The following is a 57,286-nucleotide window of genomic DNA, read 5'->3' as shown; positions in this document are numbered from 1 at the left end:
CGACTGCGCGCGGATCGTGTCCCACAGGGCCGCCCGCGCGAGCGCGTCGACGCCGGACGTCGGCTCGTCGAGCAGCACGAGCTCGGGTCCGTGCGACAGCGCCGCCAGGAACGCGGCCTGTCGCTGCGCCCCCAGGGGCATCGCCGCCACCAGCACGTCGGCGTAGCGCACCAGCTCGGCGGGCACCGCCGGCAGCGGGGTGCCGTACGTGCCGCAGACGAAGTCGAGGTTCTCGGCCAGCGTCATGTCGCGGTAGAGGCCGAGGTTCTGCGGCACGTAGCCGACGCGGCGGCGGCGCTCGCGGTTGGGCGGCCCGCCGAGCATGTCGACCCGGCCCTCGCTGGCGGGCAGCAGGCCGAGGAGCATGCGCATGAGCGTGGTCTTGCCAGCGCCGTTGGCGCCGAGCAGCCCGACGACCTCGCCGGGTGAGACCTGCAACGAGACCGTGTCCACGGCGGTGAAGGCGCCGAACCGTCGCGTGACGGCGTGGGCCTCGAGCGCGACCCCGGTCATCCCGCCACCACCGTGTCCGCGCGCCGGGACAGCGAGAGCGCGATGACGATGTCCTCGAGGTCCGGCTCGACGACGTCGCGGCCGGCCGGTGCGTCGCCGTCGGGCCAGTACTCGTGCCGGTCGCGCCCGCGCCGCCAGGACCACGCCGGCCGCACCGCCGCGTCGGCGCGCGTCACGACCCCGGCGAAGGCCGCCCGCACCTCGTCGTACGAGCCCTGGACGAGCACGTGCCCGTCGTCGAGCACGACGAGGTGCCCCGCGCGCTCCGCCTCGTCGAGGTAGGTCGTCGACATGATGACGGCCGCGCCCGCGGCGGCGGTCTCCGAGACGAGGCGCCACAGGTCCACCCGGCTCACGGGGTCGACGCCCGTGCTCGGCTCGTCCAGCACCACGAGCTCGGGCGTGTGCACGATCGCCATGAGGAACCCGAGCTTGCGCCGCATGCCGCCCGACAGCTGCGAGGCGAGCCGGTCGGCGGCATCCGTCAGCCCGGCGGCGTCGAGCAGCGCCGCGCGCCGGGCGTCGAGCTCGGGACCGGCGAGGCCGTAGACGCCGCCCGCGAAGTCGACGTTCTGCGCGACGGTCAGCGCCGCCCAGCTGCCCGAGGACGCGGGCAGGAACCCGAGATCGGCCTTCGGGGGAGCGCTGACGGTGCCGGAGTCGGGCGCGACCTCGCGCACGAGCGTGCGCAGCAGCGTGGTCTTGCCCGCGCCGTCGCCGCCGACCACGGCGACCACCGTGCCGGCCGCCACCTCGACGCTGACGTCCCGGAGCGCGCGCGTGGCACCGAACGAGACGGTCACGGCGTCGAGGCCGAAGCTCACGCCGCACCGCCGCTCGTCGCCCCGGCGTGCGTGCCGCGCCGGCGGGGCCGGCGCTCGGGCGCGAGGTCGCGGCGGAACCGCAGGGTCGCGGCCGTGAAGACCACGGTCGCCATCACGGCGAGCACGAGGAACGCGGGCCAGAGCGAGTCGATGCCGGCACCGCGGAGCATGACGCCCTGCGAGATCATCGTGAAGTACGTCAGGGGCAGCAGGTACCCGATCCAGCGCACGCCGGGGGCCATGGCGTCGAGCGGGAAGATCATGCCGGACAGCAGGATCTGCGGGAGCAGGAAGAAGAACGCCGTCTGGATCGCCTGGCCCGCCGTCTGCGAGATCGTCGAGATGAACACGCCGATGCCGAGCACGACGAACAGGAAGATCGCCGCGCCGAGCGCGAACGTCAGCACGTTGCCGTTGAACGGCACGTCGAACAGCAGCATGCCGAGCACGGTCACGACGACCATGTCGATCGACGCGACGATGAAGTAGGGCGTGATCTTGCCGAGGATCACGGTGCTCGGCTTGATCGGCATGACGGCGAGCTGCTCGAGCGTGCCCGCCTCGCGCTCGCGGACCAGGCCGATGCTCGTCACGATCGTGCCGATGAACGTGAGGATCAGGCCGATGATCGCCGGGATCATCACCCAGGACGTCGTCAGGTCCGGGTTGTAGAGGACCTCGGTGCTGACCGTGTCGCCCATGCCGTTCAGCGCGCCGACGATCGACTGGGCGGCGAACAGGTTGGAGCCGTCGACGAGCGCCGTCACGTCGGTGTCGGCGACGAACGCGACGTCGACCCGGTTGTCGCGCAGCAGGTCGCGCGCGTGCTGCTCGGTCCCCGCGGGGTCGACGGTCGTCACGTCGAAGAAGTCGGGCAGCGCCGCTGCCACCTGCTCGGCCTGCGGCCCCACGACCGCCGCGTGCACGTGGTCGACGTAGAAGTTGGCGGCGTACCCGAACACGACCAGCAGGATCAGCGGCAGCCCGACGAGGAGGCCGACGGTGCGCCGGTCGCGGACGAGCTCGCGGAACTCCTTGACGATCATCGCCTTCACGCCTCGCACGCTAGGGGTGCGGGGCGGCCGGGTCAACAGGTGTTGAATTACCGCGCGGCCGGTGCGGCGAGGAGGCCACCGAGCTGGTCGGCGAGCAGCTCCGTGAGCGTCGCCCGGTCGAGCGTCGCGAGCGGGTCCGTGCGCAGCACGTACCGTGCGATCGCGACGCCGAACAGCTGCGCCCCCGCGAGGTTGACGCGCTCCGGGGGCAGGCGGCGGCCCGCGCCGGCGATGAGGTCGACCTCGAGGATGTGCCGCACCGCGTCGGCCGCGACCGGGTTCGTCAGCGCCGAGCGCACCACGCTGACCAGGGTCGGAGCCGTCTCCGGGTCCTCCCACAGGTCCAGGTACGCCGTGACGAGCTGGCGCGGGACCATGTCCGGCGGCCCCTCGAACGCCGCGGCGATCCGCTCCCGCACGCCGCCCGCCTTCTGCAGCGTGGCGACGAACAGCGCCTCCTTGGTGCCGAAGTAGTGCATGACGAGCGCGGGGTCCACGCCGGCGCCCGCCGCGATCGCGCGCACCGTCGCGGCGCCGTACCCGACGCGCGCGAACTCGTCCCGTGCGGAGGTGAGCAGCGCGTCGCGCGTCACGCCGGGCGCGGCCGAGCCCCGGCCGCGGCGCGTCGGCGATTCCTTGGTCGTCACACGGCGAACGATAGAAGGCTAGAGGCCCGTGGCGTGGCGGCGCGGGCGCCCAGGCGATCGGTCCCGGCGGCGCGTTTGCGGGCCGCGCGGCCGCGGGTGATCGTCGTGTCATGACCCTGGACGACGAGTCCCGCGAGATCGACGCGGTCGTCGCGCGGCTGTCCGACCGCTTCCCCGATGCGGACAGCGGACAGATCCGCGCGGCCGTCGCGGCGGAGCTGGCGGGCTTCGACGACGCGACGGTGCGTGACTTCGTCCCCGTGCTCGTCGAGAGCGCCGTGAGCGACCGGCTCCGCGAGCAGCACGTCCCGGTCGCCCCCGACGGCCCGGCCGACGCGCCCGCGGGCGACGGACCGCTCAACTCCGCCTGAACGGACGACGCGATGGACACGGCACCCGACCTCGAGCGCGTCGAGCCCGACCCCGACGAGAACCTGCGCGAGTACATCGACAGGCTCGTCGCCGAGGGGTACACGGTCGCCGGGGGAGAGGGCGCCGACCCGATGCTCATCGACCCGGGCGGCAAGGCCGTCGAGACGTGGCGCGAGGACTACCCGTACGACGAGCTCATGGAGCGCGACGAGTACGAGGAGCTCAAGTACCGGCTGCAGATCGAGCTGCTCAAGCTGCAGTACTGGGCGCAGGACAACGGCGAGCGGCACGTCGTCGTGTTCGAGGGACGCGACGCGGCGGGCAAGGGCGGCACGATCAAGCGGTTCATGGAGCACCTGAACCCGCGCGCGGCCCGCGTCGTGGCGCTCGCCACGCCGACCAGCACCGAGCAGGGTCAGTGGTACTTCCAGCGGTACGTCGAGCGCTTCCCGACGGCGGGCGAGATCGTGCTGTTCGACCGCTCCTGGTACAACCGCGCGGGCGTCGAGCGCGTCATGGGGTTCTGCACCGACGACGAGTACGCGACGTTCATGCGCCAGGCGCCCGAGTTCGAGCGGCTCGTGGTCGACGACGGCACCCACCTGACGAAGTTCTGGTGCTCGGTGACGCGGCGCGAGCAGCGCACCCGGTTCGCGATCCGCCAGATCGACCCCGTGCGGCGCTGGAAGCTCTCGCCGATGGACCTCGAGTCGCTCGGGCGCTGGGACGACTACTCCGCGGCGAAGGAGGCGATGTTCGCCGGGACGGACACCGACCACGCGCCGTGGATCGTGATCCGCAGCAACGACAAGAAGCGCGCGCGGCTCAACGCGATGCGGTACTTCCTGAGCCAGTTCTCGTACGAGGGCAAGAGCGCGGACGTCGTCGGCGAGGTGGACCCGCTGATCGTGCAGCGAGCACGCGACACGATCGGCGACTGAGGCGGGCGGTGGGCACTCCCGGCAGGTGCGTGTGACGAGGACACGGGCTACGAGCGCGAGTCGCCGAGCGTGACGGTGGTCGACCCCGTGCGGCCGGTGCGCACGTACGTGACGTCGACGCGGTCGCCCACGGCGCGCTTCAGCGTCACGACCACGAGCTGCTCGGCGTCCTGCGCCGGCTGGCCGTCGACCGTCGTCAGGACGTCGCCCGGCCGGATGCCCGCCTGGTCGGCCGGCCCGCCCGGGTCGACCGCGAGCACGTAGAGGCCGCCGGGGACGCCCTGGGCGTGCGCGAGCCCGGACGGCACGGTCTGCGCGTCGAGGCCGAACGTCGGGTGGTTGACGGAGCCGTGCGCGATCAGCTCGTCGGACAAGGGCCGCGCCAGGTCGGCCGGGATCGCGAAGCCGAGGCCGATGCTGCCGCCGCCCGCCTGGCCCGACGCGTTGGGCGCCGTCGCGATCGCGGTGTTGACGCCGACGAGCCGCGCCGAGCAGTCGACGAGCGGGCCGCCGCTGTTGCCCGGGTTGATCGACGCGTCGGTCTGGATCGCGCCGATCAGGTGCGCGGTCGCGTTCTCGCCCGTGGGGACGGAGAGCGACCGGCCCAGGGCGCTGACGATGCCGGCCGTCACGGTGCTCGACAGGCCCAGCGGTGCGCCGAGCGCGACCACCGGCTGGCCGACGCGCAGGTCGTGCGACGAGCCCCACGCGATCAGGGGCAGTCCGCCGCCGCCGTCCTCCGCCTGGAGCACCGCGAGGTCCGTGGGGACGTCGCGCCCGACGAGCGTCGCGTCCGAGCGGTGCCCGTCGCTGTACAGCACCGAGAGCGTGCCGCCCGCGTGGTTCGCGGCGACGTTGATGACGTGCTCGTTCGTCAGGATGTAGCCGCCGGACCGGATCAGCTCGCCCGTGCCGCTGCCGCTGCTCCCGCCGCCGGTGGCGAAGACCGTGACCACGGACGGCAGGCCGCGCTCGGCCGTCCGCGTCGCAGCGCAGGCCGCCGTGCCGGCGCGGGTGTGATGGCCGACCGCGACGCCCGCGGCGCCCGCGAGCAGAGCGACGACGACGACGCCCGTGAGCACGAGCGGCCACCGGCGGCGCGTCGGCACCCCCGCAGGAGCAGCCGCCTCGGCCGGTGCCGCCGCGTCCGCCACCGGCGCCGCCATCTCGGGGGCGACCGCCGGGTCGCGTGCGGGCCCGTCGGCCCGGCCCGCCTCGTCCGTCACATGCCCATCGTGCCGGGGAACCGGGCTCCGTGCTCCCGCCGGCGTCCGGCGGCCGGGCTTCGGTCAGTCCGAGCGATCAGCCGTAGTCGCGGCGGAAGCGGGCGTCGACCTGCCGGACCAGCGACTGGCGCTCCTCGTCGACGCCCACGCCGTGGGCCTGCGCGAGTCTCGCCAGGACGGCCTCGCACGGGCCCGCGTACTCGGGCACGAGCGACGGGCGGTGCGTCGTGAGCCAGCGGAGCTCCGCCGCGAGCCGGACGTACTCGCCGATGGCGGCCTCCTCGTTGAACGGCACGCCGGGGTCCGGCGTCGCCGGCCCGGACCGGGTGGGCCACGCCGGCGCCGGTGCGGCGATCGGCTGGGTCGGCTGCGGCTCGGCCACCGGCGGGAGGGGCTCGGGCACGAACTGCGGCGCCACGTGCTGCGGTGCGACCCGCCGGGCCAGCGGCGCCTCGCCGGCCCGGTCGGCCGGCGGGGTCGTCGGCGTGCGACGCGCGAGGGGCGGGGAGAGGGCGGACGGCGGCTCCGACACCGCGACGGGCCACTCCTGCGGCGGCTGCACGGCAGCGACCGGCTCGGGCGGCGCGGAGACGGCGACCGGCCACGCCGGAGGCTCGGAGACCGCCGCGGGCCACGCCTGCGGCGCGGCGGGGACCGGCACGGACCACTCCTGCGCGGCCGGCACGGTCGAGGGCGGCTCCGGCGCCGGCGCCGGTTCGGCAGGGGAGACGGCCGAGGGCAAGTCCGAGACCGCGGGCGTGGGCTGCTGCGGCACGAGGCTCCGGCGCAGGTCCTCCTCGTGCAGGCGCAGGCGCTCGGTCAACGCCTCGAGCTTCGCCGTGTAGCCCTCGATCACGGCGAGCTGCATCTCGAGCGGCACGCCCGTCTCGCCGTGGAAGAGGTCCTGGTCGTAGGACTGCCGGGCGCGCGCGAGCCGCTGCGAGAGGCGTGAGATCTCGTCCCGCAGCTTCTCGGCGTTGACCGTCTCGAGGGGCGTGGCCGGCTGATCGGTGTCGAACGCCTGTGACATGTCCACCGTCCTTGGTGTGTCCGTGCTTGCCCTCTAGATCGACGCGCGCGGCCCCCGACGTGAGCGGTTCGAGGTTTCGGAACGGTTTCGAAGCCCGGGGCCGCCCGGGACGACCGTGGCCGCGGGTGCCGGAGCGCCGCGGCTCCGGCATCCTCGGAGGCATGGCAGACCCGAGCGAGTGGCTGCTGACGGCGGCGGAGCGCGCGAACCCGCACACGAGGCTCGACGACCGCCACCCGGACGGCCGGGCGTGGTCCGAGGGCAACCTCGTCGTGCCGCTGATCCACGGCGCGACGTACTTCCAGGCGCTGTACGACGCGCTCGAGGCAACCGGGCCGGGCGATCTCGTCATGTTCACCGACTGGCAGGGCGACGCGGACGAACGGCTCACTGGCGAGGCCGGGAGCGAGGTCGTCGAGGTGCTGTGCCGCGCGGACGAGCGCGGTGCTGCGGTGCACGGGCTCGTCTGGCGCTCGCACCTCGACCAGACGGGCTTCTTCGCGACCGAGAACCGCCACCTCGGCGAGCAGCTCGACAAGCGCGGTGCCGAGGTGCTGCTCGACATGCGCGTGCGCGCGGGCGGTTCGCACCACCAGAAGTTCGTCGTCATCCGGCACCGCGACGACCCCACGCGGGACGTGGCGTTCGTCGGCGGCATCGACCTCTCGCACAACCGGCGCGACGACGCGAACCACGCGGGCGACCCGCAGCCGCAGCCGCTCGCCCAGGAGTACGGGCAGCACCCACCGTGGCACGACGTGCAGGTCGCGATCCAGGGTCCGGCCGTCCACGACGTCGAGACGGTGTTCCGGGAACGCTGGGAGGACCCCGCACCGGTCTCGATGGCACCGTGGCGCCGCGCCGCCGACCGGCTCCGCGGCCTCGACAGCTCGGCCGGCCCGCTCCCCGAGCAGTGGCCGCCACCGCCGCCCGCGGGGTCGCACACCGTGCAGCTGCTGCGCACGTACCCGAACCTCGGCGTGGGGCGCGACTACCCGTTCGCCCGCGGTGGCGAGCGCAGCGTCGCCCGGGGGTATCACAAGGCGGTGCGCCGCTCGGAGCGGCTCGTGTACGTCGAGGACCAGTACTTCTGGGGCCACGACGTCGCGCGCGTCTTCGAGGAGCCGCTGCGGGCGCGCCCCGAGCTGCGGCTCGTCGTCGTCGTGCCGATGGTGCCGGACGTCGGCGGCGTGAACCGCGTCCCTCAGCTGCTCGGCCGTCAGCGCGCGCTCGGCCGGCTGCAGCGCGTCGCGCCCGACCGGGTCGCCGCGTACGGCATCGAGAACCACGCCGGCGTGCCGGTGTACGTGCACGCCAAGGTCTGCGTCGTCGACGACACGTGGGCGAGCACCGGCTCGGACAACTTCAACCGGCGCTCATGGACGCACGACTCGGAGCTCACGGCGGTGGTGCTCGACGAGGACTACGCGCGCCGCCTCCGGCTCACGCTGGCTGCCGAGCACCTCGACCGGGCCGAGGACGTCGCCGCGCGCGGCCTGGAGGTCGCGATGGCGGACGTGGTCGACCCGGTCGGGATGTTCGACACCTACGCCGAGCACGCCGCGCGCCTCGACGCCTGGCACGCGGGCGGGCGGCTCGGGGTGCGACCGCCCGGCCGCCTGCGCCGCCTGCCGATGCCCGACCTCACGCCGGCGCAGCGGCGCTGGGCGCGGCTGCCGCTCGACGCGCTGCACGACCCGGACGGCCGGCCGCCGAGCCTGCGGAAGGCCGGCTCCTACTGACGCCTCAGCCGCGCGAGTCGCGCCAGGCGACCCACGGCGCGACGGTCGACAGGTCGTAGTCGGGGCCGGACAGCCCCACGGTGAACAGCGTGACGCCCGCGTCGACGAGCGCCTCGCCGACCTCGCTCGGCGGACGCGACACCGCGACGCTGCGCTCGACGAGGGACGCGGTGTCGCGGCCGACAGCGGCGCCGTGCTCGTCGAGGATCGCGCTCTTGCGCGTCAGCGTCTCGAGGTCGCCGAACGAGTGCCACGCGTCGGCGTGCTCCGCCACGACGCGCAGCGTCTTGCGCTCGCCGCCGCCGCCGATGAGCACCGGGATGTCGCGCGTGGGCCGCGGGTTCGACGCCGCCCAGCGGGCCTTGATGCGGGGCAGCGCGTCGGCGAGGTCCGCGATGCGGGTGCCGGGCGTGCCGAACTCGTAGCCGAACCGGTCGTAGTCCTTCTCGAACCAGCCCGCGCCGATCCCGAGGATCAGCCGGCCCCCGCTGATGTGGTCGACCGTCCGCGCCATGTCCGCGAGCAGCTCGGGGTTGCGGTAGGAGTTGCACGTGACGAGCGCGCCGATCTCGACGCGGCTCGTCTGCTCGGCCCACGCGCCGAGCATGGTCCAGCACTCGAAGTGCTTGCCGTCCGGGTCGCCCGAGAGCGGGAAGAAGTGGTCCCAGTTGAAGACGACGTCGACGCCGAGGTCCTCGGCGCGGCGGACCGCGTCCCGGAGCTGGGCGTACTCGGCGTGCTGCGGCTGGAGCTGGACGGCGATGCGGATCGGGCGGGTCATGCACCCACGCTAGGTGCCTCGCTGGCCCCGCCGCGCGTCGGGGTCGCGGCTCGGACACCGGCGCGGGACCGTAACGTCGACGGCTCGGGCGACCAATGAGAGACATGACCACTGGACCGCACCCCGACGTCGGGCGGATCGCCACCGACCCCGACGCGTTCGAGGACTTCTACCGCGAGCACCTCGCCACGGTGCAGCGGCTCGTCGCCCGCCGCGTCGCCGACCCCCATCTCGCCGCCGACCTGACGGCCGAGGTGTTCCTCGCCGCGGTCGACTGCGCCGGGCAGTACCGGCCGGACCGCGGCGTGCCGGCGGCGTGGCTCGCCGGCGTCGCACGCAACGTCGTCTCCGCCGAGTTCCGCCGGCAGTCGCGCGAGCGCGCCGCGGTCCGGCGGATCTCCGGCCGGCGCCTGCTCGACCCCGACTCGCTCGCCCGCATCGAGGAGCGCATCGACGCCGAGGCGGACGCCCGCCGGGTCTACACCGCGCTCGCGGCCCTGCCCCCGCGGGACCGGGCGCTCATGGAGCTCGTCGGCGTCGACGGGCTCTCCGTCACCGAAGCCGCCGCGGTCCTGGGCCTGCGCCCCGGCACCGCTCGCGTCCGCCTGCACCGCAGCCGCAGCCGGATCCACGCCCAGCTGCCCCTCCTCGTCCCTGGAGCCCTCTCATGAGCCTCGACACCTTCGAGCAGTCCCTGCTCGGCGAGCTGCGTCACCACGTGGCCGGCCGCCGCACCCGCGTCCGCCCCGCGCGGCGCACCGTCGCCCTCGTCGCGGGCGGGGTCGCCGCCACGGGCGCGACCGCGGTCGCCCTCGCGCTCGGCACGAGCGTCGCCGGGCCGGCCGCCGCGTTCGCGGTCGAGTCCCAGCCCGACGGCGACGTCGTCGTGACCGTCCACGACCTGTCGGACGCGTCCGGGCTCGAGCACGCGCTCGCGGCCAAGGGCGTCGACGCCGACGTGCGCTACGTCCCCGGGTTCACGCAGGACGAGGGGAGCGCGCGCCACGCCGGCGCCCCCGGAGCGGCGTGCGACATCGCGCTCGCGAAGGTCGACGGCGGCCTGCGGTTCACGCTCGGCGCGGCGCAGATCGCGTCGGGAGCCCGGCTGGACATCGTCACGAGCGGGTCGAGCCCGTCCGACGTCGGGTCGCCGGTCGAGGTGGCCTGGTCGGGCGGCTCCTGCTGATCCGGCGGACCCGCTGACGACCGGCGCCGAGCATCGGTCGTCAGCGGGTCGTGCCCGGTCCGGCGGCGCGCGCCTCGACCGCCCGGACCGTCGTGTCGAGCGACCGTTCGAGCAGGCGCCGCCCGAGCGTGGCCACGACCGCGCCGAGCAGGCGTCCCCGCAGGTTCTTGCCCTCGCGCACCACCACCGCGTCCAGCCGGGTGCCGCCGTCGGGCAGGGGCGTGAACGAGTACGTGTGGCTCGACCGGCCGCCCCACACGTTCGAGTCGGTCGTCGTCATGACGACGCGGCCGGGGTCGGACCAGTCGTAGCGCAGCCGCTCCCACACGCCGCTGCCGCCCTCGGTCACGTCCGCCGAGGTCGGCCCGCGCTCGTGCACGACGAGCGCGTCGTCGTGGCTGTTCGGGAAGAGCTCGCGGCGGCCCGGGCCGAAGTCGGTCAGCGCGGCCACGAGCTGCTGCGGCGTGGCGGTCGTCGTCCTGACGAAGTGCAGCGTGGTCATCCGCGCCTCCCGGTCGCCCGCCGCGCGACGGAGCGCGGTCCGCCCCGACCACGGCACAGCGTCCGGCTCGGTTCACCGGCGCGGGTCCGCGGCCCGGCGGCGCCTCGTCCGGCGCGACGCGGCGGTGCGGTCACGGCTGGTCCGACGTGCCGGGGTCGCGCGGCGCGTGCCGGTCGAGGAACGCGTAGACCTCGCGCGCGTCGACGCCGGGGAACGCGCCGGTCGGCAGCGCGGTGAACACCTGCTGGTGGATGCGCGCGCTCGGCCAGGACGCGTCGCGCCAGCGGTCCGCCGCGGCGGCCGGGGGGCGCCGGCAGCACGCCTCGTCGGGGCAGGTCGAGCTGTGGCGCACGGTCGTGTCGCGGCCCCGGAACCACTGCGCGGAGGCGAAGGGCACGCCGAGCGCGAGGGACATCTGCCCGGTCGACGTCGTCCCCGTCTGCGTCGAGCACCAGAACGTGCCGGCCGGGGTGTCGGTGTACTGGTACGACTCGACCGACCGGTCGCGGCTTGTCAGCGCGCGGCGCACGCCCCAGTGCCGGCACACGAGCTGGCCCTCGATCGCACCCGTGACGTCGGTCGGCAGCGGCAGCCCGTCGTTGGCGTACGCCCGGTAGATGGCGCCGTCGCCGTTGATGCGGACGAAGTGCACCGGGATGGCGAGGTGGTGCGTCGCCAGCGAGGTGAACCGCTGCGCGGCCGCCTCGTGCGTGACGCCGAACGCGTCGCGCAGGTCCTCGATCGCGAGGTCCTTGGACTTCTTGTGCTGCTGGAGGTGCGCGACGACGGCCTGCTCGGGCATGAGCGCGCACGACGCGAAGTACGTGATCTCCATGCGCTGGCGCAGGAAGTCCTCGTACGACGTCGGCCGTTCGTGGCCGAGCACGCGGTGCGCGATCGCCTGCAGCGCGAGCGAGCGCAGCCCGTGGCCGCCGGGGGTCGAGGCCGGCGGCAGGTAGATGCGGCCGTGGGCCAGGTCGGTGACGGTGCGCGTCGAGGACGGCAGGTCGTCGACGTGGATGATCGTGAAGCCGAGCTGCTCGGCCATGCGCGAGACCGCGCGGTGGGTGAGGGCGCCGCCCGTGTAGCCGGCCTTGCGTGCGAGCTGCTCCGCGACCCGCTCGATCTCCGGGAGGTAGTTGTCGCGCGCCTGGCGTTCGAGCCGGATCTGGGTGTTGGCGCGGCGCGCCTCCTCGGGCGTCGCGACCGCCTCGACGTCGCGGCGCTGCAGCTCCTCGTGGAGGCCCACGAGCTGCTCGAGCACCGGCAGGGGCAGCTGGCGGCCGGGGCGCACGGTCGGCAGCGCGAGGCGCTCGAAGCCGGCGAACCGCTGCGCGCGGTCGAGCGCGATCTCCAGGGCGGCCCGGCGCGACGGCGGCTCGGTGTCGAGCAGGTCGGCGACGGTGACGTCGAGGGCGTCCGCGAGGCCGCGCAGCAGGGCGAGGCGGGGCTCCCGGCGGCCGTTCTCGACGAGCGAGAGCAGGCTGGGCGTGACTCCGACGCGGTGGCCGAGGGCCTCGAGCGTCAGCCCGCGGCCCGTCCGCAGGTGCCGGACCCGGCGGCCGAGCGTGAGCGAGTCGTGCGGGGCGCCCGCGTCGTCGCGCGCACTGTCCTGAGCCGCCATGGACATGACGATACGTCAAGAACTGCGTTCTTTGACACGCGTGCCGCTCAGCAAGGCGTGTCGAGTTGACGAGACGATGTCAAAGGAGCGCGGTCCGGCACAGGGCCCGCGCCACGAGGGAGAACCCGTCATGACCACTCTGGCCGACCGGCCCACGACCGCCGCCCGTACCACGCTCGCCGACGTCACGCACATCGCCGCGACCGGCGACGTGCACGCATGGGTCGAGGCGGTCGCCGCGCTCACCGAGCCCGCCGACGTCGTGTGGTGCGACGGCTCCGACGAGCAGCGCCGGGCGCTCGTCGCCCGCATGGTCGACGCCGGGACGCTGCTGCCCCTCGACCCCGCACTGCGGCCGGGCTCGTACCTGGCGCGGTCGGACCCCGCCGACGTGGCGCGCGTCGAGGCGCGCACCTTCATCTGCTCGCGCGACCGCGCCGACGCGGGCCCGACGAACAACTGGGTCGAGCCGGACGCGATGCGTCGCGAGCTCGACACCGTCTTCGCGGGCAGCATGCGCGGCCGCACGATGTACGTGGTGCCGTTCTCGATGGGCCCGGTCGGCGGCCCGCTCTCGCAGCTCGGCGTGGAGGTGACGGACTCTCCGTACGTCGTCGTGAGCATGGGCGTCATGACGCGGGTGTCGCGCGTGGTGCTCGACCTCGTCGAGTCGGGTGCCCCGTGGGTGCCGGCGGTGCACTCGGTCGGCGCGCCGCTCGTCGACGCGGCGGGGGAGCGCCGCCCGGACGTCGCGTGGCCGTGCAACGAGACGAAGTACGTCTCGCACTTCCCCGAGACCCGCGAGATCTGGTCGTTCGGCTCGGGTTACGGCGGCAACGCGCTGCTCGGCAAGAAGTGCTTCGCGCTGCGCATCGCGTCGGTGATGGGCCGTGACGAGGGCTGGCTCGCGGAGCACATGCTGCTGATCCGCGTCACGTCGCCGCAGGGTCGCCGCTACCACCTCGCGGCCGCGTTCCCGTCGGCGTGCGGCAAGACGAACCTCGCGATGCTGCAGCCGACGCTGCCCGGGTGGCGCGTCGAGACGATCGGCGACGACATCGCGTGGCTGCGCCCCGGCCCCGACGGCACGCTGCGCGCGATCAACCCCGAGGCGGGCTTCTTCGGCGTGGCGCCGGGCACCGGCGTGACGACCAACCCGGCGGCGATCGCGACCTTGGCGCGCGACACGATCTTCACCAACGTCGCGCTGACGCCCGAGGGCGACGTCTGGTGGGAGGGCCTGACGCCCGAGCCGCCCGCGCACCTGACGGACTGGACGGGCCTGCCGTGGACGCCCGCGGACGGCCGCCCCGCGGCGCACCCCAACTCGCGGTTCACGGTCGCCGCGGCGCAGTGCCCCACGATCGCCGACGGCTGGGACGACCCGGAGGGCGTGCCGCTCGACGCGATCGTGTTCGGCGGCCGGCGCGCGACCAACGTGCCGCTCGTCGCGCAGGCGCAAGGCTGGGAGCACGGAGTGTTCATGGGCGCGACGATCTCGTCCGAGCGCACCGCGGCGGCCGAGGGGCTGGTCGGCGAGCTGCGCCGCGACCCATTCGCGATGCTGCCGTTCTGCGGGTACGACATGGCGGACCACTGGGCGCACTGGCTGCGCGTGGGCGCGGCGCTCGACCCGGACAAGCGCCCGCTCGTGTTCGGCGTGAACTGGTTCCGGAAGGACGACGAGGGCCGGTTCCTCTGGCCGGGGTTCGGCGAGAACGCGCGCGTGCTCGCGTGGATGGTCGACCAGCTCGACCGCGCCCGCGGGCTGCGCACCGACGCCGGCGCGGTGGTGAGCCCCGTCGGCCTGCTGCCGGCAGCCGGTGCGCTCGACGTGGACGGGCTCGACCTGCCCGAGGGGGCGCTCGAGCAGCTGCTCGACGTCGACCCCGACTCGTGGCTGCGCGAGGCCGACCTGACGGAGGAGTTCTTCGCGACGTTCGGCGACCGCGTGCCGGCCGCGCTGCGCGCGCGGCTGGCTCATCTGCGCGAGGCGCTCGAGCGCAGCCGCTGACGGCGTGCGTCGTCGCGCGGTTGGCGTCAGGCGGTCGCGTCAGGCGGTCGCGGACGCCAGCACGTCGTCGCGGACGGCGCGCCGCAGGATCTTGCCGAGGATCGACCGCGGCAGCTCGGGCACGACCACGAGCGCGCGCGGCACCGCGTAGCCCGCGATCCGCTGCTGGCACCACGCGCGCACGGCCGCGAGGTCGACGTGCGCGGAGTCGACGCCGTCGTCGAGCACCACCGCGGCCACGACCTTCTCGCCGAGGTCTCCGCCGGGGACGCCCACGACCGCGACGTCGCGGACGCCGGGCATCTCGCGCAGCTGGTCCTCGACCTGCGAGGGGTACACCTTGAAGCCGCCCGTGACGATGACCTCCTTGATCCGGTCGACGAGCACGACGTAGCCCCGCTCGTCGATCCGCACGAGGTCGCCGGTGCGCAGCCAGCCACCGTCGAGCAGCTGCTCGGCGGTCTCGTCGGGGCGCTGCCAGTACCCGGCGAACACCTGCGGCCCGCGCACGAGCAGCTCGCCGGTCGCGCCGGCGGGCACGTCGCGCATCGGGTCCTGCGGGTCGACGACGCGGACGTCCGTCCCGGGGAACGGCAGCCCGAGCGCGCCGGGGCGGCGGTCGGCCGAGAGCGGTCCGCCGAGCACGACGGGAGCGGTCTCCGTCATGCCGTAGCCCTCGACCGCGAGGCCGCCCGTCACGCGCTCCCAGCGCGCCGCCACCTCGGCGGGCAGCGCCATGCCGCCCGAGAAGGCGAACCGGAACGAGCTCAGGTCGTGGCGCGGGTCCGCCTCCGCGGCGGCCGCCAGGCGGTCGAGCATCGGCGGCACCGCGGGCAGGAACGTGCCCGGCCGGCGGCGCTGCGCCGCGAGCACCTGGTCGACGTCGAACCGCGGGAACGGCACGATCGTCGCGGCGATCCGCAGGCCGTAGAGCAGGCAGAGCGTCAGCCCGAACGCGTGGAAGAACGGCAGCGCGGCGTAGACGGTCTCGGTGCCCTCGGCGGCGCCGGTCCACGCCTGACCCTGCACCGTGTTCGCGACGAGGTTGCGGTGCCGCAGCGCCGCGCCCTTCGGGGTGCCGGTGGTGCCGCCGGTGAACTGCACGAGCGCGAGGTCGTCCGCCACCGGTCGCGGGTGCTCCTCGGGCACGGGCGTGGCGGCCGCGACGAGCCGGTGCCACCGCGGGAGCGACGCGGGGACGGTGGCGCGCATCGCGGCGCGGGCGCGCCGGGCGGCGGGCAGCGGGAGACGCAGCAGGGCGCGGGAGCGGCGCGGGAGGTCCCGCGTCAGGTCGACGGCGACGACGGTCCGCAGCGCGGTGCCCGGCGCGGCCTCGAGCACGGCGGCGGCCGTCTTCTCCCAGACCACCGCGACGCCTGCGCCGCTGTCCGCGAGCTGGTGCCGCAGCTCGGCCGCCCCGTAGGTCGGGTTGTGCTCGACGACGACCGCGCCGAGGCGCAGCACCGCGAGGAAGGCGACGACGTGCGACGTGCAGTTGGGCAGCGCGATCGCGACGCGGTCGCCGTGGCGGACGCCCAGGTCGTGCAGCGCCCGCGCGCCGCGGGCCACCTGGTCCGCGAGCTCGGCGTACGTGCTCGTGGCGCCGAGGAAGTCGACGGCGACGCGGGCCGGATGACGCGCGGCGGCGCGGTCGAGCGACGCGGTCAGGGGCTCGTCGGGGACGTCGACGTCGTGCGGGACGCCCGGCGCGTACGAGGCCAGCCACGGCCGGTCGATGCTCATTACCGGAGAGTAACTTACGGGACCGTAGGTTAGGCGGGACCTCCGGTCGGGGGTGGGCCGGCGAGCTCGGCAGGCGCTCTCGGGCGAGCCTGGGCGGCGCTCGGGACGCGTGCCGAGAGACGACCGCTGCCGACGGCCCCGCGCGCCGACGTCGGCAGCCCCTAGGGTGGCGCGCATGGTGGACGAGCCGACCGATGTCGTGGCGCCGGTGCTGGGCCGGGCCGCCCGGACGGTCGGCGTCGTCATCGGGCTCGTCACGCTCGCGGCGGGTGGCGTCGCGGTGTTCGCCACCGACAACGAGGTGGGTTCGGCGGCGCTGGTGACGGCCGGTGCCGTCGTGCTCGGCCTCGCGGTGTTCGGCAACCGGGTGCGGGCGTTCGAGGTCGCCGGCGTGCGGCTCGAGCTGCTCCGGCAGGCCGCCGACGTGCGGCAGGAGGCGGAGCAGGCGCGCGCGTCCGGCGAGGTCGGCCGGGCCGAGCAGCTCGAGAACCACGCGCAGAGCCTGCTGATGGCGGCCGGCCTCGTCGGCTCACGGTACGAGCGCCTGCGCGCGACCGAGCCGCCCGGCTGGGGCCGCACGTCGCGCATGGAGCAGGTGCTGCGCGACGCGCGCGACCTCGACACCGAGCGGCTCGAGCCCGCCGACGTCGAGGGCATCTTCGACACCGGCACCGACGGGAACCGGATCTTCGCGCTCGCCCTGATCGAGCGCAGCCCGCGGCTCGCGACCGCCGACGTGCTCGTGGACGCGATCGCGCACAGCCGCTCGGCGTTCGAGCAGTACCACGCGCTCGTCGCCGCGGAGCGTGCCCTCCACCACCTCTCGGCCGACGGGCGCTCCCGCGTGCGCGAGGCCGTCGAGTCCGTGCTCGACGGGCCGCTGGGCGAGAGCTCGTCCGACCGGCGCACCGTCGCCCGGCGGGTCGCCGCACGGCTCGCGCAGGCCGACCGGGACTGACCGCCGTCCGCACACGCTCGCGCGGCCGACGGGGACCGATCTCCGCCAGCGTCACTCGGGCCAGGAGGCGTGGACCAGCACCGACCTCCTCTCGACCGCAACCCCGGCCGCGACCTCGCCGACCGCGTGCCACGAGCGGTCGGAGCGCACCATCGCGACCGACGTGCCCAGGGTGGGCAGCACCCGCTCGATGACGTCGTCGACGTCGTCCGACCGCAGCACGCGGAACTCGCCACCCCACTCGGGCCGCCACAGCGGGTTGAGGTAGAGGACGTGCGTCGCCCGGCGCACCGGTCGGTCCGTGTGCGGCGCGAGCGAGCAGCCGGGCGGGTACCGGCACAGGCTCGCGTCGATCCGCAGGCCCGTCAGGTCGAGCCCGACCAGGTCGCCGAACGCGCGCCGGTGCTCCGGTGAGGCGAGCCACGACGCGAGGTCCCGCCACGCCGGCGAGAGCGTCGCCGTCGAGGAGTGCACGGTCCCCGCGACGACGAGCGAGCGGACCGAGAAGAGCTTCGCGCTCGTCCCGGCGACGCGGAAGCCCTCCGTGGGGAACTCGGCGGCGAGCCGGTGCGCCAGCTCGTCGTCGAGGAACCCCGTGACGACCGCCCAGGTGAACGGCTCGTGGTGGACGGCGGCGGAGCGGGCGCCCGCCGTCGTGGTCACGGCCCCTCGAGATGCCCGCCCGGCGCGCCGCCGAGCTCCCGGATCGCCGCGGCGCGCTGGTCGGCCGTCAGGTTCTTGGCCACCTGGGAGATGAGCCGTACGCCGAGCTCGCCGCGGTCGGCGTGGCCGACGCTCGTGAGGTGCCCGACGAGGACGTCGACCACGTCGGTGTAGATGTTCTGCAGGACGCGGCCCAGCTCGCCGAAGTCGCCGGTCTCCGAGTGGTCGGGGACCTCGGAGTGGTCCGGTGTCTCGGAGTGGTCCGGTGTCTCGGAGTGGTCCGGTGTCTCGGAGTGGTCGGGGGTCTCGGAGTGGTCCGGCGTCTCGGAGTGGTCCGGTGTCTCGGAGTGGTCAGGGGTCTCCGAGTGGTCGGGCACTTCGGAGTGGTCGGGCACTTCGGAGTGGTCGGGGACTTCGGAGTGGTCGGGGACTTCGGAGTGGTCCGGTACCTCGGAGTGGTCGGGGACTTCGGAGTGGTCGGGGACTTCGGAGTGGTCGGGGACCTCGGAGTGGTCGGGCACCTCGGAGTGGTCGGGCACCTCGGAGTGGTCCGGGACCTCCGAGTGGTCGGGGACTTCGGAATGGTCGGGGACCTCGGAGTGGTCGGGCACTTCGGAGTGGTCCGGCACGTCGGAGTGGTCGGCGACCTCGGAGTGGTCCGGGCTCTCCGCCAGCTCGATCCGTTCGGACAGCTCGCCGATCCCCGACACCTGCGGCTGGTGCTCCGCGGGCCGGTTCACCGCCGCGCTGGCCGGCTGTGCGGCGCCCGGCCCTCCGGCGAACAGCGGCGGCACCTTGGGCTCGTCACCTCTCGGCTCGTCAGTCATCACGCTCGACCTCCCCCTCTTCGGCTGTTTCCGCGTATCGCAGTGCTTTCACGAGTGCCTGCATGGCGTGGCTGACGAAGTCGATCCGCACGCCGCTCGTCGTCAGGGACGGGCGGACCGCCCCGAGGGCGCGGCCGGGGTCCGCCATGCAGTAGGTGTCCTCGTCGCGGACCACGAGGCGATCCACGAACCGGAAGCCCTGGCGCCACCGCCGCATGTACAGCGCGGCGCGCGCGCGGTCGCCGTCGAGCAGGCACAGGCGCGCGGCGTCGGCGACGCCCTCGAGCACGAACGCCGTGTGGAAGCCCGGCCCGGTCACGTCGAGGTCGGTGAGGAACGCGCCCGTGCCGCGGTGCTGGAGCGGCAGCGCCCAGTCGACGACCTCGCGGACGAATGCGGCGGTGCCGTCGGGCGCGTGGCCCGTCGCGGCGACCCGGAACCAGGCCTGCGGGTGCCAGCCGACCATGCCCCACGGGTGCAGCAGGTCGAAGCGGCGCCGGTACCAGGCCAGCTGCGCCGTCAGGTCGGGCAGCTCGTCGGGGACGGCCGCGGCGGCGAGCAGGGCGAGGCCGGGCAGGAAGTCGTGCTCGGCGGTCCAGCGCCGGCGTCGCTCGGGGTCGATCCGGCCGTCGGGCCGCAGCAGGCCGACGAGCCCGCGGTGCACGGCGCGCACCCGGTCGTCGCCGAGCAGTCCGTCGCCGAGCGCGGCCGCCCCGAGCACCAGCTCCGCGTCGGCGCTCGTGCCGGGGGTCAGGCCGGGCAGTGCGACGCGCGACCGCCCCCCGATCGGCTCGACGGATCGCAGCGCGGTGCTGAGCCCGTGCGCCGCGGCGGCGCGCAGGTCGTCGCGGCCCAGCACGTCGGCGGCGTCGGCGAGCGCAGTCAGCGCATGGAGGGCGCGGCCGGCGGTGCCTCGGGTCGTGGTCCGGCCCGTCACCGGCTGGTAGGCGTAGGCCGGGAGACCGTCGGGTCCGAGCTGCCCGATCACGTAGCCCGCGAGGAGCGCGAGCGTCGACCGGATCGTCGCGACGTCGACCCGGGGCGCGTCGCGCACCGGGTAGCCCGAGACGACGGGCCAGACGCGGTCCTCGCGGCGGAGCCAGGACGCGGTGCGGAAGGTGCTCCAGGACGCGGTGCCGCCGTCGATGCGGGCCTTGGCGAGCAGCTGGCGGGCGAGCTGCGGCTTCGACCAGTCGTGGTGGACGGGCACCTGCGCGAGCAGCAGGCCCGCCCGGTCGCCGTGCTGCGCCGCCACGGTGTCGTGGCCCGGCCGCACCTTGACGAGTGCGCGCTCGAGGTCGGCGGTGACGCCGAGCAGCTCCTGGTCACGCAGGATCGAGACGCAGATCGACGGTGGCACCTGCGCGGCGTCCCGCACCGCCGTGAAACGCGGGTCCGTCGCCGCGCGGCGCGTCGCGCGTACGAGGCACTCGTCGAGGCTGCCCTGCGAGGACACGCAGCAGCCCAGGACGCCGCCCGCGTAGAGCGTGACGCCGACGCCGCGCACCGGGTCCGGCACGAGCTCGTCCGGGACGGGCGGGCCGACGGGCTCACGGCCCGCGCGGAACGCGTCGAGCACGTCGCGCGCGCGCGTCGTCAGGGCCTCGCCGGTCGCGAGGGGGAGCCGCTCCTGCGCGTCGTCGCTCGAGCCGTAGGGGAGCCAGCTCTCGCCCGGCTCGACGACCTTCCTCACGGTGTGCACGAACACCTGGTGCGGCTCCGTGCGGCCCAGCCGTGCGTTGCGGAACGCGGCGTGCCGGTACTGCTGGATCTCGCTCGTGAACACCTCGGTGTGCGGCAGGGCGCCGCCGACCTTGCCCGGCTGCGCGAGGCTCTGCACGACGACGCCGAGCCGCCCGAAGTCGAGGTCGCGCGGCGCCACGGGCTGCAGCGGGCCGAGGAACGAGACGCCGACCTTGAGGTCGTCCAGCCCGTGCGCGCGCACCGCGCGGCCGGCCGCGCCGGCCAGCGTGCGCGCCGTGGCGAGCACGACGTCGCGCGCCGGGTCCGCCAGCGCCGGGTCGAAGTGCCAGAAGCCGCTGCGCGCCAGCCGCGCGTCGGTGCGGCGGTCGCGGAAGCTCACGTAGACGCCGCCGCGGCCGTCGTAGTCGGCGTCGAGCGCGGCCGGCGGCCGCAGGGTGCGCCCGCTGCGCAGCAGCTCGTCGGCGACCTCGCGTGCGAGCACCGCGGGGTGCAGGCCGCCGGTCGCCTGCGCGTCCGCCCAGGTCACCGCCACGCACGCGTGGTCGTGCACGTGGTCCGCGAGCGGCATGCCGACGTCCCGCCAGATGTCGAGCACCGTCTCGACCCGGTAGCCCTGCGCGCGCACCTGTTCGATGCCGCCCCGCCACGGGAACGCGACGAGCGCGACGGCGCCCTCGACCTCGAACCCCTCGGCCTCGAGCGCCTCGATCCCGGTGCGCACCGACGTGCCCGAGCTGATCGAGTCGTCGACCACGACGACGGGCCGCGTGCGGTCCAGGTCACCCTCGACGCGCCGCCCCGAGCCGTGCGCCTTGCGCGTCTCGCGGATGCAGCCGCCGACGAGCTCGCCGCGCGCATGGAGCACGCAGTCGGCGACCAGCGGGATCGCGGTGTAGCCGATGCTGACGACCTGGCGCGCCTCGAAGGTGCGGAGCACGGGCAGCATCGCGGCCGCCGCCGCGGCGCCGCCGTCGCCCGAGAGCGTGAGGGGGTACGTGTAGAGCATCCAGTCCGCGCGGACGCCGTCCCGGCCGAGCACGGGCGCGCCCGGTGTCGACCACAGGATCCCGCGGTCGTGAACCAGCTGGGCGAGGGTGGCGTCGGCCCTCGGGAGAGCCCGCGGGCCGGTGCGCAGGGTCTCGGGCACCGGTGCCTCCGAGCGTGCGACAGGTCAGAAGAACGATCCTCCGCGGCGTGGGGGCCGTCCAGGGCTCGGGCGGCAGACGGCGTCGCGACGCGCGCGCCGAGGCGTCTCACAGGCGGCTGGGGTGCGGGGATACCGACTGGTGGCCACTGGCCGTCCACGGTGCGTGCACCGAAATGTCCGGATTTCACCCTCGTCACGGGGGTGTGACCGCCGCCACACTGGTCCGGGTTGTGTGGGGCACACGCACGAACGAGCAGGGGGGCTCGCGGATGCCGGGCGAGAACTGGTTCCTGAGCTACTCCGACCCGACGGGCGCCGGCCCTGCGGACCTCGTCGGGCTGCCCTGGGGATCGGGCACCGAGTACGCGCGGCGCGTGACGACGGGCGCCGCCCAGCCGTTCGACGCCGGCTGCCAGGTCGAGCCGATCCTCGGCGGGTTCTGGGCCATGAGCGCCATCCGCGACTCGCTCGTCGCGTGCCTCACCGCGGCGAGGACCGCCAAGAAGCCGCCGGGCCAGAACGGGCTCGTGTACATCGCGGGCTGGCGGCTGAACCCGCTGCGCGACCTCTCGGTGCAGAACTCGTGGCGCACGTCGTCGTGGTGGGACGCCTCGGGACGAGCGCCGGTCCAGGCGGACAAGTCCGACGAGACGGTGCTCGGCCTGCTGCTCAAGCTCATCGACGCGGGCGTCCTCGTCCGGGTCATGGTCTGGATGCCGACGTGGGCGGCCGACAAGGCGGACCCCGCGCACAGCCGCGACCACGTCTTCCTCGCGCGGGCCGTCGACGTGGCGAACGGCATCGCCAAGCGGCGGCTCGGCACGACGCGGGACATCGGCGTGGTGTGCCTCGACGCTCGGGTCGCGGACCAGGTGATGGTCGTGGCGACCCACCACCAGAAGATGTGCGTCATCCGGACGGCCGACGACGCGGTGCCCCCGGTGGCCTACGTGGGCGGCGTCGACCTCGCGTTCACGCGGCGCGACGCGCCGAAGGACCCCGCGACCGCGACCCAGCCGCCCACCGGCTGGTACGACGGCGACTGGGAGTCCGGCACGAGCGTCGGCCCCGAGAACGGGCAGACGCCGGCGGGCATCCCGCGCCTGCAGGACGCGTGGCCGTTCGGCGACGGCTCGCTGGACCACGAGTACGTCACGGCCGTCGGCGCGCTGGTGAGGCCGACCGAGAAGAAGGAGTCGGACCTCGACGTCCCGGTGTACGGCGAGTCCGCGCAGAAGTGGCACGACCAGCACCTGCGGCTGCACGGACCGGTCGTGTCGACCGTCCAGCAGCAGTTCTGCGAGCGCTGGGTCGACGACGGCTGGGTCGGCGAGGTGTCCCGCTCGCCCGCGCCGTGCCAGCAGGCGATCGAGCAGGGGCAGGCCGTGTTCTCGACCAAGGCCGCCTACTCGGCCAAGGACGACGTGCGGATGGGCGGCAACGTCATCGTCCCGCTGGACCCCGTCGACCCGGTCGGGCCGGTGGCGGGCGCCACGAGCAAGGTCCAGCTGTGGCGCACCATCCCGGCGCGGCCGCGCGGCGGGTCGGGGCTGTTCGTGCACGGCGAGTACACCGTGCTGGCCGGCTACGCCCGGGCGATGGCCGCCGCGCAGAAGCTCGTCTTCATCACGGACCAGTACTTCTGGAGCATCCCCACCGCGCGCCTCCTCAACGACCACGTGACGCGCAACGGCGACCTCGGTGTCGTCATCGTGCTGCCGCCCCACGCCGACGGCAGCAACGCCTGGTACCTCAGCCTCGCGAACGCGCAGCACAAGGCGCGGGCCAACGCGTTCGAGGCGCTCGCGGACGGCCTGACGGACGACCAGCTGCGCCAGATCGTCGTGCTCAACGCCTGGGACTCGGCGGTCGGCCAGAACCGCGGCGTCTACGTGCACGCCAAGTCCCACGTGTACGACGGGCAGCTGCTCGTGTGCGGGTCGGCGAACATCAACCGGCGGTCGCTGACGGGCGACTCGGAGATCGCGCTCGCCGTCTCGGACCCGGCCGTCGCGACCCAGCACCTCCGGAACGTCGTGGGACTCCTGACGGGCGGCGCGGCGTGGCCGGAGGTCTCCGGCAGCGGCGCGTACGACCCCGCCCGGGACCCCGGCACGACGCTCGTCGAGAACCTGCGGGCGCACCCGCCGAGGAACGCGACGTTCGACCCGCAGTGGGACCACCTCGGCGACACCGACTGGCGCCTGCCGAACGGCGTCCTGCGGTCGACGACGCAGCTCCCGGGCGCGTTCGGCACGGTCTACAACCACGTGATGGAGAGCTGCTCGCTCGAGAACGGCGCGATCGAGCGCGGGCGGAGCACGCTCGCCGACGTCACGCGCGCCGTCGAGCGGACGGCGCGGTTCGAGCGCATCGGGCGGTCGCCCGGGCTCGCCGTCCGGGCGGACGAGTCGGACCTCGCGGAGGTGCCGGGATGAGCGCGGCCGGGACTCTCGCGCCCGTCATCAAGGCGACGGCGGCAGCAGCTGCCGGGCTCGGGGAGCTGCTGGGCGACGTCGAGGACTTCGGCGACCTGCTCGCGGCGGTCGGGTGCGCGCTCGGCCCGGGCGTCGAGCTCGACCTGCAGCTCCTCGAGCCGAAGCTCGGCTCGCTGCGCGACGCACTCGGGTCGCTGGCGACCGCCTCAGGCGGGCTGGACCCCGAGGCGGACGACGAGGAGCTGGTGGGCCAGCTCGCGGTGGTCGCCACCGCGTTCGCCGCGGTGACGGCGGCCGTGGCGGCGCTCGCGACGACCCCGCTGCCGGGCGGCCTGCCCGAGCCGCTCGACGACCCGCAGACGTGGGTGGCGATCGCGGAGCGCGGCCTCGGGTTCGTCGTGCGCGCCCAGCTGGCCGAGCGGGCCCCGCAGGCGCTCGCGATCCTCGAGCTGCTCGGCGTCGCCGACCCCGGCGACTTCGACGACACGGGCGCGGTCGTCACGCGGCCGGCGACGCTGCACTGGGACCTCGTGCCGCGGCTCCTGTCCGACCCCGTCGGGGTGCTCGGTGACGCGTACGGGTGGGGCGACCTGCTCGACCAGCGGCGGCTGCTGCAGACGATCGCGGGCCTCGCGCACGCGTTCGGGCTGTCGCCCGCCGCGGACGGGCGGGACGCGATCCTGCAGATGTTCTGGACGCCGCCAGCCGCGGGGAGCGACAGTCTCGACGTCGGCGCGGTGACGCTGCCGCTCGTGACGCTCGACGCGTCCTCGGCCGTGCCCGTCCAGAGCGTCGTCGAGCTCGTCGCGTTCGGTGTGCCGGGCGCCGCCGGTGGCCCCGACGTCCGCGGTCTGGGTCTCGGCGTCGTCGCCGATGCCGCGCTGAGCACGTCGATCGCGCTCGCCGACGCCGTCAGCCTCGCGATCGCCGGCGACGTGCAGGCCGGCGTGGGTCTCGCGCTGACGCCCGACGGCGTCTCGTTCGGGAGCGCCGGCGGGGGAGCCGCGGCCGGCGGGTCCCTCACGCTCACGCTGACCGCGCGGCCGCAGCCGGCGTGGGCGTTCGGCGACCCGCAGGGCACGCGGTTCGAGACGTCGCGGCTCGAGATCTCGGTGACCGCGAAGGCCGCGGTGTCGTCGGCGCACGGCGTCGAGGACCCGAGCGTCGTGGTGCGCGTCGAGGGCGACTTCGCCGTGAACCTGGACCTCTCGTCGGGCGACGGTTTCGTCACGACGCTGCTCGGCGACGAGCCGCAGCGCATGGCGTTCACCGCGGGCGTCGAGTGGTCGTCGGCCACCGGGCTGCGGTTCCTCGGCGGACCGGCGGGCGGCGGGGCCGGTGCTCCGCTGCTCGCGACGACGCTGCCGCTCGACCTCGACGTCGCCGGCGTCCTGCACCTGTCGAGCCTCGCGCTCGAGGCGGGCGCCGCGGGTCAGGGCGCGGCGCTCCGGGCGCTCGCGAGCGGCGGCCTCGACCTCGGTCCCGTGCACGTCGTGTTTCGCCGGATCGGCGTCGCGCTGCAGATCGCGGCGCCGCCTGACGGCACGGGCAACCTCGGGCCGCTCGACGTGTCGCTCGGCCTCGCGGGTCCCGAGGCGCTCGGGCTGAGCATCGACGCGGCCGCGATCAGCGGCGGCGGCTACCTCGAGATCGACACCGTGCACGGCCGGTACGTCGGGATCGCGCAGCTCACGCTCGTCGACGTCGTCTCCGTGACCGCGATCGGCATCGTCACCACGCAGATGCCCGACGGCAGCCCCGGATTCTCGTTGCTCCTGCTCATCACCGCGCAGGGGTTCACGCCCGTCCAGCTCGGCATGGGGTTCGCGCTCACGGGCATCGGCGGTCTCGTCGCGCTCAACCGGACCGTCGACGCGGACAAGGTCCGTGGCGGGCTCAGCGACGGGATCCTCGACTCGGTGCTGTTCGTCCAGGACCCGGTGGCGAACGCGGACCGCGTCATCACGACGCTCGACTCGATCTTCCCGATCGCGCGCGACCGGCTCGTCGTCGGCCCGCTCGCGGAGATCTCGTGGGGCACGCCCGCGATCGTCAAGCTGCGCCTCGCGGTGCTGCTCGACCTGCCGATGCCGATCCGCGCGGTGATCCTCGCGGCGCTGTCCGTGACGCTGCCCGACCCCGAGACGCCGGCCGTCGAGCTGCACGTCGACGCGATCGGGGTGCTCGACCTCGGTCGGAGCCAGCTCGCGCTCGACGCGTCGCTGCACGACTCGCGGGTGCTGTCGTTCACGCTCACCGGCGACCTCGCGCTGCGGCTCGACTGGGGGCAGAACCCCGGGTTCCTGCTGTCGGCCGGGGGCTTCCACCCGCGGTTCACGCCGCCCGCGGGGCTGCGCCCGCTCAGACGGCTCGCGCTGCAGCTGACCAGCGGCAAGAACCCGCAGGTGCGGTTCGAGGCCTACCTCGCCGTCACGTCGAACACCTTGCAGATGGGTGCGAAGGCGTCCGTCGCGCTCGACGTCGGGGGGTTCAGCATCACGGGCGGCGGGTCGTTCGACGCGCTGCTGCAGTGGTCGCCGTTCCACCTCGAGGTCGACCTGGCCGCGTGGGTCAAGATCAGCGCCGGCGGCACGACGCTCCTCTCGCTGTCGCTCGCGCTGACGGTCACCGGACCCGCGCCGTGGCACCTGACGGGGACCGCGTCGTTCAGCATCCTGTTCCTCAGCGCGTCGGTGTCGGTCGACCTCACGCTCGGCTCGTCGGCCGCCGCGACCACGCCCGTGGCTGCCGTCGACGTCGGCGGGCTGCTCTGGGACGCGGTGAGCCCGGCGAGCGCGTGGGAGGCGGTGCTGCCTGCCGCGGTGTCGCCGGGCGCAGTCCTCGCGATCGGCCCCGTGAGCGCAGGCCGCGTCGTCGCGCACCCGCTCGCCACGGTGTCGGTCCGGCAGAAGGTCGCACCGCTCGGCGTCGCCGTCAGCCACGTCGGGGCGCACCTGACGACCAACGGCACGGAGACGTACGCGCTGACGCTGACCGGGCCCGCGGGCACGACGTCTCGGCCGCTCACCGACCTGTTCGCGCGCTCGCAGTACGCGACGGTGGCCGACGAGCAGAAGCTCGCGGCGCCGTCGTTCGAGCCCTTCACCTCGGGCGTCGAGCTCGCGCCGGAGCACGCCACCAGCTCGGGCCCCTCGGTGCCGTGCCTGGCGGTCGTCGACACGCTCGACGTCACCGCGCTCGACTCGCCACCCGTGTCCGGGCAGCCGGCGCCCGCGCTCGTCCCCGTCGCCGGAGGTGGCGCGTGAGCAACGCACGCACGTTCTGGTCGTGGCACCGGCGGGGCCTCGGCAGCGCGCTCGCGGGTGCGCCGGCGTCGGGGTCGCGCGCCCAGCTCCCGGCCCGCCTCGCGCTCGGCACTGCCCACGCGGCGGACGTCCCTGTCGACCTGCTCGGCCCGGGCGACGTGAGCGGTGTCGAGGCCGCGCAGGTCGTGCGGTCCGAGCCCGCCGACGGCGCCTCCGGGTTCCCCCCGTCCGAGCTCGCGTACCTCGAGCTGAGGGACGCCGACCTGCCGTGGCGGTTCAGCCCGCTCGGCCCGACGACCGCCAGCCTGCCCGACCCCGAGCAGACGGCGCCCGCGGCCGCGCAGCAGCGCGTGCAGCCGTGGCTCGCGCTCGTCGTCGTCACGGCCGCCGACGCCGAGGTGTCGTCGGGCTCCGACGGTCTGCGCACCCTCACGTGCGACGCCGCCGACCTGCCGCCGTCGGGGGAGACGTGGGCGTGGGCGCACGTGCAGCTCGTCGGCACGCCGGCCGGTCCGACCGGCGACGCGCTGTCCGACCCTGACCAGGCGTTCGCGCGGCTCGTCTGCCCGACGCGGCTCGTGGCCGACCAGCAGTACGTCGCCGCGCTCGTCCCGACCTTCGCCGCGAGCCTGGCCGCCGTCGGCCTGCCGCTGCACCCGGGTGCCGGGCCGCTCGACGCCGCGTGGCCGGCCACGGGTCCCGTGACGCTGCCCGCGTACCACGTGTGGTCGTTCGGCACGGGCGATCCCGGCACGTTCGAGACGCTCGCGCGCCGGCTGCGGCCGCGGGGTGCCCCCGCCGCGGCGAGCGGCGTGCCGCTGCGGCTCGACGGCGCCGGCTGGGGTGCCACCGCCCCCGCGGGCCGGACCGTCGTGATGCAGGGCGCGTTGCGTCCCGTCGGCGGCTCGCACGAGGCGCCGGTCGACGCGACGTTCGCCGCGTCGCTCGCGCACGCGGTGAGCGCGTCCGGCACGGGCCTCGAGCTGCGGCCGCCGCTGTACGGGCAGGACTACGCGGGCGGCGCGACGCGCGTCGACGCGACCGGCGCCGGCTGGTTCGACCAGCTCAACACCGATGCCCGGCGGCGCCTCGCCGCAGGTCTCGCGGCGTGGGCGGTCGCGGTCGAGCAGGAGGACCTGTGCGACCGGGCCTGGCAACAGCTCGCGGACGCGGGCGTGCAGGCACCCGCGGACCAGGTGGCGCAGACCGTCGCCGACGCGCTGGCGGCGCGGCACGGTGTCGGCGGCGCGGCCGGCGGGGGCGGGGGCGGGGCCACGCTCGCGGCGACGCCCGCCACGTCGGTCGCGGCGCTCGGTGCGTCGGCGGCGTCGCTCTCCGCGGCGTTCGCCCGGATCACGGCGGGGCGAGCGGCGGCGTTCGGCCGGCCGGTCGAGACGTCGGTCGGGGTGCCGGCCGTCGGGGTGCCGGCCGTCGCGGTGAGCCCGTCCGCGGCGGCGGCCGGGGGCGGTCCGACGATCGCGCGCCTGCTCCGCTCGGGCGGCCCGCTCGCGCGGCTGGGGCTCGGGACGCTGCCCGCGGCGGCGTCGCGGGTGGTGACCGCCGACCGGGCGGCCGTCGAGGCGGCCGGGACCGCCGCGCCTGCGGTGGCGTCGGCAGGACTGGTCGCGGCCGGGCTGGGGGAGGCAGGACTGGTCGCGGCAGGGCTGGGGGAGGCAGGCCTGGTCGCGGCCGGGCTCGGGGAGGCAGGACACGCGGCAGCCGCGCCGACCGCGGCCGGCCTCCCGGCGCCGCCGACCCAGCGGTTCGCGCCCACGTTCCCCGACGCCGGGCTCGACGCGCTCCAGGGCACCGCCCCCGAGTGGATCCTGCCGGGACTCGACGACCTGCCGGACGACTCGGTGCTCCTGGTCCAGACGAACCCCGCGTTCGTCGAGGCGTTCCTCGTCGGCCTCAACCACGCGCTCGCGCGCGAGCTCCAGTGGCGGCGCTACCCGCTCGACGCGACCGCGACGATGTTCCGCACGTTCTGGCCCGCGACCACGGCGACCGCGCCGGACGCGATCCCGCCCGTCGCCGGCTGGGACGCCGCGAGCGACCTCGGCAGCCACACCGCGGCGGGCGGCGGCGACCTCGTGCTCGTCCTGCGGGGCGCGCTGCTGCGGCGGTTCCCCACCGCGACCGTGTACCTGTCGGGGCAGGTCGCCGGCGGCACCGAGCAGGTGGTGCGGCCGACGATCGAGACGTACGTCGGCAAGGACACGACGCTCGTCGGCTTCCCGATGACCGCCGGCCAGGTGCTGCACCCCGCGACGGCGGGGCAGGTGTGGTCGGTCGTCCTCCAGGAGTCCGTGCTGCACACACGCTTCGGCGTCGACGACGCGCCCGACGGCGGCGGCACCGCGACCCTCCGGACGTGGCAGGACCTCGACTGGGGGCACCCGCAGCTGGCGGGCAGCCCGGTCGTCCGCGTGGCGGGGCCGCTCTTGGGCGTCGGCCGTCCGTCCGGGCCGACCACGCCGCTCGGCGCGCCGCCGCGCGTCGTGTGGGGCGCCGACAGCGCGTCGGTCGCGGCCGCCCTGACCCGCGCGCCCGTGCGGGTACGCATCCCCGTCTCGCTCTGGCTCACGGGGTGACCGGGGGCCCCGTCCGCCGATCCGCGCCCGCCCCGGAAGGAGCACCGTGTACGACCACCTGAGAGCAGCGCTGCAGGCCACGTTGTCCGTGCGCCAGCAGCAGCAGGCCGCGGCTCAGCAGAACGTGAGCAACGCGCAGGCCACGATCACGGGTGCCACGCAGGCCCTCGCTGCCGCGACGGCGTCGCTGCAGAGCAGCCAGTCGGCGCAGGCGAACGCGCAGGCGGCCGTCAACGCGGCGCTCGCCACGCAGCAGCAGCGCCAGCAGGCGGTCGACCAGGCGCAGTCCGCCGTGAGCTCGTGGCTCGCGCAGGAGCCGCCGCTGACGATCGGCGGCGACTCGTTCGCGGCCGGCGAGCGCACGACCGCGCGCGCGGGGCTCCGGGCGGGGGACGGCGACCCGATCCCGCGGCCGCGGCCCAACCCCGAGCACGCGACCTGGCTCGTCACGTACAACCAGCTGAAGGCGGCGCTCGCCGGCGCGCAGTCCGCCCTGTCCGCGGCCCAGTCGGTGACGGCGCAGGCTCAGGCGTCGCTCGGGTCGGCGAACGCCGCCGTGTCGTCGGCGCAGGCGGTGGTCGCTGCGCGCACGCAGGACGTCGCCGTGGCCAACGCCGCCCTCCGCGCCGCGCAGGGTGCGGTGCAGGCGGCGGCGACCGCGGTCGCCGAGGTGCAGGGCCAGGTCGCGGCGCTCGACGCGCGGGCGGCGCTGCTCGTCGCCGAGCCGCTCGACCGGCCCGGCATCGTCGCCGCGGCCGACGCGGAGCAGGCGGAGGTCTCGCGCCTGCGGGGGGTGCGCGCCCAGGCGAGGCAGAGCCGGTTCGCCGCGGTGGGCTCGCGCGTGACGCTGCTGGCGGCGCACGACCAGTCGGTCGCGGGGCTGCCGTCCGTCGCGACCGCGCTCAAGGGCTGGAGCGACGCGACCCTGCCCGACCCGGCCACCGTGGGCGTGCTCGTCGACCAGGTCGTGGCGTCGGCCGCCGCGCAGCGCGCCACCGCGCCACGGCACGACGACATCGCCGGCCTGGTGGCGCAGCTCGACGCGGCGATCGCGCGCCTCGGCACGAGCGTCGCGGCCGCGGTCGCCGACACCAACGCGAAGCGCGCCGCGCTCGACGCCGCGCGTGACGACGTCGAGACCGTCAACGGGGAGGCGCCGTGAAGCAGTGGGACCCCAACGGCGACACGGCGGACGACTGGCTCTGGCAGTACCGCCAGTGGAAGGCCGCGGTCGCCGCGGCGCTCAAGGCGCAGGCCGCCGCGCTCACGGCGTACAACGCCTCGGCGGCGCGCACCGCGCAGCTCCAGGCCTGGCAGAACCAGCTCTCCGCCATTGCGAACGACCTCCGGTCCCGCGTCGCGCCCTACTCGGCCTTGAACCAGCAGCTCGCGTCGCTGGACCAGCAGCTCGCCGACGTCGCCGGCCAGCTCGCCGACCACCAGGGCGCGCGCGACACCGCGACGTCGCGGCTGCTCGCGGCGGGCCCGACGGACCGGCCCGTCGTGCTGCTCCCGGTCCGGGTCCACACCGCCTGGTCCGGCAGCACGCTCGCGGTGCGCATCCTGCCCGGCGAGCTGCACGTCGACCGGCACGACCCGCGCCTGTCGGCCGTCGAGCGCACGCTGGGCACCGCCTACTGGGCGACGCGGTCGCAGCCCGGACCGGGGCAGGCCGAGCAGGCGTGGTCGGACCTCGCGCGACGCCTCACGCCGCAGCGCGCCGCGTGGGTCGCGCGGGCGACCGACCCTGCGGGCCACGCGCCGCTCGAGCGTGACGAGCTCGACGTGCAGGTCGTGGCGCGGCTGCTCCCCGACCGGTTCGCGGTCGTGCTGCTGGCCCACGGAGAGCCGGTCGACGTCTCGGCGACAGGGACGCCGGCGTTCGTCTCGTGGGGGCGCGACGTGCCGCACGACGTGCCCGTGCCGCTCCTCGCGACGCCCGCCGACCGCCCGTGGACCACGGACCTCGACGCCGCGGTGGCGAACGGGCTCGCGCTGCGCATCCCGCTCCGCACCGGCGCCCCCGCGATCGACGAGCTCGTGGTGGTCGGCGTCCGTTCCGGGTCGACGCCGGACGACCTCGCCGCGCTGCTGCAGGCGCACGTCTACGGCGCGGGTCTCGAGGTGCTCCCCGACGGGACGCCGACGAACAACGCCGACGCCGCCCGCAGTGCGCGGTCGGCCGAGCACGACCGCGAGGTGCTGGGCGCGCTGGTCGGGGCACCGCCGGCGACGACGCTCGACGCGGGCGCGGGCGGCCGGTCGCTCGGCGCGCTCCTCGGCCTCACGGACGCGCAGGTCGCGCCGCTGCCGGGGGCCGCGGCGCCGCGCGGTGCCGTGACCGCCGCGGTGGGCGCGCTCGTGCGCGCCGCGGCCTCCGGGACGCTGTCGCGCCGCTACGGCACGGCGGACCTCGCCGACCTCACGCCCGCGGGCGTCGCACCCGCGTTGCGCGTCGGCGCGCAGCCGTTCGGCATCCTGCCGGCGCTCGACGCCTCGGCGTGGACGCCGTCCGCCGACGCGGCCGAGCAGCGGTTGACGGCCGCGGTGCACGACCTCGCGGCCCGCCACACGCTGCCGCTCGACGTCGACCCCGCGACGCCGCCCCCGCCGCCGCCCGGGCCGCGGCGCGCGACGCGCGACGACGACTCGGCGATCGTCGACGTGCTCGTCGAGGTCGCGACGTCGGTGGGCTGGTCGTCCGCCGGCGGGTCGTGGTCCGGCGTCGACGCGGTCGTCGGCCCGGCAACCGGTCCGCAGTCGCCCGCGCAGTACCTGTCGCGGCTCGCGCAGGGCGACCGGTCGGCCGACCTGCTCGCGGCGGCGCGCGAGTCGGTGCTCGGGGCGCTCGCGGTCGCCGCCGCGTCGGGGACGGGCGCGGGCGTGCCCGCCGGCCTGTCGACGCTCGCCGCGGCGGCCACGTCCGACGCCGACCGGGCCGCGCTCGCGGTCGCGCTCGGTCAGCAGCTCGACGTGCTCTCGCACCGGCTCGACGCGTGGGTCACGGGCGCGGCGTCCCGCCGGCGAGCGACCGGAGCCGCGGGGCGGCCGGTGATCGGTGCGTACGGGTACCTCGCGCAGGTGGCGCCGCGCACCGTGCCGCGCACGTTCGGGCACGTCCTGGCGCCGTCGCTCGGCCACGCGGCGACCGCCGCGGTGCTGCGCTCGGGCTACCTCGGCCAGCGGCGCACCGCGTGGGCGGCGCGGCTCGCGGCCGCCACCGCGGCGCAGGACGTCGCCGGGGTCGCGGCGGCGCGGGCGGGGCTCGCGGCGCTGGCGCCGCTCGACGACGCGACCGAGTCCCGCCTGCCGATGGCGATCGACCTCTCCTCGCGACGCGTCCGGCGCGCCCGCGCGGTGCTCGCGGACGTGCGGCAGGGGCTGCCGCTCGCGGCGGTGCTCGGGCAGCAGTTCGAGCAGGGTCTCGTCGCGGGCGGCCTGCAGCGCTACCTCGCGGCATTCCGCAAGCTCACGCGCTTCTCGGCGGGCACCGAGCTGGAGCAGCTCGAGGCGGCGCGCCGCACCGCCGCGAACGCCGTGACGGCCGCGCAGCTGCGTGCCGAGCAGGCGCACGCCGCGGTCGACGCGCAGGCGGGTCCGGTGGCGGACGCGCGGGCTGCGGCGGCGACCGCGCAGGCGGCGCTCACCGCGGCGCAGACGGCGTGGGCGCCGTTCCAGGTGAAGGTCGACGCGCAGACGGCCGCCGCCGCCGCGCTGACCACCGCGCAGAGCACGCTCGCGACCCTGCTCGCGAACCCGCCGAGCTCGACGTCGCACACGACGAGCTACCAGATCCCGGTGACGACATGACGGGGACCGAGAGGGTGGACCCACGGCCATGAGAACGACGAACGACCCGGTGACGATGCCGGACCCGGTCGACGACGCGGCGCTGACCCAGTGGTCCCAGGCGGTGGCGGCAGCACGCCGTGCCGTGGCCAAGGCGCAGAGCGACTACGACAGCGCGACGGCGGCGCTCGACCTCGGCGACCCGAACAGCCCCGCCAGCCGAGCAAAGGCGACGCTGACGGCCGCGGGCGCGGCGAACGTGCAGGCGGACAACGCGCTCGGCGCCGCGCAGAACCAGCAGGCGACCCTGCAGGCCGCCGCGGCGACCGCGGACGCCGGGGTGCTGTCCGCCCAGGCTGCGCTCGCCGCGGCGACGCAGTCGGTCAGCAAGGAGCTCGGCCGGCTCATGGCGTCGGCGTCGACGTCCGCCCTGCTGACCGCGACGGTCGACGGGCTCGCGCTCCGCGAGCGGTACCGCACCGGCGGCGCCACCAACCCGCCCGTCTGGGACATGGCGACGATCCCGTTCCGCGCCACCGCGACCGACACGCCCGTCGACCCGGAGGTGGCGCTCCCCGTGCTCGGCAGCGCGGACCATGCCGCGGTCGTCGCGGTGCTCGACGCGCTCGACGACACGGTCGACGCGATCGCGGACCTCGTCGCCGCGGAGGGCGTGCACCAGCTCGTCGGGGGCAACCTCGTGCGGTCGGGCGCGGCGCTCGACCTCGCGGCGACCGGCGCGGTGCCCGACGAGCTCGAGGTCGTCACGACGCCGGTGCGCGGCTACGACGTGACGCACCGCGTGCTCGTGCTCGGCGAGGCGACCCCGACCGCCGCGTGGCACGCGCCGGTGGCAAGCGTCGTCGGCGCGGTCGACCCGGCCTGGGTGGCGTGGCTCGCGAGCCTCGTGCCGGACCCGGCGCGCGTCCACCTGGCCGCCGTCGCGCTCGACGGCGGCTCGGGCGCGGTGCTGGGAGCGGTCGACCTGACGGCGGACGCGCTGGGGCTCGACGCGTCCGACTGGCTGCGCGTCGCGGCGGACCGCGGGGAGCTGGCGGCGCGCGTGGCAGCGGTCGCCCGGCCACGGCTGGCCGCGTCGATCGGTCGCCCGGTGGACGGCCCCGTCGCGCTCGGGCCGGCCGTCGCACCGCCCGCGGGCGCGGTGCCGTTCGACGCGTTCGTCGCCGCGTGCGCCGCGGTGCGGTCCGTCGCCGGCCGCGTGCGGGCGCTCGGGCCGGCGGACCTGGCACCGGCCGGCCAGGACGCGGTGCCCGTCTCGGCGGCGGTCGAGGCGGCGGCCGTCACCGCCGTGACGCAGGTGCAGACGGCGCTCGCGACGCTCGACGCCGACCTGGCCGCGGCGCCCACCACGGCGAGCGACCCGCTCGTCGGTGTGCTCCTGCGGGCCACAGCGCTCGGGCTCGCCGAGGCCACCCCGCCGCTCGCGGAGGGACCGGTGGACGACGCGGCGCTGCGCTCGCTCGCGGCCACGGCGCGGCGCCGGCTCGCGGACCGCCTGGCCGTTCCGCCGTTCGCCGCGTCTGCCGCCGGTCCGGACGCGACGCTCGCCGCCGCGCGGTCCGCGCTGCGCACGCTGTGCGGTGCGCCCGTGCCGCTGCTGCTGCCGGTGCCCCTGCCGTCCGACGCCGCGCTGCGCACGGACCTGCGCGAGGGCGCGGCCCTGCGCGAGGGCGCGGCGGTCCTGGCGGGGGCGACTCCCGCGGCCGTCCGGGACTGGCTCTACGACCACGCGCGCGTGCGCCCCGTGCTCGACGCGCTGCTCACCGCCTACGACACGGCCGACGCGGTCGCCCCGACGGCGACGCTGCGCGTCCGCGCGACGCACGGGCCAAGGGTCGCGGGCGCGGGCTGGGCGGGCCTGGACCCGGCGCCTGCGCCGGGCCTGGTCGACCTCGTCGTGCTCCGCACGGGCGGGACGGCCGTGCCCGACCAGGTCGCGGGCCTCGCGGTCGATGCCTGGGTGCAGACCGTGACCGCCTCCGGGCACGACGCGGCGCTCGCGTTCCACTTCGACGAGCCCGACGCCGACCCGCCGCAGGCCGTGCTGGTCGCCGTGCCACCGTCGGTCGACCCCGCCCGCGTGCCCCGGGCCTGGGATCTCGCGAGCCTGCTCGGCGTGGTGACGTCCACGATCGCGCAGGCGGCCGACCGCGCCGTCGCGGCGGAGCTCGTGCCCGACGCGTCGGTCCAGCTCGGGAGCGGGCAGTGACCGCCGTGACGGGCGCGCTGCGCCCGACCTCGACGGCCGTCGCGGACGGCGACCGCCTGGCCGCGGTGGCCGCCCCGGTGCGCGACCCGCTGTGGTTCGTGTCCCGCCAGCTGCAGACGCAGGGCTTCCTCGCCGACGACGGCGGCTCACCGGTCGCGGTCTCCGTCGCCGTGACGACCGCGCCGCTCGCGCTCGACGGGCGCCCGCTCACCGGTCCCGTGGCACCCGCCGTCGAGGCCGAGCCGGCCGTGCCGCGCGACCGCGTCGACACCGCGACGCGCGTGCGCTGGGCGACCGAGCTGTTCCGCCGGGTGGCCGACGCCGGCGTGCCGGCCGCGACGGTCGCCGCGCTGCGGTCCGGCCTCGCGGGCGCGTCGCCGCTGCGCACCGTGCTGGCGGGGTCGTCGGTGGCCCCGGTGGCCGGCCTGCTGCCGGACCCCGTCGCGCTCTGGACCACGTGGTCCGCCGCCGTCGGCGCCGACGGCTCGACCGGCACGCTGCCCGCGCTGCCCGGCTCGGGGTCGTCGCGCGCGGCGATCGAGCCCGTCGTGCGGGCATGGGTCGCGTGGCTGTCGCCGCGCCTCGGGCCGGTCGGCGGGTCGCGGGCGCCGGCACGGTGGAGCGGACGCGGCGTCGGGTACGCGTTCGGGCTCACCGCCGGCCAGGTCTCGCTCAGTGCGCCGGACCACGACGGCGGAACGGTGGAGTGGCACACGTTCGACCGCTCGGCCGCGACTACGGCACCCGCCGCCGCCGCGCCGGTGACGGTCCGGCCCTCGCCCGTCCGGTACGCCGGCATGCCCGAACGCGGTTTCTGGACGATGGAGGACGGCGCGGTCGACCTCGGCGCGCTCGCGACGCAGGACCCGGCGCGTGCGCTGCTGGTGGCGTTCGCGAACGGCTACGCCAACGACTGGTTCGTGGTGCCGGTCGACCTCCCGGACGGCCTCTCCGCGGTCGCGTCGCTGCAGGTCACCGACACGTTCGGCACGGTGACGACCGTCGCGGCCGCCGCGGCGCTGGACGGCCCGCACGCGCGGTTCCGGCTGTGGGAGCTGACGGCACCGCCGACGGCGAACGACGCGGCGGTCGGCGCCCGGCTGCTCCTGCCCGCCGCGGCGCCGCCGCTCGAAGGACCCGCACGGGAGGACGTGCTGCTCGGGCGCGACGAGATGGCGAACCTCGGCTGGCTCGTCGAGCTGACGACGACCGACGAGGACGGCGCGCCGGTCGACCGGTACCGCCGCTGGCTCACGCTCCGCACCGACGACGCCGCGACCGGCGCCACGCGCCCGGGCCCGACCGCCGGGGGAGCGGCCGCGACGCGGTACTACCGGCTCGGCACGACGCTCGCCGACTTCTGGTACCCGCTGCGCGCGCAGCAGGACGGCTCGCTGGGGCTCGCGACGGTCCCCGCCGGCGCGACCGACGTCACGGACCTCGGCGTCGTCGGCTCGCTCGTGCCGCACGCCGCGGGCACCGCGGTCGACGACGACGCGATCCCGCGGACGGGCGCGCGCGTGATGCGGGTGGACCGGGTCGCGTACACCGCCGCGGGCCGCCGCGTCTGGTCGGCCCGTCGCCGCGCGCCGGGCACGGGCGAGGCGTCCTCGGGTCTGCGGTTCGACACCGTCGGCGAGGGGAGGCCGACACAGAACGTGGTGCAGAACCCGGGCCTCACGGTCGCGGACCGCACGGCGGGCACCCGCGCGCTCGTCGGGGCCGGTCGGGCGGCAGCCGCGGTCGTCGGCTGGGAGGTCGTCGGCGCGAAGGGCGGCCGCGCGACGTCCGTGGTCGAGCCCGCGACGCGCACGCGCGACGGCTGGCAGCTGCACGTCACGGCGTCGGTCGCGCGTTCCGGGGTCGCGCAGCGGCTCGCCGAGTCGGTGCCCGCGGGCGCCGAGCTCTCGGCCTGGGTCTACGTGCTGCGCGGCCAGGTCGGGCTCGTCGGCGGACGGTCGGTGGCGGGACGGCCGGCGGCGCAGTCGAGCGGCACGGGGCGGTGGGAGCACCTGACGGCGCGCGCATCGGGCGCGGTCGGGCAGGTCGCGCTCGTGGCGGAGGGCGGCGGAGCCGAGTTCCTCGTCGACCGGCTGACGGTGCGTCTCGACGCGCAGCGCCCGGCAGGCTGACCCGGTGGCTTCCCCGCGCGCCGACCTCGTCGAGCGCTCGGCGCCGTTCCTGCCGCCCGGCAGCGTCGTCCGGCAGGCGTTCGTGGCGCAGTCGGCGCCGAGCTTCGCGGCCTTCGTCGTCACGTACGTGACGGGTCTCGCGATCTTCGGCAACCGGTACAGGTGCGTGGCCGTCACGGCCGACGGCATCTACGTCCTCGAGGGCACGAAGGCGTCGGGCGGCGCGCGGCCCGTCGCCCTCGTCGGCGCGATGCCGCGGTCGACGCCGCTCGGCCCGGTCGCGGGACGGTGGGCCGAGGTGGAGCTGCTGGGCGAGCGGCACTGGGTGCACCGGCGGTTCCACGACCAGGTCGCGGCGGCGGATCGCGAGGCGCCGACGGCGCCGGGAGCGAGTCCGGAGACGGCTGCGATACCTAATTCCGACTAATCCGGTCCACAATATGGAATATGACCGGCCGAGCGTTGACACCCGCTCGGGCGCTTCGTAAGTTCCGGCGCACCGAGGCAGTCACCTCGGCTGAACGTGGTCATGAGCTCCGACGCCAAGCCCCGGCTCGTCGGACGGCAACCCTCCCGCGCGGCGGGGTGCCCCGGGTGAGGACCAGGCGTGCGCGACCCGTCGCGCACGCAACGACGCGGTGGCCCTCGCGGGCTGGAGAAGGAGAACGGTGATGGGTGCGTCGAACCGGCTGACCGGCCACGTCGCGCGCGAGCTCGGGCCGCGCGCCGGCGCCGTGCACCCCTGTTGTCGCTGACCAGGCGCCCTCCCTCCCTTTGCTGACGAACCCCGGCCGGCCGCGCGCCGCCGGTGGTCGCCCCCTCCTGCCGTCCGCCGCCGCTCGGCGGCGTGCCCCGCCGTGCCCGACCCCTGAACGGAGCGCACCTCGATGTCCGCACCATCCACCGCCTCGGCCCGTCGCCGCGGACCACTCGTTCACCTCGGCGTCGACCTCACCGACGCAGGCGCGCACCCCGCGGCGTGGCGCGCGTCCGGCAGCCGGCCGGAGCGGGTGTTCGACGCCGCGCGGCTCACCGAGCTCGTCGCCCGGGCGCAGAGCGGCCTGCTGGACTTCGTGGCGCTCGACGACGCGTTCACGCTGCAGCCGCGGTCGGGCGGCGTGCGCGGTCGGCTCGACGCGGCCCTGGTCGCCGCGCGGCTCGCGCCGCGGAGCGCAGGCATCGGCCTCGTCGCGACCGTCGACACGACCCACACCGAGCCGTTCCACGTCTCGAAGGCGATCGCGACCATCGACCACGTCAGCCAGGGCCGCGCGGGGTGGCAGGTGGCGTGGTCGACGAGCGACGCCGCCGCCGCGGCGTTCGGCCGGAAGCCGCCGCAGAGCGAGGCGGACGCGATCGAGGAGGCCGACGAGGCGGCCCACGTCATCGCGCGGCTGTGGGACAGCTGGGAGGACGACGCCGAGATCCGCGACGTCGCGACCGGGCGGTTCGTCGACCGCGAGAAGCTGCACTACGTCGACCACGAGGGCATCCGGTTCGCGGTGAAGGGCCCGTCGATCACGCCCCGACCCCCGCAGGGCCGGCCCCCGGTCGTCGTCCCGGTGACGGGCGACGACGCGCTGCGGCTCGCGGCGAGCCGGGCCGACGTGGCGCGCGTCCAGGCGGCGACCGCCGAGGAGGCGGGCGAGCTGCGCGACCGGCTGCGCTCCGCCGCGCAGGACGCGGAACGCGACCCGGACGAGCTGCGCGTGCTCGTCGATGCGAACGTCGTCCTCGGCGCCGACGAGCCCACCGCCCGCGCGCGGTTCGAGCTTCTCCAGGACCTCGACGACGCGCGGTGGGACGGCTCGCTCGCCCACGTCGGCACCGCGCACACGCTCACCTCCACGGTCGAGGAGTGGGTCCGGGCCGGCGCCGCCGACGGCTTCGTGCTGCGGCCCGCGTCGCTCGCCACCGACCTCGACGCGGTCGTCGCGCACACCGTCCCCGCGCTCCAGCGGCTCGGCCTGTTCCGCACCGCGTACCCGGGCACGACGCTGCGCGACACGCTCGGCCTCGCGCGCCCGGCCAACGTCTTCGCCACCTCGGCCTGAACGGACACCGACCATGACGCGCACGAAGCCGATCCACCTCGGGGTGCACTTCCCGGGGGTCAACAACACGACCGTCTGGAGCGACCCGGGCTCGGGCAGCCAGATCGAGTTCTCCTCGTTCGAGCACCTCGCGCGGCGCGCCGAGGCCGCCAAGCTCGACTTCTTCTTCCTCGCGGAGGGCCTGCGGCTGCGCGAGCACAAGGGTCGGATCCACGACCTGGACGTCGTCGGCCGACCGGACACGCTGCCCGTGCTCGCGGCGCTCGCCGCGGTGACGGACCGGATCGGTCTCGCCGGGACGATCAACACGACGTTCAACGAGCCGTGGGAGCTCGCCCGTCAGTTCGCGACGCTCGACGTGCTCTCCGGCGGGCGGGCCGCGTGGAACCTGGTGACGAGCTCGGACGCGTTCACGGGCGCCAACTTCCGGCGCGGCGGCTACCTGCAGTACGACGACCGGTACGCCCGCGCGGGCGAGGTCGTCGAGGTGGCGCGTGCGCTCTGGGACTCGTGGGACGACGACGCGGTGCTCGGCGACCCGTCCTCCGCCGCGTTCCTGCGTCCGGGCGCCGTGCGCCGCGTCGACCACCACGGCCGGTTCGTCGACGCGGTGGGCGAGTTCACGACGCCGCGCGGGCCGCAGGGACACCCCGTCCTGTTCCAGGCGGGCGACTCGAGCGACGGCCGCGAGTTCGCGGCTCGCGCGGCCGACGTGGTGTTCTCCGCGCACGCCACCTACGACGACGGCCGCGCGTTCTACGACGACGTCAAGGGCCGGCTCGCCGCGTACGGGCGCGACCGCGACTCGCTCAAGATCCTGCCGGCCGTCACGGTGACGCTCGGCGCGACGGCGGCCGAGGCCGAGGAGCGGGCCCGCCACATCCGCCGGCAGCAGGTGTCGGGACCGACCGCGATCGCGTTCCTCGAGCAGGTCTGGGGCCGCGACCTCGAGGCGTACGACCCCGACGGTCCGCTGCCCGACGTCGAGCCGGACGTCGACGGCGCGAGCATCACGCGCGGCCGGGTGCGGCACGTGCGCGACCCGCTGGCGGTCGCGCGCGCGTGGCGCGAGCAGGCGGCGGCGAACCGCTGGTCGATCCGCGACCTCGTGATCGCGGTGACGACCCGCGGCGGGTTCGTCGGGACGCCCGAGGCCGTCGCCGCGGACATCGAGCGGCACGTGCACGAGGACGCTGCCGACGGCTTCATCCTCGTGCCCCACCTGACGCCGGGGGGCCTCGACGACGTGTTCGACCAGGTCGTGCCGCTGCTCCAGGAGCGCGGGTCGTTCCGCCGCGAGTACGCGGGGACCACCCTGCGCGACCACCTGGGCCTGGCCCGGCCGGCCGTCGCGCGACCCGTCGACGCCGGCGTCGCGGAGCTCGTCGGATGACGCGCCGACCCGTCGTCCCGCGAGCCACCCCCACCGCCCACCGGCGATCCGTCCGGCCGACCACCCGTCCCGTCCCGCACGGCGCGCTCTACCGCGCCGCCCACCGAGAGGCAGCACGATGACCGCAGACGTCTCCGCCCCGCCGGCCGCCGACGCCGCGCTCGCCTGGGCCGAGTGGCACGCCGAGCGCGAGCGGTCGCTGGCCGCGCCGCACGGCTGGCTCACGCTCGTCGGGTACCACCCGCTGCGGTCGACGGCCGAGCGCGTGGCCGACGTCCCCGGCGAGTGGTGGACCGACGCGGCCGGCGCGCACCGGCGGGTCGACGGGCGGACCGAGTCGTTCGCGCTCGACGAGGGCGGCTCGCTGATCGCGGCGCGGTACCTGCCCGCAGACCGCACGTCCTCGGCCGACCCGGACGAGTCCCAGGTCGCCGTCGAGCTCGTCCGCCGCACCGGGCGGTACGCACTCCGGCTGCGCGACCCGCGGGCCGCCGACCGCGTGCGGTTCGCCGGTGTGCCCACGTTCGCGTACGACCCGGCCTGGGTGCTCGACGTCCCGGCACGCTGGTACCACGGGGCGCGCACGGTCGTGGTGGGTGCGGCCCGCGCGGGTCTCGTGCACGAGGCGCGCATCGTGGGCGAGATCGACGTCGAGCGCGACGGCCGGGTCACGACGCTCGCCCTCACGGCCGGTCACGGCGCGCCGGCGCTGCTGTTCAGCGACGAGGCGCACGGCGTCGCGCCGTGGCGCGTGCTCTGGCTCGACGACGTCGAGGGCGCGCCGACGGTCCGCCTCGACCTCAACCGGGCCCTCAACCTGCCGTACGCCTTCAGCGACCACGGCACGTGCCCCGCGCCCGTGGCCGGCAACCACCTGCCGTTCGCCGTCACCGCCGGCGAGCGCGCGCCGGAGCGTGCCTCGTGACCACGTCGACGCTCGAGGTGCGGTCCGTCGCGCTCGACGACCCGCTCGTCCAGCCGCTGCTCACCGAGCTCGCGCACGAGTACGCCACCCGGTACCGCGACCTGCTCGACGCGGCGGACCTGCAGGCCGAGATGGAGGCGTACCCGGCGCACGAGCTCGCGGCGCCGCACGGCGACCTCGTGCTTCTGCTGCTCGACGGCGTCGCGGTGGCCGGTGGAGCGTTCCAGCGGCGCACCGAGCCCGAGCTGGGCGACGCCGCGCTGCTGCGCCGCGCCGACGTGCGCGACGCGGGCGGCGTGCCGACGGTGCCGACCGCCGAGCTCAAGCGGATCTGGACCTCGTCCGCGCACCGCCGCCAGGGCCTCGCGCGGCGGACGCTCGCGGAGCTCGAGGCGCGCGCCGCAGCGGCCGGCTACCCGCGGCTCTACCTGACGACCGGCCCGCGCCAGCCCGAGGCGGTCGGCCTCTACCTCGCCTCGGGCTACACGCCTCTGTTCGACCCCACGCAGGAGCCGACCGGCCCCCTGCCCTTCGAGAAGTGGCTGTGAGGACACCATGACGACCGTCTCCCTGCCGCCCGCGCGCACCGCGCCGCAGGCGGCGACCGCCGGCGGCACCCGCCGCACGGAGCTCGAGGGCCTGCGCGTGCTGCCGGCCCGTCACCCGGGCCGGTGGCTGGCCACCGGCGTCGTCGCCGTGCTGCTCGCCATGGTGGTCCACTCGCTCGCCACCAACCCGCACTGGGACTGGGCGGTCGTCGCGAAGTACCTGACGTGGCCGTCGATCCTCGAGGGCGTCTGGGGCACCGTGCGGCTGACGGCCGCGGCCGCGGCGGTCGGGTTCGGGCTCGGCACGGTGCTCGCGCTCATGCGGCTGTCGCGCTCGCCGCTGCTGCAGTCGGTCGCGTGGCTCTACGTCTGGGTGTTCCGCTCGGTGCCGCTGATCCTGCAGCTGCTGCTCTGGTACAACCTCGCGTACCTCTACCCGGCGCTGACGGTCGGCGTCCCGTTCGGGCCCGGGTTCGCGCACCTCGAGACGAGCTCGATCGTCGGCAAGTTCGGCGCGGCGATCCTCGGCCTCGGGCTCTCGCAGGCCGCGTACTCGTCGGAGATCGTGCGGGCGGGCATCCTCGGCGTCGACCAGGGACAGCACGAGGCCGCCGCGGCGCTCGGCATCCCGCGCGCCCGCCAGCAGTGGCGGATCGTGCTGCCGCAGGCCATGCGGACGATCGTGCCGACGTCGGTCAACGAGATCATCGGCCTGCTCAAGGGCACGTCGGTCGTGTACGTGCTCGCGTACGGCGAGCTGTTCTACACGGTGGGCGTCATCTACGGCCGCAACCTCAAGGTCGTCGCGCTGCTGCTCGTGGCGGGCATCTGGTACCTGATCCTGACGACGCTGCTCACGGTCGTGCAGTTCTACCTCGAGCGGTACTACGCCCGGGGCGCGCTGCGCATCCTGCCCCCGACGCCGCTGCAGAAGGCCCGCTGGGCCGTGCAGGTCGGGTGGGCGCAGCTGCGCGGCCGGCCCGTCCCCGCCGGCTGGGCCGCCGGGAACCGCGCCCGCGGCCACCTGACGCGCACCGCCCGGTCGACCCGACGCGAGATCGGCGGCGCGCTGTGAGCGCCACGACCGCGCCGGCCGCTGCTGCGCCCGTCGCTCCCGCGACCGGCGGCCACGTCGAGGTCCACGGGGTCCACAAGAGCTACGGCACCCTCGAGGTGCTCGCGGGCGTCGACCTCGAGATCCGCCCCGGCGAGGTCACCGTCGTGATCGGGCCGTCCGGCTCGGGCAAGTCGACGCTGCTGCGCGTCATCAACCACCTCGAGAAGGTCGACCGCGGGTTCGTCGCCATCGACGACGCGCTGATCGGCTACTCCCGGCGAGGCGACACGCTCCGCGAGCTCAAGGAGAAGCAGATCCTGCGGCAGCGCACGCAGATCGGCTTCGTCTTCCAGAGCTTCAACCTGTTCCCGCACCTGACGGCACTCGAGAACGTGGTCGAGGCGCCGGTCTCGGCCCAGGGCAGGCGCCGGTCCGAGGTCGAGCCGGAGGCGCGTGCACTCCTGGCCCGGGTGGGCCTCGCCGACAAGGCGGACGCGCGGCCGCGCCAGCTCTCGGGCGGGCAGCAGCAGCGGGTCGCGATCGCGCGGGCGCTGGCCACCCGGCCGAAGGTGCTGCTCTTCGACGAGCCGACCTCGGCGCTCGACCCCGAGCTCGTCGGCGAGGTGCTCGACGTCATCAAGGACCTCGCCCGCGGCGGCACCACGATGCTCGTCGTCACCCACGAGATCGGGTTCGCGCGCGAGATCGCCGACCAGGTCGTGTTCATGGACGCCGGCCGCATCGTCGAGCAGGGGCCTCCGGCCGACGTGCTCGACCGCCCGCAGCACGCCCGCACCCGCGCCTTCCTCGAGAAGGTCCTCTGACCCCGGCACCCGCCGGTCCACCACCGCATCACCCACCACCCTGAGAGGGACACGATGATCCGCACGACCGCCTACCGTCGCAGCAGGCTGCTTGCCGCTGCCGCCGTCCTCCCGCTGCTCGCGGGGCTCGCGGCCTGCTCCTCGGCCGCGGCCGACGCGGACAAGGGCAGCAGCGACCTGCAGACGAACAACGCGAAGGCCGGCCTCTCGGTCGACACCGACGCGGCGCAGAAGGACCGCCCGCACACCACGCAGGACCCCGCGGCGATCGCGCTGCTGCCGGCGTCGTTCAAGGACAAGGACACGCTCGCCGTCGCGGTCAGCGCCTACGTCGCGCCGCTCGCGTTCCTCGCGGACGACGACAAGACGCCGATCGGCAACGAGCCGGACATCGCCCAGCTCGTCGCGGACGCGCTGGGCAAGAAGCTCGACCTCGAGGTCACCGCGTGGGAGGACTGGCCGCTCGCGCTCTCGTCCGGGAAGGTCGACGCGGTCATCTCCAACGTCACCGTCACCGAGGAGCGCAAGGAGACGATCGACTTCTCGTCCTACCGCAACGACCAGCTCGGCTGGCTCGCCAAGGTCGGCAACAGCAAGGTCCCCGCGAGCATCACCAAGCCGGCGGACGTCGCGGGCCTGACGGTCGCCGTCGGCTCGGGCACCAACCAGGAGAAGATCCTGCTCGCCTGGGACAAGCAGAACCGCGCGGCGGGCCTGAAGCCGGTCGACATCCAGTACTTCCAGAACGACCCCGACACGATCCTCGCGCTGCAGTCCGGCCGCATCGACCTCTCGTTCGGTCCGAACGCGACCGCGGCGTACAAGGCGAAGGCGGACCCGGCGCTGCACGTGGTCGGCACCCTGAACGGCGGCTGGCCCGACACCGCGCAGATCGCCGTGGGCACCAAGAAGGGCAACGAGCTCGCGCCGGCCATCACCGAGGCGCTCAACCACGCGATCGCCGACGGCTCGTACGCCAAGGTCCTCGACCGCTGGGGGCTGACGGCCGAGGGCATCGCGAAGTCCGAGACGAACCCGCACGGGCTTCCGAAGTCCTGACCACGGGCGGTGCCGCGCCCCGACCACGGGGCGCGACACCGCGCACCCACGAGAGGAACGTGATGACGGTCGTCGACCACGTCGTCGTCGGCGGCGGTGCCATGGGCTCGGCCGCCGCGTGGCGGCTCGCGGCGCGCGGGCGCAGCGTGCTGCTGCTCGAGCGCTTCGGCCCGGGGCACGTCAACGGCGCGTCGCACGGCTCGTCCCGGATCTACCGGAACAGCTATGCGACCGACGACTACCTCGATCTCGCCGCCGAGGCCTTGCGCCTGTGGCGGCGGCTCGAGGACGAGACGTCCGAGCACCTGCTCACGATCACCGGCGCAGTGAGCCACGGCCGCGGGCGCGCGGACCTGGACGCGATCGCCGCGGCCTTCGCCCGACGCGGGCTGCCGTTCGAGTGGCTCGACGCCGCGGACGCCGAGGCGCGCTGGCCGGGACTGCGGTTCGAGGGACGGGTGCTCGTCGAGACCGAGACGGCCGGCCGGCTGCACGCCGACCGGGCGGTCGCCGCCCTCCAGGCGGCCGCGGTCGCGCGCGGCGCGCAGGTCGTGCACGAGTCGCCGGTGCGCGCCATCGAGGCCCACGCGGACCACGTCGTGGTGGCCACCGACGGGGGCAGCGTCCGGGCGCGCAGCGTCGTGGTCGCCGCAGGGGCGTGGAGCGCGCAGGTGCTCGACGGCCTCGTCGAGCTGCCGCCCCTCGTCGTGACCCAGGAGCAGCCCGCGCACTTCGCGCTGCGCCCGGGCGTCGACGCGAGCCGCTGGCCGGCGTTCACGCACCTGCCGGCCGCGCCGCACCGCTGGCCGAGCGGTACCTACGGGCTGGCCGCGCCCGGCGAGGGCGTCAAGGTCGGGTTCCACGCCGTCGGTCCGGTCACCGACCCGGACCGGCGCACGTTCCGCCCCGAGCCGGGCCAGCTCGACGCGCTGCGCGCCTACGTCGACCGGTGGCTGCCCGGAGCGGACCCCGACGTGCTCGAGCCGGTCTCGTGCACCTACACCTGCACGCCCGACCACGACTTCGTGATCGACCGCGTCGGGAGTGTCGTGGTCGCGGCCGGGTTCTCCGGCCACGGCTTCAAGTTCGTCCCGGCCGTCGGCCGCCTGCTCGCGGACCTCGCGACCGACCCCGACGCCCCGACCCTGCCCCGCTTCGCCCTGCGCCGCGCCCGCGTCGCCGCGTAGCCGCGCCCCACCTCGAGGAGACCGATGACCAGCCTGACGACCACCGCACCGACGAGCGCCGAGGGCCTGCCGGCGCGCGTGCCGCTCTCGATCCTCGACCTCGCGATCGTCCCCGAGGGGGCGACCGGCGGCGATGCGATCCGCGCGAGCCTCGATCTCGCCGTCGCCGCGGACCGCCTCGGCTACCGGCGCGTCTGGTACGCCGAGCACCACCTCGCAGCTGGCGTCGCGTCCGCAGCGCCGGCCGTGCTCGCGGCGCTCGCGGCCGGCCGCACGAGCCGGATCCGCGTGGGTTCCGGTGCGGTGCTGCTCAGCACCACGAGCCCGCTCGTCGCGGCGGAGCAGTTCGGGACGATCGCCGCCGCCTTCCCGGGCCGCGTGGACCTCGGGCTGGGGCGCGCGTTCACGCCGCCGCCGCAGGGCGCGCCGGCGCGCCGCGGCGAACCCACGCCGGCGCGCGACGTCGACGGCCTGCACGTACCCGCGAGCCCGCCGTTCGACTTCGGCGACTCCGAGCTCCGGGAGCGGTTCCTCGCGCAGGCGCGCGTGCTCGCGACCGGCCGGGCGCCGGGCGACTTCGGCCGCGAGCTCCGCGTCGTGCTCGACCTGCTCGCCGGCCGGCTGGACGACGAGGGACGCACGTTCGTCAGCCCGCCGGTCGACCGTGCGGAGCTCGACCTGTGGGTGCTCGCGAGCAGCGGCGGCGAGAGCGCGCGGGTGGCCGGGGAGCTCGGCCTGCCGCTCGCGGCGAACTTCCACGTCAGCCCGTCGACCGTGCTGGAGACCGTGGCCGCGTACCGCGCGGCGTTCCGCCCGGGCGTGCTCGCCGAGCCGTACGTCGTCGTCTCGGCCGACGTGCTCGCGGCAGGCACGGACGACGAGGCGCAGCGGCTGGCGGACGGGTTCGCCGCGTGGGTGCACTCGATCCGCCAGGGCGGCGGCGCCGTCGCCTACCCGCGGCCCGGCTCCTCGCGGCCGTGGGACGAGCGCAGCGGCGAGGAGCAGGCGCTGCTGCGCGACCGGCTCGAGACGCGGGTGGTCGGGAGCCCGGCGACCGTGGTGCGGCGGCTCGAGACCCTCCAGCGGGTGACGGGCGCCGACGAGCTGCTCCTCACCACGCAGACCCACGACCCCGCCGCCACCCGGCAGTCCTTCGAGCTGCTCGCGCAGGCGTGGTTCGCGCCCGCTGCGCGCGAGGCGCGACCGGTGGCCGCCCGCGCGTCCTGACGCCGGTTCGCCGGCCCCCGAGCACCGACCACCGACCACCGACCACCCGATCGTCGACAGGAAGGCACCCCCATGTCCGACCCCGCCACCTCGACCGCCCCGGCCGAGCACCTCGCGCTCGAGGAGGCAGCGGCCCTCGCGCCGACCGTCACGGCCGCCGAGGCCGCCGGTCGCGTCGCCCAGGGCGCGGTGCTGGTCGACGTCCGGAGCGCCGCGGGACGCGCACGCACCGGCTCGATCCCCGGCGCACGCGTGGTCGACCGCTACGCCGTGGACCGCGACTTCGACCTGGCATCGGCCGCGCGCCTCGAGCCGGTCGTGTCGCTCGACACGCCGATCGTCGTGGTCTGCGGCTCGGTGCGCGGGTCCGGGCCCGTCGCCGCCGCGCTGCGCGCGAAGGGGTTCACGAACGTCGTGCACGTCGACGGCGGGGCGCCCGCGTGGCGCGACGCCGGCCTGCCGTTCGAGGCTCCCGAGCCGGTGAGCGACGAGGCGGCGCGGTGAGCCTGCCCGCGCAGGTCGCACCGCGGACGGACCCCGGCGGGTCGGTCGCCCCTGCCGTCGTCGTCGTCCGGCTCGTCCGTCCGGGCGAGCACGACGCCGCGGGCGACCTGCTCGAGCGCGCATACGGCGCCGACTACGTGCTCAGCGATACGTACCGCGAGTCGCTGCACGCAGTCCGCGAGCGCGCCGCCGAGCACGAGGTCTGGGTCGCCGTCGACCACTTCGTGGACGCGCTGCTCGGCACGGTGGCGACGCCTCGCGCGGGCCGGACCATCTCCGAGCTCGCGCTCCCCGGGGAGCTCGACTTCCGCCTGCTCGGCGTCGACCCCGCCGCGCGCCGGCGCGGCATCGGCCGGCTGCTCACCGAGCACGTGATCGCCCTCGGCCGGGAGCGCGGCGCGACGCGCGTCGTCATGAACTCCGGCCCGCAGATGCTCGGCGCGCACCGCCTGTACCACTCGCTCGGGTTCCGGCGGCTGCCGGAGCGCGAGACCCGCGTGGTCGAGGCCGGCACCCTGCTCGCCTTCGGCCTCGACCTCGACCTCGACCGTAACCACCACCGAACGGAGTCCTGACCATGCCCGTCGAGTTCCTCGGCATCGCCACCACGAGCGACGCCTCCGAGACGACCGCACCCACCACCGCGCCCGTCGACCTGCGCTATCTCGAGCGGATCGTCCGCGCCCACGAGGACAACGGGTGGACGCGCGTGCTGTTCGCCTACGGGTCGGGTGGTCTCGAGCCCTCGGCGCTCGCGGGCTGGATCGCCGCGCGCACGGAGACGATCGAGCTCCTGCTCGCGCACCGCCCGAACGTGTCGTACCCGACGTTCGCCGCCAAGACGTTCGCGACGCTCGACCAGGTCTCGCAGGGCCGGCTGTCGGTGCACTTCATCACGGGTGGCAACGACCACGAGCAGGCGCGGGAAGGCGACCGGCTGACGAAGGACGAGCGCTACGCGCGCACCCAGGAGTACATCCAGATCGTCAAGCGTGCCTGGACGAGCACCGAGCCGTTCGACCACCACGGGCAGTTCTACGACTTCGACGACTTCGTGCTCGACGCCAAGCCGTTCGGCGGCCGCGTGCCGACCGTCTCGTTCGGCGGCTCGTCCGACGCCGCGTTCCGGGTGGGTGCCGCCGAGGCCGACATCTACGCGGTCTGGGGCGAGCCGCTCGACCGCACGCGCGAGCAGATCGAGCGCGTGCACGCGGAGGCGGCGGCCGCCGGGCGGACCACCAGGCCGCGCATCCACGCGGCCTTCCGGCCGATCATCGCGCCGACCGAGGAGCTCGCGTGGGAGAAGGCGCACCGCGTGCTCGACCGCATCGAGGCGCGCAAGGCGGCCGCGGGCGGCGTGCTGAGCCGTCGCCACTCGATCGACCGGCCGGAGAACGCCGGCTCGCAGCGGCTGCTCGAGATCGCGGCGCAGGGCGAGCGGTTCGACACCGCGCTCTGGACCGCGACCGCCAAGGCGACGGGCGGCGCGGGCAACTCGAACGCGCTGGTCGGCACGCCGGAGCAGGTGGCCGAGGCGCTCCTCGCGTACTACGACCTCGGCGTCAGCATCATCTCGGCGCGCGGCTACGACCTGCTCGACGACGCGATCGACTTCGGGCGGTACGTGATCCCGCTGGTCCGCGAGGGGGTCGCGCAGCGCGACGCGGAGAACGCGGGGGCCGCCAACCAGGCCGCCCCGGCCGCGGCCGCCGTCGCCTGACCACCGCCGAACCCACCACACCCCACCCACCGGAAAGGGGACCCGCCCGTGCGGTTCCAGCTGCTCGACATCGTCTTCAACCCGCCGCACCCTGTCACGGGCGAGGCGGTGCCGCCCGCCGACCGGATCGCGCGGGTGGTCGAGCACGCCGTGCTCGCGGAGGAGCTCGGGTTCGACTCGTTCGCGGTGGGGGAGCGGCACGCGGGCGAGGTGCTCTCGTCGGCGCCCACCGTGCTCCTCGGGGCGATCGCCGCCCGCACGTCTCGGATCCTGCTGTCGACCGGCGTCACCGTGCTGTCGCTGCTCGACCCGATCCGCGTCGCCGAGGACCTCGCGACGGTCGACCAGCTGAGCCGGGGCCGGCTCGAGATCGTGATCGGCAAGGGCAACGAGGTGCTCCAGTACCCGCTGCTGGGGCTCGACATCGACAAGCAGTACGAGTACCTGCAGGAGAACTACGAGCTGCTGCGCCTCCTCCTGTCGCAGGAGGACGTGACGTGGGAGGGCCGGCACAGGCACGCCCTCGAGCACGCCACCACGCTGCCGCGCCCGTTCGCCGGGCCGTTCCGCATCTGGCACGGCTCGGCGACGTCGCAGTTCGCGGTCGACCTGGCGGCGCGCCACGGCGACCCGATCGTCAGCGCGAACGCGCTGCAGCCGCGCGAGAACTACCAGGTGCTCATCGACCGGTACCGCGAGCAGTACGCGGCGCACGGGCACGACCCGGCGCAGGCGTTCGTCGGCGCCGGGTCGGGCGGCCTGTTCCTCGCCGACACCACCGAGCAGGCGATCGAGCACTACCGCCCGATCTACGAGGGCCAGGTCGCCGCGGCGGCCCGCCGGGGCTACGGCGTCGACGCGGTCGGGAAGGCGCCGAGCTTCCGCACAGTCGAGGACGCCGTCGAGCGCGGGCCGGCGCTGGTCGGCTCGCCCGAGCGCGTCGCGGAGAAGATCCTCGACTACCACGGCTCGTTCGGGCACGACCTGCAGTCCGTCTCGATCAACCACCTGCTCGCGCCCGAGCACCAGGAGGACGTGCTGCGCCGGTTCGCGGAGGAGGTCGTCCCGCTCGTGCGGGCCGAGGTGAAGACCGATCTGTGGGGCCCCGCGGACTCGCGACGCGCGGCGGGCTTCACGGCGGCCGGCTGACCACGCGCCGGCTGGCATGCTCGGCGGATGGTCGACGCGCAGTACTTCGACGCCTGGTTCGCCGACCTCGAGCGCCACCCGGCGCGCGACCGCATCGTGGGGCGCGCGCTGGGCCTGCCGCCCGGCCTGCAGACGGACGGCGTCCTGACCTGGTCGGCGATGCCGCGGGTCGCGGCGGCGCTCGGGCTCGCGCCGGGGGACACGCTCGTCGACCTGGCGTGCGGGCGGGGCGCCTGGGGCGTCGAGCTCGCGGCGGCCGCGGGCGCGAGGCTCGTCGGCGTGGACTTCTCCGCGGTCGCGCTCGACGTCGCGCGTCGCCGGGCGGCGAGCCGCGGCGTGGAGGCGACGTTCGTCCTCGGGTCGCTCGACGCGACCGGGCTCGCGGACGGCTCGGCGAGCGCCGCGGTGTGCGTCGACTCGATGCAGTTCGCCCCGCCGGACGCGGGTCTCGCCGAGCTGCGGCGCGTCGTGGCGCCGGGCGGACCCGTGGTGCTCACGGGCTGGGCGGCGCGGGACCTCGACGACGAGCTCGTCCCGGAGCGGCTCCGGCGCGACGTCTGCGGAGGGCTCGTCGCCGCGGGGTTCTCCGCGGTGGTCGAGCACGAGGAGCCGGCGTGGCGCGCGGTCGAGCGCGTCGTGTGGGACACCGCCGTCGCCGCGCCCGCAGACCCTGCGGACCCGGCGCTCAGCTCGATGCAGGCCGAGGCGCAGGGCGCGCTCCAGCTGTTCGACCGGCTGCGTCGCCTGTGGTGGGTCGCCCGCGCCTGACGCCGATGCGCCGCGGCGCTCACCTCACGGTGGCGCGCCGCGGCGCATCCTGCCCCGGGGCCCCCACGGCCCCGCCCTCAGATCGCCGAGTGCTCGCCGATCCGGTGGTAGGTGCGGTCGTGGTAGACGAGCGGCGGACGGACCTGCGCCAGCGCGCTGCGGTCGCACGTCTCGCGCTCGTCGCGCACGCTCGACGTGAGCGCCTCGACCGCGATCAGGTGGCTGCCCCCGACGGCGGTGCGCTGGACGATGCGGCCGCGGACCCACGCGGCAGACCCGTCGATCACGGGCTCGCCGGTGGCCAGGTCCGTCCAGCCACCCGGCGCGAACCGGTCGATGCCGCTCGTCGCGAACCTCGCCGAGACGTCGTCCTGGTGGTCGGCGAGGAAGCTGAGCGCGACGGTCTCGGCGCGCGACACGGCGGGCCACGACGAGGAGCTCGCCGCGAGCGAGAACGCGAGCAGCGGCGGGTCCGCCGACACCGAGATGACCGACGTCGCCGTGAAGCCGACGCGGGCGTGGCCGTCGCGCAGGGTCACGACGACGACGCCTGCGGGGTGGCCTCGGAACACGCGCTTGAACGCGTCGGGTGCGAGCGCGTCGTCGCCGGCCTCGGTGCGCCGGTCGCGGGCGACGGGCTCGGCCGTCATCGGACGCCGCCCGGGAGGACGGGGGAGGGGTGCTGCTGGGTCATCTCTGCCTCACTGGTCTCGACATCACGCTTGCCGGCTGACGCCGGCCAGGTCATCTCCCGGGGCACCCCGTCGCGACGAGGGGTTGCCGTCCAGTGAGCCGGGGCTTCGCACTGGCGCTCGTGACCTACGGGCAGGAGGTATAGCAGCGCCGGAGCAAATCTCGACCAGATCGGTAGGAAATCTCAGGAGCTGGGACGAGCGCAGGCCTCGAATCGCCCGTCACGGGCTCGGACGGCGCGTCACCAGGCCGTCTCGTCAGCCCGTGAGCACGCGCTCGGAGCGCGGCGGAAGTGGTCCGCCGCCTGCTGGGCCTGCGCGCTGACCATGCGCCCCAGGTCGGCGTAGAGCAGCTCGGCGCGGGGCCCGTCCAGCGCGTCGAGCGCGCGCCGCCAGTCATCCCGCGCGCAGCGGATGTCGGCGTCCGTGATGTGCACGGTCCACACCTCGCCCACGTCGCTCATGCGCACCCCCGACGTCCCCTCCGAGCGTCCGTCGGCCCCTGGAGGCCGGAGGCCAGGGTCGTCCGCGGCGCCCGGACCGGGACCACCCGGCGCGGGTGACTCTCCGGCGGTGCGAGCCGGTGGCGGGAGCGGCCCGACGCGCTCGGGGCCACCCGGACTCACCCGTGCGGGTGATCAGTGCGGCGTCGGCGCGTGCGCCGCATTCGTCCCGACATGCCGGATCTTGACGTGCTGCGGATGGCCCCCCATAGGCTGAGGGCACTCCTATTTGATAGGAGTCCTAACTAATTCGTCGTCGTCTGTCTCACCGTCGAGGAGCCCCATGCGCCATTCCCGCGGGTCGACCATCTCCGCCGCCCTCGCCCTCGGCCTCACCGCCGCGCTGATCGCGCCCGCGTCGGCGCAGGCGTCGGCCCGGCCCTCGCCCGACGTGCCGAGCAAGGTCGTCTCGGCCTACTACGCCGACTGGGACGTCTACGGTCGCGGCTACTTCGTCAAGGACATCCCGGTGACGAAGCTCAACGTGATCCAGTACGCGTTCGGCGTGCCGGGCCGCGATCCGTCCACGGGCGCGCCGACGTGCAGCGTGCTCGACCCGTGGGCCGACTACCAGCAGGTGTACTGGACCGGCGACAACACCGTCGACGGCGTCGCGGACAACCCCGACGACCCGGACCAGCACCTGTTCGGCAACTTCAACCAGCTGCGCAAGCTCAAGGCCGCCAACCCGCACTTGAAGGTCGAGATCTCGCTCGGCGGCTGGACCAAGTCGACGTGGTTCTCGACGCTCGCGTCGACGCCGGCGCTGCGTCAGGCGTTCGTGTCGTCGTGCATCGACACGTTCATCAAGGGCGACCTGCCTGGGGGCGGCTGGCCCGCGGGGGCCGGCGGGACCGGCGCGGCGGCGGGCCTGTTCGACGGCATCGACCTCGACTGGGAGTACCCGACTCAGGTGGCTGGCGGCAACGAGAACGTCGGCCCGGCCGACCGGCACAACGCGACGCTGCTCGCGGCCGAGTTCCGCAAGCAGCTCGACGCGTACGGCGCCACGACCCGCAAGCACTACCTCCTGACGGCCGCGCTGCCGGCGGCGAACAGCTCCACGAAGTACTACGAGCTCAAGGACTTCTCGAAGTACCTCGACTGGGACAACGTCATGACGTACGACTTCAACGTGCCGAGCGGCCCGAAGGCGTCGCCGAACACGCTGTTCACGCCCGACCCGCGCGACCCGAACGCCACGAACCTCACGTGGAGCACGGCCGGCACGGTCGCGTACTACCTGCTCAACGGCGTGCCCGCGAGCAAGATCGTCGTCGGCGTCCCGTTCTACGCGCAGCAGTACCTGCGCACCGGCACCGCGAACCACGGGCTGTACACCCCGTTCGACAACACGGGCCTGGACGCGAACTCGCTCGTCGTCGACCAGACGCCCCAGCCGAGCTACCACGCGCTCGTGGACGAGGGCGGCTGGGTGAACGCCGCGGGCACCACGGGCGGCGCCGGCTACACCGCGTACTGGAACCCGCTGGCCGGCGAGCCGTACCTGTCCAACCCGGCGGCGCAGCACGTCCTCGCCGGCGGGACGGTCACCGTGCCGACCGTCGTCGTGTACTCGAGCCCGCGGTCGATCGGCGAGCGGACGGCGCTCATCAAGACGCTCCACCTGCGCGGCGCGATGGCCTGGGAGATCAGCCAGGACGCCGACAGCCACCCGCTCATCGGCGCACTGGCGCCGATCCTCGGGTAGGCGGTCCGGCCGACCGGGCCGGGTCGGCCGGACCACCCGGACGCGTCACGCCCTCGGGCTCCCACGGGGGCGTGACGCGTCCGCCGGGTCGGTGAGGACCCGGACGTCGCCCGGAAGCAGCACGAGCACCCCGCCGGCGTGCAGGCGCGCGAGGGTCGCGGCGTCCAGACCGTCGGCGCCGCCGCGGACGAGCACGACGGCGCTGCCGTCGCCGAGGTAGCCCGCGATCTGCCGCTGGTACACCGGGTTGCGGGACCGGGGCAGGTGGCCGAGCCGTTCGACGACGCGGTGGTCGTAGGAGACGCCGGTGACGTCGACGCCGACGTCGCAGCCGTCGCGCAGCTCGCGGGACATGAGGTTCAGCAGGATCAGCGCGCCGGGCGCGTCGGCGCGCACGCAGCCCGACGTCGGCAGGACCGCGCGGACAGCCTGCGCCGGGAACGGGCGTGCCAGGTGCGCGAGCGGCGGCACGAGCGCGAACGCGAGTGCGCCGGCCGCGGCCACCGCGACCGCGGCACGGGACACCGCCGGGATGGTGGCCGCAGCCGACGCGACGACCAGCACCAGCGGCGCGGCCACCAGGGCCGTGTACCGCAGGAAGAACGACGGCGAGAGCAGCAGCACGCCGAGCTCGACGGCGAGCAGCACCACCCACACGCGGCCGCGGCGCGCACGCCAGGCCACGAGCGCGCAGCTCACGAGCGCGGCGAGCACGAGCACCGCGAGGACCCGCAGCGCCGCGTGCGGCAGGAACGTGCGGTTCAGCCCCGCCAGGCCGACCAGGCGGGCCGCGGGGCCCACCGGGACGCGCGTGCGCCCGAGCTGGTCCGCGACGACGTCGCGCCAGAACGACCGGCCGCCGAGCACCGCGAACGGGCCGACGACGACCGCGGCGGCGGCGGCGGCGCCGGCGAGCGCCCGCAGCGCGGCGCGCACCCCGAGCCGCCACGCGTGCCACGCGAGCACGACGGCGACGGTCGCGACGCCCCAGATCTTGGTGGCCGGTGCGACGGCCACCGCGGCGCCGACGGCGAACGACCACCAGCCGCTCGCGTGAGCGCGCTCGGCGCGGCGGGCGAGCAGGGCGGCGGCGAGCACGGCGATCGTGCCGAGCGGCTCGAGGTACGTCATGAACTCGGCGGCCGTCGCCACGGGCAGCAGCGCGTACAGGAGCCCGGCCGTCACGGCGGCGCGCCGGCCCCACGGCGCCGCGACGAGCACGACGAGAGCCGTGATGACGCCGCCGAGCACCATGTACGCGAGCCGCGCCACCACGAGCGCGCGCGCGTCCGACATGACGTGGCTGAGCTCGGCGAACGGTGCGAGCGCGAGCACCACGCCCGGCGGGTGCAGCAGCAGGAAGTCGCGGTACGGGACGCGGCCGTGCACGAGCTCGAGCGCCGCGCCGAAGTAGACACCGTCGTCGTAGCCGCCGTACGCCCACAGGCCGGGCGCGCCGCCCGCGCGCGCGAACCGCGCGGCGAAGGCCAGGACCGCGCAGGCGAGCGCGACCGCCCGGACGCTCGGGCGGGACGCGAGCGGCGTCGCCGGTGCGCGGGGCGGCGACTCGAGGGTTGCGGCACTCGTCGCCATCCTCCCGACGCTAGGGAGGCCGACCTGCCGACCACCTGACCGGATCCGCGCCCGCCCGGGCGCGTCGGCGCCCGGCCCTCGGACCGGTCGGCACCGCCGTGGCGCGCCGCGGGCGCGCGACCGTCAGCGCGAGGAGCGCGAACGCCGGGCCAGGACGACGGCGGCGACCACGGCGTTGATGAGGTCGATGACGATCGCGGCGGTCGCGAGCCCCGTACCGCGCGTCCCGTCGCGCCGGATCCGCTTGAGCGCCAAGACCCCGAGCACCGTGCCGGGACCGGAGTGGACGACGAGCGACGTCCCGAACGCCCACTTCGCGAGCGGCTCGACTGGTTGCTGCTCCATGGTTGCCCTCCCCGTCCGGACCGACAGCAGCCAACCTAGAGCCTGGTCAGGCGCGCAGCACCTTCGTCATCGGGCGGCC

The 57,286-nt window shown here is 75.6% G+C and carries 48 protein-coding genes and 2 riboswitches (2 of these 50 cut by a window edge); of the genes, 30 read left to right on the top strand and 18 right to left on the bottom strand.

Translation table 11 applies throughout. From position 1 onward, the window contains the following. The 4 genes in view from QRT04_RS03060 to QRT04_RS03045 are tightly spaced (at most 56 nt apart) and all read right to left on the bottom strand, a layout consistent with a single transcriptional unit that may run on beyond the window. A protein-coding gene (locus QRT04_RS03060) for an ABC transporter ATP-binding protein (RefSeq protein ID WP_289453416.1) crosses the window boundary here: on the bottom strand, nucleotides 1-513 show its 5' portion. 375 nt of this gene lie to the left of the window's left edge; 513 of the gene's 888 nt are visible here — the first part of the coding sequence; the start codon lies at nucleotides 511-513; the stop codon falls past the left edge of the window. Next, a complete protein-coding gene (locus tag QRT04_RS03055) occupies nucleotides 510-1,337 on the bottom strand; it encodes an ATP-binding cassette domain-containing protein (protein ID WP_289453415.1) in 828 nt (275 codons plus the stop codon). Before QRT04_RS03055 ends, QRT04_RS03060 begins: the two co-directional genes overlap by 4 nt. Further along, nucleotides 1,334-2,383: an ABC transporter permease gene (locus tag QRT04_RS03050; protein ID WP_289455689.1), complete on the bottom strand. Its 1,050-nt coding sequence runs from the start codon at nucleotides 2,381-2,383 to the stop codon at nucleotides 1,334-1,336. The genes QRT04_RS03055 and QRT04_RS03050 overlap by 4 nt, the downstream gene beginning before the upstream one ends. Nucleotides 2,384-2,439: 56 nt before the next feature. Further along, on the bottom strand, nucleotides 2,440-3,039 hold the full coding sequence (locus QRT04_RS03045) for a TetR/AcrR family transcriptional regulator (RefSeq protein WP_289453414.1): 600 nt from the start codon (nucleotides 3,037-3,039) through the stop codon (nucleotides 2,440-2,442). A 110-nt stretch (nucleotides 3,040-3,149) separates the two neighbouring features. On the opposite strand from QRT04_RS03045, the gene QRT04_RS03040 reads away from it, so the two are divergent. Further along, on the top strand, nucleotides 3,150-3,410 hold the full coding sequence (locus QRT04_RS03040) for a three-helix bundle dimerization domain-containing protein (RefSeq protein WP_289453413.1): 261 nt from the start codon (nucleotides 3,150-3,152) through the stop codon (nucleotides 3,408-3,410). Nucleotides 3,411-3,422: 12 nt separating this feature from the next. Then, a complete protein-coding gene (gene ppk2, locus QRT04_RS03035) occupies nucleotides 3,423-4,352 on the top strand; it encodes a polyphosphate kinase 2 (RefSeq protein WP_289453412.1) in 930 nt (309 codons plus the stop codon). A gap of 47 nt (nucleotides 4,353-4,399) precedes the next feature. Here the strand turns inward: ppk2 and QRT04_RS03030 are convergent, their stop codons facing one another. Continuing rightward, nucleotides 4,400-5,578, bottom strand: coding sequence for a S1C family serine protease (locus tag QRT04_RS03030; protein WP_289453411.1), 1,179 nt, complete (start codon nucleotides 5,576-5,578; stop codon nucleotides 4,400-4,402). 76 nt (nucleotides 5,579-5,654) lie between these two features. Continuing rightward, on the bottom strand, nucleotides 5,655-6,608 hold the full coding sequence (locus tag QRT04_RS03025) for a hypothetical protein (RefSeq protein WP_289453410.1): 954 nt from the start codon (nucleotides 6,606-6,608) through the stop codon (nucleotides 5,655-5,657). A 161-nt stretch (nucleotides 6,609-6,769) separates the two neighbouring features. Here QRT04_RS03025 and QRT04_RS03020 point away from each other — a divergent pair, with 161 nt between their 5' ends. After that, complete coding sequence (locus tag QRT04_RS03020) at nucleotides 6,770-8,350, top strand: phospholipase D-like domain-containing protein (protein ID WP_289453409.1); 1,581 nt, start codon at nucleotides 6,770-6,772, stop codon at nucleotides 8,348-8,350. Nucleotides 8,351-8,354: 4 nt separating this feature from the next. Here the strand turns inward: QRT04_RS03020 and QRT04_RS03015 are convergent, their stop codons facing one another. Beyond that, complete coding sequence (locus QRT04_RS03015; RefSeq protein WP_289453408.1) at nucleotides 8,355-9,131, bottom strand: LLM class F420-dependent oxidoreductase; 777 nt, start codon at nucleotides 9,129-9,131, stop codon at nucleotides 8,355-8,357. A gap of 104 nt (nucleotides 9,132-9,235) precedes the next feature. Between QRT04_RS03015 and QRT04_RS03010 the strand changes: the two genes are divergently transcribed. Together QRT04_RS03010 and QRT04_RS03005 are read left to right on the top strand one after the other, a co-directional pair. Further along, nucleotides 9,236-9,802, top strand: coding sequence for an RNA polymerase sigma factor (locus QRT04_RS03010; RefSeq protein ID WP_289453407.1), 567 nt, complete (start codon nucleotides 9,236-9,238; stop codon nucleotides 9,800-9,802). Beyond that, nucleotides 9,799-10,317, top strand: coding sequence for a hypothetical protein (locus tag QRT04_RS03005; protein WP_289453406.1), 519 nt, complete (start codon nucleotides 9,799-9,801; stop codon nucleotides 10,315-10,317). Before QRT04_RS03010 ends, QRT04_RS03005 begins: the two co-directional genes overlap by 4 nt. 40 nt (nucleotides 10,318-10,357) lie before the next feature. Here the strand turns inward: QRT04_RS03005 and QRT04_RS03000 are convergent, their stop codons facing one another. Both QRT04_RS03000 and QRT04_RS02995 read right to left on the bottom strand, forming a co-directional pair. Further along, nucleotides 10,358-10,819 (bottom strand): SRPBCC family protein, encoded by a 462-nt coding sequence (locus QRT04_RS03000; protein ID WP_289453405.1) that lies wholly within the window; start codon nucleotides 10,817-10,819, stop codon nucleotides 10,358-10,360. A 130-nt stretch (nucleotides 10,820-10,949) separates the two neighbouring features. Continuing rightward, a complete protein-coding gene (locus tag QRT04_RS02995; protein WP_289453404.1) occupies nucleotides 10,950-12,443 on the bottom strand; it encodes an XRE family transcriptional regulator in 1,494 nt (497 codons plus the stop codon). Nucleotides 12,444-12,573: 130 nt separating this feature from the next. Between QRT04_RS02995 and QRT04_RS02990 the strand changes: the two genes are divergently transcribed. Then, the gene (locus QRT04_RS02990; RefSeq protein ID WP_289453403.1) at nucleotides 12,574-14,457 is read left to right on the top strand and encodes a phosphoenolpyruvate carboxykinase (GTP); all 1,884 of its coding nucleotides are present in this window, start codon (nucleotides 12,574-12,576) and stop codon (nucleotides 14,455-14,457) included. Nucleotides 14,458-14,496: 39 nt separating this feature from the next. On the opposite strand, the gene QRT04_RS02985 is transcribed toward QRT04_RS02990, so the two are convergent. Beyond that, entirely contained in the window at nucleotides 14,497-16,200 is a 1,704-nt protein-coding gene (locus tag QRT04_RS02985) for an AMP-binding protein (protein WP_289453402.1), read from the bottom strand. 175 nt (nucleotides 16,201-16,375) lie between these two features. Between QRT04_RS02985 and QRT04_RS02980 the strand changes: the two genes are divergently transcribed. Beyond that, nucleotides 16,376-17,158: a hypothetical protein gene (locus QRT04_RS02980; RefSeq protein WP_289453401.1), complete on the top strand. Its 783-nt coding sequence runs from the start codon at nucleotides 16,376-16,378 to the stop codon at nucleotides 17,156-17,158. A 51-nt stretch (nucleotides 17,159-17,209) separates the two neighbouring features. On the opposite strand, the gene QRT04_RS02975 is transcribed toward QRT04_RS02980, so the two are convergent. The 3 genes from QRT04_RS02975 to QRT04_RS02965 are packed head-to-tail and all read right to left on the bottom strand — an operon-like array spanning nucleotide 17,210 to nucleotide 21,499. After that, a complete protein-coding gene (locus QRT04_RS02975; protein ID WP_289453400.1) occupies nucleotides 17,210-17,821 on the bottom strand; it encodes a 2OG-Fe(II) oxygenase in 612 nt (203 codons plus the stop codon). After that, nucleotides 17,818-18,648 carry an ICP22 family protein gene (locus QRT04_RS02970; protein WP_289453399.1) on the bottom strand — a complete coding sequence of 277 codons (831 nt, stop codon included), beginning with the start codon at nucleotides 18,646-18,648 and terminating at the stop codon, nucleotides 17,818-17,820. The genes QRT04_RS02975 and QRT04_RS02970 overlap by 4 nt, the downstream gene beginning before the upstream one ends. After that, nucleotides 18,641-21,499 carry an AMMECR1 domain-containing protein gene (locus QRT04_RS02965; RefSeq protein WP_289453398.1) on the bottom strand — a complete coding sequence of 953 codons (2,859 nt, stop codon included), beginning with the start codon at nucleotides 21,497-21,499 and terminating at the stop codon, nucleotides 18,641-18,643. Before QRT04_RS02965 ends, QRT04_RS02970 begins: the two co-directional genes overlap by 8 nt. 269 nt (nucleotides 21,500-21,768) lie before the next feature. Between QRT04_RS02965 and QRT04_RS02960 the strand changes: the two genes are divergently transcribed. The 22 genes from QRT04_RS02960 to QRT04_RS02855 all read left to right on the top strand — a co-directional run bounded on the left by QRT04_RS02960 (nucleotide 21,769) and on the right by QRT04_RS02855 (nucleotide 52,363). After that, on the top strand, nucleotides 21,769-23,937 hold the full coding sequence (locus tag QRT04_RS02960; protein WP_289453397.1) for a phospholipase D-like domain-containing protein: 2,169 nt from the start codon (nucleotides 21,769-21,771) through the stop codon (nucleotides 23,935-23,937). After that, on the top strand, nucleotides 23,934-27,203 hold the full coding sequence (locus QRT04_RS02955; RefSeq protein ID WP_289453396.1) for a DUF6603 domain-containing protein: 3,270 nt from the start codon (nucleotides 23,934-23,936) through the stop codon (nucleotides 27,201-27,203). The genes QRT04_RS02960 and QRT04_RS02955 overlap by 4 nt, the downstream gene beginning before the upstream one ends. Next, complete coding sequence (locus QRT04_RS02950; protein WP_289453395.1) at nucleotides 27,200-29,797, top strand: hypothetical protein; 2,598 nt, start codon at nucleotides 27,200-27,202, stop codon at nucleotides 29,795-29,797. Before QRT04_RS02955 ends, QRT04_RS02950 begins: the two co-directional genes overlap by 4 nt. Nucleotides 29,798-29,843: 46 nt before the next feature. Continuing rightward, nucleotides 29,844-30,959, top strand: coding sequence for a hypothetical protein (locus tag QRT04_RS02945; protein WP_289453394.1), 1,116 nt, complete (start codon nucleotides 29,844-29,846; stop codon nucleotides 30,957-30,959). Continuing rightward, nucleotides 30,956-33,607 (top strand): serine/threonine-protein kinase, encoded by a 2,652-nt coding sequence (locus tag QRT04_RS02940; RefSeq protein WP_289453393.1) that lies wholly within the window; start codon nucleotides 30,956-30,958, stop codon nucleotides 33,605-33,607. Before QRT04_RS02945 ends, QRT04_RS02940 begins: the two co-directional genes overlap by 4 nt. Before the next feature lie 28 nt (nucleotides 33,608-33,635). Further along, nucleotides 33,636-35,816: a hypothetical protein gene (locus tag QRT04_RS02935; RefSeq protein WP_289453392.1), complete on the top strand. Its 2,181-nt coding sequence runs from the start codon at nucleotides 33,636-33,638 to the stop codon at nucleotides 35,814-35,816. Beyond that, complete coding sequence (locus QRT04_RS02930; RefSeq protein WP_289453391.1) at nucleotides 35,813-37,948, top strand: hypothetical protein; 2,136 nt, start codon at nucleotides 35,813-35,815, stop codon at nucleotides 37,946-37,948. Before QRT04_RS02935 ends, QRT04_RS02930 begins: the two co-directional genes overlap by 4 nt. 4 nt (nucleotides 37,949-37,952) lie before the next feature. Continuing rightward, nucleotides 37,953-38,375 (top strand): hypothetical protein, encoded by a 423-nt coding sequence (locus tag QRT04_RS02925; RefSeq protein ID WP_289453390.1) that lies wholly within the window; start codon nucleotides 37,953-37,955, stop codon nucleotides 38,373-38,375. A gap of 98 nt (nucleotides 38,376-38,473) precedes the next feature. Next, a riboswitch (SAM riboswitch) is annotated at nucleotides 38,474-38,588 on the top strand. Between the two features lie 247 nt (nucleotides 38,589-38,835). After that, nucleotides 38,836-40,002 carry an LLM class flavin-dependent oxidoreductase gene (locus QRT04_RS02920; RefSeq protein ID WP_289453389.1) on the top strand — a complete coding sequence of 389 codons (1,167 nt, stop codon included), beginning with the start codon at nucleotides 38,836-38,838 and terminating at the stop codon, nucleotides 40,000-40,002. Nucleotides 40,003-40,015: 13 nt separating this feature from the next. After that, a complete protein-coding gene (locus QRT04_RS02915; protein ID WP_289453388.1) occupies nucleotides 40,016-41,395 on the top strand; it encodes an NtaA/DmoA family FMN-dependent monooxygenase in 1,380 nt (459 codons plus the stop codon). A 118-nt stretch (nucleotides 41,396-41,513) separates the two neighbouring features. Continuing rightward, nucleotides 41,514-42,320 (top strand): DUF1684 domain-containing protein, encoded by an 807-nt coding sequence (locus QRT04_RS02910; RefSeq protein WP_289453387.1) that lies wholly within the window; start codon nucleotides 41,514-41,516, stop codon nucleotides 42,318-42,320. Next, complete coding sequence (locus QRT04_RS02905) at nucleotides 42,317-42,868, top strand: GNAT family N-acetyltransferase (RefSeq protein ID WP_289453386.1); 552 nt, start codon at nucleotides 42,317-42,319, stop codon at nucleotides 42,866-42,868. The genes QRT04_RS02910 and QRT04_RS02905 overlap by 4 nt, the downstream gene beginning before the upstream one ends. Nucleotides 42,869-42,875: 7 nt before the next feature. Continuing rightward, entirely contained in the window at nucleotides 42,876-43,943 is a 1,068-nt protein-coding gene (locus QRT04_RS02900) for an amino acid ABC transporter permease (RefSeq protein WP_289453385.1), read from the top strand. Continuing rightward, nucleotides 43,940-44,749 carry an amino acid ABC transporter ATP-binding protein gene (locus QRT04_RS02895; RefSeq protein WP_289453384.1) on the top strand — a complete coding sequence of 270 codons (810 nt, stop codon included), beginning with the start codon at nucleotides 43,940-43,942 and terminating at the stop codon, nucleotides 44,747-44,749. Before QRT04_RS02900 ends, QRT04_RS02895 begins: the two co-directional genes overlap by 4 nt. Nucleotides 44,750-44,803: 54 nt before the next feature. Next, a complete protein-coding gene (locus tag QRT04_RS02890) occupies nucleotides 44,804-45,808 on the top strand; it encodes an ABC transporter substrate-binding protein (RefSeq protein ID WP_289453383.1) in 1,005 nt (334 codons plus the stop codon). 62 nt (nucleotides 45,809-45,870) lie between these two features. Further along, nucleotides 45,871-46,995, top strand: coding sequence for an N-methyl-L-tryptophan oxidase (gene solA / locus QRT04_RS02885; protein WP_289453382.1), 1,125 nt, complete (start codon nucleotides 45,871-45,873; stop codon nucleotides 46,993-46,995). A 24-nt stretch (nucleotides 46,996-47,019) separates the two neighbouring features. Next, complete coding sequence (locus QRT04_RS02880; protein ID WP_289453381.1) at nucleotides 47,020-48,222, top strand: LLM class flavin-dependent oxidoreductase; 1,203 nt, start codon at nucleotides 47,020-47,022, stop codon at nucleotides 48,220-48,222. Between the two features lie 72 nt (nucleotides 48,223-48,294). Then, nucleotides 48,295-48,726 (top strand): rhodanese-like domain-containing protein, encoded by a 432-nt coding sequence (locus QRT04_RS02875; protein WP_289453380.1) that lies wholly within the window; start codon nucleotides 48,295-48,297, stop codon nucleotides 48,724-48,726. After that, complete coding sequence (locus QRT04_RS02870) at nucleotides 48,723-49,301, top strand: GNAT family N-acetyltransferase (RefSeq protein ID WP_289453379.1); 579 nt, start codon at nucleotides 48,723-48,725, stop codon at nucleotides 49,299-49,301. The genes QRT04_RS02875 and QRT04_RS02870 overlap by 4 nt, the downstream gene beginning before the upstream one ends. A 2-nt stretch (nucleotides 49,302-49,303) precedes the next feature. After that, the gene (locus QRT04_RS02865; RefSeq protein WP_289453378.1) at nucleotides 49,304-50,446 is read left to right on the top strand and encodes an LLM class flavin-dependent oxidoreductase; all 1,143 of its coding nucleotides are present in this window, start codon (nucleotides 49,304-49,306) and stop codon (nucleotides 50,444-50,446) included. Between the two features lie 48 nt (nucleotides 50,447-50,494). Next, nucleotides 50,495-51,595 carry an LLM class flavin-dependent oxidoreductase gene (locus tag QRT04_RS02860; RefSeq protein WP_289453377.1) on the top strand — a complete coding sequence of 367 codons (1,101 nt, stop codon included), beginning with the start codon at nucleotides 50,495-50,497 and terminating at the stop codon, nucleotides 51,593-51,595. Nucleotides 51,596-51,622: 27 nt separating this feature from the next. Continuing rightward, nucleotides 51,623-52,363, top strand: a complete 741-nt coding sequence (locus QRT04_RS02855; RefSeq protein ID WP_289453376.1) for a class I SAM-dependent methyltransferase — start codon at nucleotides 51,623-51,625, stop codon at nucleotides 52,361-52,363. A 77-nt stretch (nucleotides 52,364-52,440) separates the two neighbouring features. Here QRT04_RS02855 and QRT04_RS02850 read toward each other — a convergent pair whose 3' ends face one another. Beyond that, on the bottom strand, nucleotides 52,441-53,013 hold the full coding sequence (locus tag QRT04_RS02850; RefSeq protein WP_289453375.1) for a flavin reductase family protein: 573 nt from the start codon (nucleotides 53,011-53,013) through the stop codon (nucleotides 52,441-52,443). 63 nt (nucleotides 53,014-53,076) lie between these two features. Further along, a riboswitch (SAM riboswitch) is annotated at nucleotides 53,077-53,183 on the bottom strand. Nucleotides 53,184-53,297: 114 nt separating this feature from the next. Then, nucleotides 53,298-53,519: a hypothetical protein gene (locus QRT04_RS02845; RefSeq protein WP_289453374.1), complete on the bottom strand. Its 222-nt coding sequence runs from the start codon at nucleotides 53,517-53,519 to the stop codon at nucleotides 53,298-53,300. Between the two features lie 322 nt (nucleotides 53,520-53,841). On the opposite strand from QRT04_RS02845, the gene QRT04_RS02840 reads away from it, so the two are divergent. Next, nucleotides 53,842-55,269: a glycoside hydrolase family 18 protein gene (locus QRT04_RS02840; protein WP_289453373.1), complete on the top strand. Its 1,428-nt coding sequence runs from the start codon at nucleotides 53,842-53,844 to the stop codon at nucleotides 55,267-55,269. Nucleotides 55,270-55,314: 45 nt separating this feature from the next. Here the strand turns inward: QRT04_RS02840 and QRT04_RS02835 are convergent, their stop codons facing one another. The 3 genes from QRT04_RS02835 to QRT04_RS02825 all read right to left on the bottom strand — a co-directional run. Then, complete coding sequence (locus QRT04_RS02835) at nucleotides 55,315-56,862, bottom strand: hypothetical protein (protein WP_289453372.1); 1,548 nt, start codon at nucleotides 56,860-56,862, stop codon at nucleotides 55,315-55,317. A 123-nt stretch (nucleotides 56,863-56,985) separates the two neighbouring features. Beyond that, nucleotides 56,986-57,207, bottom strand: a complete 222-nt coding sequence (locus QRT04_RS02830; protein WP_289453371.1) for a DUF4190 domain-containing protein — start codon at nucleotides 57,205-57,207, stop codon at nucleotides 56,986-56,988. Between the two features lie 46 nt (nucleotides 57,208-57,253). After that, on the bottom strand, nucleotides 57,254-57,286 hold the 3' portion of the coding sequence (locus tag QRT04_RS02825) for a DUF2200 domain-containing protein (protein WP_289453370.1). The gene runs 309 nt beyond the window's last position; the window shows 33 of its 342 coding nt (coding positions 310-342); its start codon lies beyond the right edge, outside the window; the stop codon is at nucleotides 57,254-57,256.

It is taken from the genome of Cellulomonas alba, assembly GCF_030362835.1.
GTDB classification, from domain to species: Bacteria; Actinomycetota; Actinomycetes; order Actinomycetales; family Cellulomonadaceae; genus Cellulomonas; species Cellulomonas alba.
This window is presented reverse-complemented; position numbering and strand designations above follow the sequence as displayed.

Coding starts and splice junctions, on each gene's coding strand:
- QRT04_RS03050 (WP_289455689.1), bottom strand. CDS start 2,383: ATGATCGTCAAGGAGTTCCGCGAGCTCGTCCGCGACCGGCGCACCGTC.
- QRT04_RS03040 (WP_289453413.1), top strand. CDS start 3,150: ATGACCCTGGACGACGAGTCCCGCGAGATCGACGCGGTCGTCGCGCGG.
- ppk2 (WP_289453412.1), top strand. CDS start 3,423: ATGGACACGGCACCCGACCTCGAGCGCGTCGAGCCCGACCCCGACGAG.
- QRT04_RS03025 (WP_289453410.1), bottom strand. CDS start 6,608: ATGTCACAGGCGTTCGACACCGATCAGCCGGCCACGCCCCTCGAGACG.
- QRT04_RS03020 (WP_289453409.1), top strand. CDS start 6,770: ATGGCAGACCCGAGCGAGTGGCTGCTGACGGCGGCGGAGCGCGCGAAC.
- QRT04_RS03015 (WP_289453408.1), bottom strand. CDS start 9,131: ATGACCCGCCCGATCCGCATCGCCGTCCAGCTCCAGCCGCAGCACGCC.
- QRT04_RS03010 (WP_289453407.1), top strand. CDS start 9,236: ATGACCACTGGACCGCACCCCGACGTCGGGCGGATCGCCACCGACCCC.
- QRT04_RS03005 (WP_289453406.1), top strand. CDS start 9,799: ATGAGCCTCGACACCTTCGAGCAGTCCCTGCTCGGCGAGCTGCGTCAC.
- QRT04_RS03000 (WP_289453405.1), bottom strand. CDS start 10,819: ATGACCACGCTGCACTTCGTCAGGACGACGACCGCCACGCCGCAGCAG.
- QRT04_RS02995 (WP_289453404.1), bottom strand. CDS start 12,443: ATGGCGGCTCAGGACAGTGCGCGCGACGACGCGGGCGCCCCGCACGAC.
- QRT04_RS02990 (WP_289453403.1), top strand. CDS start 12,574: ATGACCACTCTGGCCGACCGGCCCACGACCGCCGCCCGTACCACGCTC.
- QRT04_RS02985 (WP_289453402.1), bottom strand. CDS start 16,200: ATGAGCATCGACCGGCCGTGGCTGGCCTCGTACGCGCCGGGCGTCCCG.
- QRT04_RS02980 (WP_289453401.1), top strand. CDS start 16,376: ATGGTGGACGAGCCGACCGATGTCGTGGCGCCGGTGCTGGGCCGGGCC.
- QRT04_RS02970 (WP_289453399.1), bottom strand. CDS start 18,648: ATGACTGACGAGCCGAGAGGTGACGAGCCCAAGGTGCCGCCGCTGTTC.
- QRT04_RS02960 (WP_289453397.1), top strand. CDS start 21,769: ATGCCGGGCGAGAACTGGTTCCTGAGCTACTCCGACCCGACGGGCGCC.
- QRT04_RS02955 (WP_289453396.1), top strand. CDS start 23,934: ATGAGCGCGGCCGGGACTCTCGCGCCCGTCATCAAGGCGACGGCGGCA.
- QRT04_RS02935 (WP_289453392.1), top strand. CDS start 33,636: ATGAGAACGACGAACGACCCGGTGACGATGCCGGACCCGGTCGACGAC.
- QRT04_RS02920 (WP_289453389.1), top strand. CDS start 38,836: ATGTCCGCACCATCCACCGCCTCGGCCCGTCGCCGCGGACCACTCGTT.
- QRT04_RS02915 (WP_289453388.1), top strand. CDS start 40,016: ATGACGCGCACGAAGCCGATCCACCTCGGGGTGCACTTCCCGGGGGTC.
- QRT04_RS02910 (WP_289453387.1), top strand. CDS start 41,514: ATGACCGCAGACGTCTCCGCCCCGCCGGCCGCCGACGCCGCGCTCGCC.
- QRT04_RS02900 (WP_289453385.1), top strand. CDS start 42,876: ATGACGACCGTCTCCCTGCCGCCCGCGCGCACCGCGCCGCAGGCGGCG.
- QRT04_RS02890 (WP_289453383.1), top strand. CDS start 44,804: ATGATCCGCACGACCGCCTACCGTCGCAGCAGGCTGCTTGCCGCTGCC.
- solA (WP_289453382.1), top strand. CDS start 45,871: ATGACGGTCGTCGACCACGTCGTCGTCGGCGGCGGTGCCATGGGCTCG.
- QRT04_RS02880 (WP_289453381.1), top strand. CDS start 47,020: ATGACCAGCCTGACGACCACCGCACCGACGAGCGCCGAGGGCCTGCCG.
- QRT04_RS02875 (WP_289453380.1), top strand. CDS start 48,295: ATGTCCGACCCCGCCACCTCGACCGCCCCGGCCGAGCACCTCGCGCTC.
- QRT04_RS02865 (WP_289453378.1), top strand. CDS start 49,304: ATGCCCGTCGAGTTCCTCGGCATCGCCACCACGAGCGACGCCTCCGAG.
- QRT04_RS02855 (WP_289453376.1), top strand. CDS start 51,623: ATGGTCGACGCGCAGTACTTCGACGCCTGGTTCGCCGACCTCGAGCGC.
- QRT04_RS02850 (WP_289453375.1), bottom strand. CDS start 53,013: ATGACGGCCGAGCCCGTCGCCCGCGACCGGCGCACCGAGGCCGGCGAC.
- QRT04_RS02845 (WP_289453374.1), bottom strand. CDS start 53,519: ATGAGCGACGTGGGCGAGGTGTGGACCGTGCACATCACGGACGCCGAC.
- QRT04_RS02840 (WP_289453373.1), top strand. CDS start 53,842: ATGCGCCATTCCCGCGGGTCGACCATCTCCGCCGCCCTCGCCCTCGGC.
- QRT04_RS02835 (WP_289453372.1), bottom strand. CDS start 56,862: ATGGCGACGAGTGCCGCAACCCTCGAGTCGCCGCCCCGCGCACCGGCG.
- QRT04_RS02830 (WP_289453371.1), bottom strand. CDS start 57,207: ATGGAGCAGCAACCAGTCGAGCCGCTCGCGAAGTGGGCGTTCGGGACG.